The organism is Dorea sp. 210702-DFI.3.125 (genome assembly GCF_020560945.1).
GTDB classification, from domain to species: domain Bacteria; phylum Bacillota; class Clostridia; order Lachnospirales; family Lachnospiraceae; genus Dorea; species Dorea formicigenerans.
Map to the genome: position 1 here is coordinate 1 of NZ_JAJCNF010000017.1, position 57,671 is coordinate 57,671.

Annotated in this window: 47 protein-coding genes and 1 other annotated feature (1 of these 48 running past the window's edge); of the genes, 11 read left to right on the forward strand and 36 right to left on the reverse strand. The window is 41.0% G+C overall.

What is annotated here, in order from left to right; all coding sequences use genetic code 11:
* Positions 1 to 92: 92 nt before the first annotated feature.
* The 10 genes from proS to LI164_RS09345 all read right to left on the reverse strand — a co-directional run bounded on the left by proS (position 93) and on the right by LI164_RS09345 (position 12,488).
* The gene (gene proS, locus LI164_RS09300) at positions 93 to 1,535 is read right to left on the reverse strand and encodes a proline--tRNA ligase (protein ID WP_005335210.1); all 1,443 of its coding nucleotides are present in this window, start codon (positions 1,533 to 1,535) and stop codon (positions 93 to 95) included.
* A gap of 187 nt (positions 1,536 to 1,722) precedes the next feature.
* Positions 1,723 to 1,947: a binding site (T-box leader), on the reverse strand.
* Between the two features lie 452 nt (positions 1,948 to 2,399).
* Positions 2,400 to 4,076, reverse strand: a complete 1,677-nt coding sequence (locus LI164_RS09305) for a DUF4091 domain-containing protein (RefSeq protein WP_173785435.1) — start codon at positions 4,074 to 4,076, stop codon at positions 2,400 to 2,402.
* 15 nt (positions 4,077 to 4,091) lie between these two features.
* Positions 4,092 to 4,904, reverse strand: a complete 813-nt coding sequence (locus tag LI164_RS09310; protein ID WP_005335196.1) for a carbohydrate ABC transporter permease — start codon at positions 4,902 to 4,904, stop codon at positions 4,092 to 4,094.
* Between the two features lie 17 nt (positions 4,905 to 4,921).
* Positions 4,922 to 5,806: a carbohydrate ABC transporter permease gene (locus LI164_RS09315; protein WP_227087029.1), complete on the reverse strand. Its 885-nt coding sequence runs from the start codon at positions 5,804 to 5,806 to the stop codon at positions 4,922 to 4,924.
* A gap of 89 nt (positions 5,807 to 5,895) precedes the next feature.
* A complete protein-coding gene (locus LI164_RS09320) occupies positions 5,896 to 7,197 on the reverse strand; it encodes a sugar ABC transporter substrate-binding protein (protein ID WP_173785434.1) in 1,302 nt (433 codons plus the stop codon).
* Between the two features lie 239 nt (positions 7,198 to 7,436).
* Positions 7,437 to 8,246 carry an acyltransferase domain-containing protein gene (locus tag LI164_RS09325; protein WP_173785433.1) on the reverse strand — a complete coding sequence of 270 codons (810 nt, stop codon included), beginning with the start codon at positions 8,244 to 8,246 and terminating at the stop codon, positions 7,437 to 7,439.
* A gap of 2 nt (positions 8,247 to 8,248) precedes the next feature.
* Positions 8,249 to 9,085 (reverse strand): carbohydrate ABC transporter permease, encoded by an 837-nt coding sequence (locus tag LI164_RS09330; RefSeq protein ID WP_005335186.1) that lies wholly within the window; start codon positions 9,083 to 9,085, stop codon positions 8,249 to 8,251.
* Positions 9,085 to 9,951 (reverse strand): carbohydrate ABC transporter permease, encoded by an 867-nt coding sequence (locus LI164_RS09335; RefSeq protein WP_173785432.1) that lies wholly within the window; start codon positions 9,949 to 9,951, stop codon positions 9,085 to 9,087. The genes LI164_RS09330 and LI164_RS09335 overlap by 1 nt, the downstream gene beginning before the upstream one ends.
* Before the next feature lie 18 nt (positions 9,952 to 9,969).
* Entirely contained in the window at positions 9,970 to 11,238 is a 1,269-nt protein-coding gene (locus LI164_RS09340; protein WP_173785431.1) for an extracellular solute-binding protein, read from the reverse strand.
* A 188-nt stretch (positions 11,239 to 11,426) separates the two neighbouring features.
* Positions 11,427 to 12,488: a uroporphyrinogen decarboxylase family protein gene (locus LI164_RS09345; protein ID WP_227078432.1), complete on the reverse strand. Its 1,062-nt coding sequence runs from the start codon at positions 12,486 to 12,488 to the stop codon at positions 11,427 to 11,429.
* Between the two features lie 246 nt (positions 12,489 to 12,734).
* On the opposite strand from LI164_RS09345, the gene LI164_RS09350 reads away from it, so the two are divergent.
* Together LI164_RS09350 and LI164_RS09355 are read left to right on the forward strand one after the other, a co-directional pair.
* The gene (locus LI164_RS09350; RefSeq protein WP_118447329.1) at positions 12,735 to 13,796 is read left to right on the forward strand and encodes a uroporphyrinogen decarboxylase family protein; all 1,062 of its coding nucleotides are present in this window, start codon (positions 12,735 to 12,737) and stop codon (positions 13,794 to 13,796) included.
* A gap of 246 nt (positions 13,797 to 14,042) precedes the next feature.
* Positions 14,043 to 14,735 (forward strand): RluA family pseudouridine synthase, encoded by a 693-nt coding sequence (locus LI164_RS09355; protein ID WP_173785429.1) that lies wholly within the window; start codon positions 14,043 to 14,045, stop codon positions 14,733 to 14,735.
* 825 nt (positions 14,736 to 15,560) lie between these two features.
* Here LI164_RS09355 and spoVG read toward each other — a convergent pair.
* Genes spoVG through LI164_RS09370 form a run of 3 tightly spaced genes read right to left on the reverse strand, consistent with a single transcriptional unit; the run spans position 15,561 to position 18,265 of the window.
* Positions 15,561 to 15,842 carry a septation regulator SpoVG gene (spoVG, locus tag LI164_RS09360; protein ID WP_173785428.1) on the reverse strand — a complete coding sequence of 94 codons (282 nt, stop codon included), beginning with the start codon at positions 15,840 to 15,842 and terminating at the stop codon, positions 15,561 to 15,563.
* Positions 15,843 to 15,875: 33 nt separating this feature from the next.
* Positions 15,876 to 16,994 (reverse strand): glucose-1-phosphate adenylyltransferase subunit GlgD, encoded by a 1,119-nt coding sequence (glgD, locus tag LI164_RS09365; protein ID WP_005335175.1) that lies wholly within the window; start codon positions 16,992 to 16,994, stop codon positions 15,876 to 15,878.
* Positions 16,991 to 18,265 carry a glucose-1-phosphate adenylyltransferase gene (locus LI164_RS09370; protein WP_227078433.1) on the reverse strand — a complete coding sequence of 425 codons (1,275 nt, stop codon included), beginning with the start codon at positions 18,263 to 18,265 and terminating at the stop codon, positions 16,991 to 16,993. Before LI164_RS09370 ends, glgD begins: the two co-directional genes overlap by 4 nt.
* Before the next feature lie 288 nt (positions 18,266 to 18,553).
* Between LI164_RS09370 and murC the strand changes: the two genes are divergently transcribed.
* From murC to LI164_RS09390, 4 genes are all read left to right on the forward strand, one after another.
* Positions 18,554 to 19,933 (forward strand): UDP-N-acetylmuramate--L-alanine ligase, encoded by a 1,380-nt coding sequence (murC, locus tag LI164_RS09375; RefSeq protein WP_227078434.1) that lies wholly within the window; start codon positions 18,554 to 18,556, stop codon positions 19,931 to 19,933.
* A gap of 136 nt (positions 19,934 to 20,069) precedes the next feature.
* Positions 20,070 to 21,119 carry a DnaD domain protein gene (locus tag LI164_RS09380; RefSeq protein WP_173785426.1) on the forward strand — a complete coding sequence of 350 codons (1,050 nt, stop codon included), beginning with the start codon at positions 20,070 to 20,072 and terminating at the stop codon, positions 21,117 to 21,119.
* 27 nt (positions 21,120 to 21,146) lie between these two features.
* Complete coding sequence (locus LI164_RS09385) at positions 21,147 to 22,160, forward strand: ATP-binding protein (protein WP_117657390.1); 1,014 nt, start codon at positions 21,147 to 21,149, stop codon at positions 22,158 to 22,160.
* Positions 22,147 to 23,334, forward strand: a complete 1,188-nt coding sequence (locus LI164_RS09390; protein ID WP_005335161.1) for a ribose-phosphate pyrophosphokinase — start codon at positions 22,147 to 22,149, stop codon at positions 23,332 to 23,334. Before LI164_RS09385 ends, LI164_RS09390 begins: the two co-directional genes overlap by 14 nt.
* Positions 23,335 to 23,530: 196 nt before the next feature.
* Here the strand turns inward: LI164_RS09390 and LI164_RS09395 are convergent, their stop codons facing one another.
* From LI164_RS09395 to LI164_RS09420, 6 genes are all read right to left on the reverse strand, one after another.
* Entirely contained in the window at positions 23,531 to 25,105 is a 1,575-nt protein-coding gene (locus tag LI164_RS09395; RefSeq protein WP_227087030.1) for an ATP-binding protein, read from the reverse strand.
* Position 25,106: 1 nt separating this feature from the next.
* On the reverse strand, positions 25,107 to 26,162 hold the full coding sequence (locus LI164_RS09400; protein ID WP_227087031.1) for a DNA repair exonuclease: 1,056 nt from the start codon (positions 26,160 to 26,162) through the stop codon (positions 25,107 to 25,109).
* Positions 26,062 to 27,315, reverse strand: coding sequence for a sensor histidine kinase KdpD (locus LI164_RS09405; protein ID WP_168933861.1), 1,254 nt, complete (start codon positions 27,313 to 27,315; stop codon positions 26,062 to 26,064). The genes LI164_RS09400 and LI164_RS09405 overlap by 101 nt, the downstream gene beginning before the upstream one ends.
* Positions 27,305 to 27,994 carry a VanR-ABDEGLN family response regulator transcription factor gene (gene vanR, locus LI164_RS09410; RefSeq protein ID WP_005337379.1) on the reverse strand — a complete coding sequence of 230 codons (690 nt, stop codon included), beginning with the start codon at positions 27,992 to 27,994 and terminating at the stop codon, positions 27,305 to 27,307. Before vanR ends, LI164_RS09405 begins: the two co-directional genes overlap by 11 nt.
* Before the next feature lie 126 nt (positions 27,995 to 28,120).
* Entirely contained in the window at positions 28,121 to 29,512 is a 1,392-nt protein-coding gene (asnS, locus tag LI164_RS09415) for an asparagine--tRNA ligase (RefSeq protein WP_118447398.1), read from the reverse strand.
* 268 nt (positions 29,513 to 29,780) lie between these two features.
* Complete coding sequence (locus LI164_RS09420) at positions 29,781 to 30,752, reverse strand: polysaccharide deacetylase family protein (RefSeq protein ID WP_117495698.1); 972 nt, start codon at positions 30,750 to 30,752, stop codon at positions 29,781 to 29,783.
* Between the two features lie 254 nt (positions 30,753 to 31,006).
* On the opposite strand from LI164_RS09420, the gene LI164_RS09425 reads away from it, so the two are divergent.
* The 3 genes from LI164_RS09425 to LI164_RS09435 all read left to right on the forward strand — a co-directional run bounded on the left by LI164_RS09425 (position 31,007) and on the right by LI164_RS09435 (position 35,324).
* On the forward strand, positions 31,007 to 32,335 hold the full coding sequence (locus tag LI164_RS09425) for an amidohydrolase (RefSeq protein ID WP_005335142.1): 1,329 nt from the start codon (positions 31,007 to 31,009) through the stop codon (positions 32,333 to 32,335).
* Between the two features lie 175 nt (positions 32,336 to 32,510).
* A complete protein-coding gene (locus LI164_RS09430; protein ID WP_005335140.1) occupies positions 32,511 to 33,896 on the forward strand; it encodes a YfcC family protein in 1,386 nt (461 codons plus the stop codon).
* A gap of 270 nt (positions 33,897 to 34,166) precedes the next feature.
* Entirely contained in the window at positions 34,167 to 35,324 is a 1,158-nt protein-coding gene (locus tag LI164_RS09435; protein ID WP_147567480.1) for a M20 family metallopeptidase, read from the forward strand.
* A 136-nt stretch (positions 35,325 to 35,460) separates the two neighbouring features.
* Here LI164_RS09435 and LI164_RS09440 read toward each other — a convergent pair whose 3' ends face one another.
* From LI164_RS09440 to LI164_RS09500, 13 genes are all read right to left on the reverse strand, one after another.
* Positions 35,461 to 37,902, reverse strand: coding sequence for a cation-translocating P-type ATPase (locus LI164_RS09440; protein ID WP_227087032.1), 2,442 nt, complete (start codon positions 37,900 to 37,902; stop codon positions 35,461 to 35,463).
* A gap of 361 nt (positions 37,903 to 38,263) precedes the next feature.
* Positions 38,264 to 38,875 carry a V-type ATP synthase subunit D gene (locus LI164_RS09445; RefSeq protein WP_005335133.1) on the reverse strand — a complete coding sequence of 204 codons (612 nt, stop codon included), beginning with the start codon at positions 38,873 to 38,875 and terminating at the stop codon, positions 38,264 to 38,266.
* 90 nt (positions 38,876 to 38,965) lie between these two features.
* Positions 38,966 to 40,351, reverse strand: a complete 1,386-nt coding sequence (locus LI164_RS09450) for a V-type ATP synthase subunit B (RefSeq protein ID WP_005335131.1) — start codon at positions 40,349 to 40,351, stop codon at positions 38,966 to 38,968.
* A 15-nt stretch (positions 40,352 to 40,366) separates the two neighbouring features.
* Positions 40,367 to 42,142: a V-type ATP synthase subunit A gene (locus LI164_RS09455; RefSeq protein ID WP_005335129.1), complete on the reverse strand. Its 1,776-nt coding sequence runs from the start codon at positions 42,140 to 42,142 to the stop codon at positions 40,367 to 40,369.
* Positions 42,132 to 42,722, reverse strand: coding sequence for a V-type ATP synthase subunit E (locus LI164_RS09460; RefSeq protein WP_227087033.1), 591 nt, complete (start codon positions 42,720 to 42,722; stop codon positions 42,132 to 42,134). Before LI164_RS09460 ends, LI164_RS09455 begins: the two co-directional genes overlap by 11 nt.
* A 15-nt stretch (positions 42,723 to 42,737) precedes the next feature.
* Entirely contained in the window at positions 42,738 to 43,046 is a 309-nt protein-coding gene (locus tag LI164_RS09465) for a V-type ATP synthase subunit F (RefSeq protein ID WP_005335121.1), read from the reverse strand.
* Between the two features lies 1 nt (position 43,047).
* Positions 43,048 to 43,479: an ATP synthase subunit C gene (locus LI164_RS09470; RefSeq protein WP_005335119.1), complete on the reverse strand. Its 432-nt coding sequence runs from the start codon at positions 43,477 to 43,479 to the stop codon at positions 43,048 to 43,050.
* 12 nt (positions 43,480 to 43,491) lie between these two features.
* On the reverse strand, positions 43,492 to 45,429 hold the full coding sequence (locus LI164_RS09475) for a V-type ATP synthase subunit I (protein ID WP_227087034.1): 1,938 nt from the start codon (positions 45,427 to 45,429) through the stop codon (positions 43,492 to 43,494).
* The gene (locus LI164_RS09480; protein WP_117657379.1) at positions 45,426 to 46,472 is read right to left on the reverse strand and encodes a V-type ATPase subunit; all 1,047 of its coding nucleotides are present in this window, start codon (positions 46,470 to 46,472) and stop codon (positions 45,426 to 45,428) included. Before LI164_RS09480 ends, LI164_RS09475 begins: the two co-directional genes overlap by 4 nt.
* 93 nt (positions 46,473 to 46,565) lie before the next feature.
* Positions 46,566 to 46,877: a hypothetical protein gene (locus tag LI164_RS09485; protein WP_117606226.1), complete on the reverse strand. Its 312-nt coding sequence runs from the start codon at positions 46,875 to 46,877 to the stop codon at positions 46,566 to 46,568.
* A 521-nt stretch (positions 46,878 to 47,398) separates the two neighbouring features.
* Positions 47,399 to 48,286 (reverse strand): Rpn family recombination-promoting nuclease/putative transposase, encoded by an 888-nt coding sequence (locus LI164_RS09490; RefSeq protein WP_005335115.1) that lies wholly within the window; start codon positions 48,284 to 48,286, stop codon positions 47,399 to 47,401.
* A gap of 632 nt (positions 48,287 to 48,918) precedes the next feature.
* Positions 48,919 to 51,363, reverse strand: coding sequence for a phenylalanine--tRNA ligase subunit beta (gene pheT, locus LI164_RS09495; protein ID WP_117606225.1), 2,445 nt, complete (start codon positions 51,361 to 51,363; stop codon positions 48,919 to 48,921).
* Positions 51,364 to 51,379: 16 nt separating this feature from the next.
* A complete protein-coding gene (locus LI164_RS09500) occupies positions 51,380 to 52,417 on the reverse strand; it encodes a phenylalanine--tRNA ligase subunit alpha (RefSeq protein WP_005335111.1) in 1,038 nt (345 codons plus the stop codon).
* A gap of 568 nt (positions 52,418 to 52,985) precedes the next feature.
* Here LI164_RS09500 and LI164_RS09505 point away from each other — a divergent pair.
* Both LI164_RS09505 and LI164_RS09510 read left to right on the forward strand, forming a co-directional pair.
* Positions 52,986 to 53,138, forward strand: coding sequence for a hypothetical protein (locus LI164_RS09505; protein WP_005335109.1), 153 nt, complete (start codon positions 52,986 to 52,988; stop codon positions 53,136 to 53,138).
* Positions 53,139 to 53,175: 37 nt separating this feature from the next.
* Positions 53,176 to 53,886 (forward strand): hypothetical protein, encoded by a 711-nt coding sequence (locus LI164_RS09510; RefSeq protein ID WP_147567784.1) that lies wholly within the window; start codon positions 53,176 to 53,178, stop codon positions 53,884 to 53,886.
* An 8-nt stretch (positions 53,887 to 53,894) separates the two neighbouring features.
* Here LI164_RS09510 and LI164_RS09515 read toward each other — a convergent pair whose 3' ends face one another.
* From LI164_RS09515 to atpC, 4 genes are all read right to left on the reverse strand, one after another.
* Positions 53,895 to 55,196 carry an ATP-binding protein gene (locus LI164_RS09515; protein ID WP_005335106.1) on the reverse strand — a complete coding sequence of 434 codons (1,302 nt, stop codon included), beginning with the start codon at positions 55,194 to 55,196 and terminating at the stop codon, positions 53,895 to 53,897.
* A gap of 430 nt (positions 55,197 to 55,626) precedes the next feature.
* Positions 55,627 to 56,100 carry a GNAT family N-acetyltransferase gene (locus LI164_RS09520; RefSeq protein ID WP_040015629.1) on the reverse strand — a complete coding sequence of 158 codons (474 nt, stop codon included), beginning with the start codon at positions 56,098 to 56,100 and terminating at the stop codon, positions 55,627 to 55,629.
* A 100-nt stretch (positions 56,101 to 56,200) separates the two neighbouring features.
* A complete protein-coding gene (locus LI164_RS09525) occupies positions 56,201 to 57,082 on the reverse strand; it encodes a helix-turn-helix transcriptional regulator (protein ID WP_040015628.1) in 882 nt (293 codons plus the stop codon).
* A 438-nt stretch (positions 57,083 to 57,520) separates the two neighbouring features.
* Positions 57,521 to 57,671, reverse strand: the end of a protein-coding gene (atpC, locus tag LI164_RS09530) for an ATP synthase F1 subunit epsilon (RefSeq protein WP_005335094.1). 269 nt of this gene lie beyond the right edge of the window; the window shows 151 of its 420 coding nt (coding positions 270-420); the start codon falls outside the window, past its right edge — the gene reads right to left on this strand; it ends in the stop codon at positions 57,521 to 57,523.

Here is a 57,671-nt window from a genome sequence, read left to right on the forward strand (position 1 = left end):
AAGTAAAAAACTACTTTTCACACTACTAAAATCCTTAACTTAATGACATTGTTTTTAAAAAAACTCCGTCCCCAATTGAATTGTGTTTCTTTCTAGTAAGATTTTCCCCAATATGCCATATGTTTTGCTGGTTTTCCGCAATAAATACATTTATCAGAGATCATCGGTTCATCTTCGATCAAACATCTTGTAGCAGCTCCGCCTGTCTCATATTTCACTTCGCCTTCACATACTGGATCTCCACACCAACATGCTTTTACGAATCCGCGGTTTGCTGCGAATTTTTCTTTCATCTCGTCCATCGTTACTGCTGTATCGATGTGTGCTTTCAGGAACTCTTCTGCCTTATTGTACATATCCTGCTGGATTGTTTCAAGAATCTCACGAAGTTTTGTTGTTATTTCATCTAAGGACACAACAATCTTCTCGCGGGTATCTCGACGTACTACTACAACCTGATTATTTTCAATGTCTTTTGGTCCGATTTCAATACGTGTTGGGATTCCGAGAATCTCCTGCTCTGAGAATTTCCATCCCGGACTCTTCTCTGAATCATCAATCTTCACTCTGTATCCGGCTTTTTTCAGCTCATCAAGCAATTCATTTGCTTTTTCCAGTACTCCTTCTTTGTGCTGAGCAATTGGAATTACGCGACACTCAACTGGTGCAAGGTGCGGTGGGATAACAAGTCCGTCATCGTCACCGTGAACCATGATAAGCGCTCCGATACTTCTTGTGGACAATCCCCATGATGTCTCGTAAACATTCTTAAGCTGATTGTCTTTGTCGATATACTGAATTCCAAATGCCTCCGGAAATCCGCTTCCAAAGAAATGGCTTGTTGCGGACTGCAGTGCTTTTCCGTCGTGCATCAGTGCTTCTACTGTATAAGTATCCTGAGCTCCTGCAAATTTCTCATGCTCTGCTTTTCTACCTGCTACAAATGGTACAGCCATTGTCTCTTTATAGAAGTCTTTGTAAATCTGCCACATCTGGATTGTTCTTTGTTCAGCCTCTTCATATGTTGCATGAATCGTGTGGCCTTCCTGCCATAAGAATTCTCTGGAACGAAGGAACGGTCTCGTTGTCTTCTCCCAGCGAAGTACGGAGCACCACTGGTTCCATACTTTTGGTAAATCTCTGTAAGACTGTACTGTTCTTGCCCATAAGTCACAGAACAATGTCTCAGATGTAGGTCTTACGCAAAATCTCTCCTGGAGTCTCTCCATTCCACCGTGTGTTACCCATGCTACTTCTGGTGCAAATCCTTCGATATGATCTGCTTCTTTCTCAAGAAGTGCTTCTGGAATCAGGCATGGAAGATATACATTTTCTACACCTGTCTCTTTAAATCTTCTGTCAAGGTCAGCTTTTATAAGCTCCCAGATTGCAAATCCATTTGGAAGGTAGTTCAAGCATCCTTTTACGCTTGAATAATCACATAACTGTGCTTCTCGCACAACGTCTGTATACCACTGTGCGAAATCTTCATCACGTGATGTGATATTTTTTACTAATTTCTTATCCTTTGCCATCACAATTCTCCTTTTTCTTGTTCTTTTATTTCTGTAAAATTCTGTTCATTTCCATTTCAAAAATGTATCTTTACAGGAAATGTTTTATTTCCGAGGAGTTACTTTTTCTGCCGGGAACTTTTCATATAATTTAATAAAAATGTAATTATCTATTATATAAAAAACCGCCGACTCTTCATCTCCCCATATCAGGGACCGAAAGCTCCGGCGGTACCACCCTAAATTAACTGTAGCTATGTTGCAAATATCAGACAGCACAGTTCTCTCCATTCTCCATTAACGCTGGTCAGACGCTGCATTTTCATGCAGAGGCTCCAGGACCGGTTCCATGCAGTTCATAGCAGACACCTCGCACCATATAATGTCCTCTCTGAGCCAGCTTACATGTACTAATTCCATTCATCGCCAAAAAGTATTTCAATTTGCTCATAATTTTAATCTATCCCATGCACTTTGTCAAGATGTATACTACATAATGCTGCGCGTTGTAATCCTGCGCGTTAATAAATGCCATAAAAAAGAGAGAAGATTTTGAATGAACAACTTCTCTCTTTTTTCTCGGTTGAATTACCGTTTGTGATTGTGATTCAATCACCCTTTACGTTGGTGATTTATTATATCATGTTTTCGGAATTTTTTGATATTTTGCAACAAATTGTTGCTTTTTTATTCATATAAATGTTCTCTATAAACAATTTATATTCCCATTTTGGCAGCTTCAACTTGATTATTTCGACAGCTTCAACTTGCTTGTTTCGGTAGCTGCGTCTTATCTGTCTCTCTAATCACATCTGTCTCTCTAATCACATCTGTCTCTCTAATCACGTCCATCTCTCACCAAGTGACACTCTGTTTATTTCCGGTTTATTTCCGTTCAGCCGTGAGTTCCTTGATCTCACGATTCACCCTGTCTCTTAACTGAATCAGATACATATCGGATTTTGGATAACGCTTGAATGTCAATGGCTCCGGAAGATTTCCTTCAATCAACTCCATGACATGCTCTCTACTTGTCAAAGATTCCAGTAATTTCAGTGCTCGCAGATCTGTCATAGCTTCGTCATGTACCATCATACGAAGCGACTCTTCCGGCTGTCCATTTTCACCTGGATATACAAGGAATGGATCTCCTGACGGAAATGCTCCGGCCGCATCTGTCACTTCATATGGATTAATGTGTTCAATGGAATACTGGCTGTTATAAAAATTATATCCCCAATGTAATACTCCAATAATTTTATATTTATACAGTTGCACACCGTAAATACGATTTCTCGCAGACGGCATGGACATAAAACGGTTACTTACTTCATAAAACTGTCCTGTACAGTAATAAGTCCACATATCCGTCAGACCATTTGCAAGAAACTCTTCAATTTCATTATTTCCCGGAACCGGCTTGTCAATTAGACCGTGACGGTAAAATTCATAACTGGATAATGCATCAAATGTGTGAAATCCGTCCAGCATATTTCCAAGGGATTCTTTTGCAGCCTTATAAGACTCCAAATGTTCTTCTCTTGGCTCATCTGAAATGTGAAAATAAGTCACATCTGCAATTTCCCATTCTCTTAGCTTTGCTGTCAACTGTGGAAGAAAACTCTCAAGGAATTTTGTATATTCCCCGACCGCCGGTGTATGCCAGCCAAAAATCTTCTCTTTCTTTCCATTTACAGTTGCAACAACCTTCGGTGCATATTTTGCTCCCCATTGCGAGAACAAATGTGACATTTCAAAATACTCGATTCCACATTTCTTACAGAGATCGATCCAGCGCTTCAGCTTCTCAAATCCAAATACATACTCTCCATCTTTTACTTCTACGTCAATCAACTGACAAGTCGTTCTCTCAAGTCCAATTGCAGTATCAAGCGGCGAAGTGAATAACGGGGTCAGCATCATATTACAATCACGTTTTACATATTCCTGGAAGTAATTTTCCAGAAGTTTCCAGTGTTCCTCTGAAAACACTTCTACATGATAATAATCCGCCAGGCAATCTGCATGCATCCATTCTGTGTGCATAATATCCAGTTTCGGAAGTTCCGTTCCGATAACTGTCACTTTCTGTTTTGCACTACATACAACTTCACCTTCTTTGATAAGCTGAAGCTCTATCCCATACTCTCCCGCCGGAATCTCATTTGTAATATCCACATCCACCCAAAGGCTGCGCCACTGGCGTGAATAGACAATCACTTTTCCGTCCTTTAAATCTTTAAGAAGATCCGGATACAATCCAGAAGTCGTCTTCAGATAATTATCATCTACGATTCCATTTGTCGCACGCCCGACCGGAACCATCTCCACCGTCCTCACATGAACATGCTCTGCAAGCTCAGAAACTACGCGCACATCTAATCGCTCACGCATTACAAAATCACCGGTATATGCCACCTGAAACGATACCGTCTCTCCCCACAGACCACTTAACATCTGACATTCCATACGGTATACCGGAGTCTCATCTGGGAATACCTTTTCCAGAGAACTCAGTGGTTTCATTTCATATTTAATTACTTTCTGGTCAAAAATACTCATATTTTATTTTCCCCTCTATCCTTTGATTCCACTCAACGTCATTCCTTCTTTGAATTTACTCTGCATAAATACATAGAAAATAAATGGTGGCAGGAAATTGATAACTGCACATGCCATAGTCAGACCTACATCTGTATTATACAATGTCTTCATCATACCAAGTGCCAATGGCAACGTCTTCATTTCCTGTTTTGAACAAGACACCATCGGCCATAAAAAGTTGTTCCATGCTCCGACAAATGTAAAAATAGACAGGGCTATAATAGATGATTTCACCATCGGCAATACCACTTTAAAGAAAATACGCAAACGTCCGCAGCCATCTATTTTAGCTGCATTGATCAGGTCATCCGGAATATCCAGAATGGCCTGCCGCATAATAAATACACCAAACGCTGTCGGCAATGGCAAGATCAGCGCTTTAAAAGTGTTTAACCAACCCAGATTCTTAATAATCAAAAATAACGGAATAATAATAACCTCTGACGGAACGACCATTGTCATGATTAAAAAGATGAACAACTTATCATTTCCTTTAAAATCCATCTTTGCAAATGCATACCCTGCCAGTGAACATACTGTTACCGTAAGAATTACACCGACAACTGCAACAAACACGCTGTTAAATACGTAATTGGGAAAATTAGCCAGGGAAAATATTTTCTGATACTGCATCAGTGTCAGCTTTTCCAATGAAAAATCAAAATCATAAGCATTCGTTGTTGATTTAAAAGACATCATTACCATATAAACAAATGGAATCACACTGATAAATATAATAATCAACATAAATATATATATGAAGATCTTATTAATTACTTTTTTCATCCTATATTTCCCCCTTTCTATATCTCTGATGCTTCACGCTTCATCATTCCACGCTGCAACATTGCTATAACCAGAATTACAACAAATAATATATTGGAAACTGCCATTGCATATCCCGCGGAGCTGGAACCTGCAAAGCACAAGGAATATGCATAAATCACCAATGTTGTAGATGCATTATTCGGTCCGCCCCCCGTCATCGTGTAAATCAAATCAAAGCACTGCAATGATGAGGTAATTGATAAGAACACTGCTAATATAATCGTCGGTTTCAACATTGGCAATGTTATCCGAAAAAATCTTGTCACCGTTCCTGCACCGTCTACTTTTGCAGCTTCATAAAATGACTCTGAAATCCCAAGTAACCCTGAAGAATAAATAACTACATAATACCCTAACATTTTCCAAATGGCCACTGCTGCAACAACCGCCAGTGCTGTCTTAGCATTTCCAAGTAACATAGATGCCTTGATCCCAAACAAGCCAAAAAATGTTTCTACTGCCGGAATTTTTCCGTTCAGCAATTCTCTCCAGATAACACCTGTTGCCGCATTGGAACAAAGTACCGGAATGAAAATAACACTATTTGCAATCTTGCCAATTAACATATGGCGATGACTAACCAAAAATATAGAAACTATGAGGGATAAAATCATTTGTAACGGCACGATCATAACCATTAATTTTAATGTGTTAAAAAGTGCTTTCATAAACTTTGTATCTGTTACCAGCCTCTCATAGTTCTTCAATCCATAAAATGTTGGCGGTGTCATGATATTATATCTTGTAAAACTAAGTACAATTGATATGATGACTGACACAATAACAAAGCCGATCAGGATTACTGTAATCGGCGTAATATAACCATATGGTGCCAGATTTGCTATTTTCTTTTTATTCATAATCGTCCTTTCATCTTATTGCGCAATCATCAATAGTGCAAAAAGATGCCTGCAAAACTTGCAGGCATCGACTATTATGCATTTATCTTTTATTTATTTGCCCAATATTCATCTAACAGTCCATTTGCATAATCTTCAGCCTCTTTCAGGCCTTCATCAACGCTTGTCTCTCCGCTCATAATTCCCTGGAAATCAGCTGCAAGCTGGTTCAGGATCTGTGTTCCACAAGGACCAGCCTGAATTCCATGCCATTTGTCTTTATCCTCTGTATAGATTTTCTCCATCTTCTCATCACCTACATATGGCTCACTCTCTGTAAGTGCAGCTCCCGGGCATTTTGCATGATATGCTGTCATGAACTCAGAACCTGTTACATATTTGATGAAGTCCATAGCAAGGTCTTTATCCTCACATGCAGACATCAGTGTCAGACAATCTGTTGCTCCAAATGTTCCAAAGTCTTTGTTCTTCAGTGAAGTTACAAAATTCCAGTTCAAATTCGGATATGTCTCTGCAAATGTTGTTCCATCTGTCTGTGAAGAACGTGTAATTCCGAATGCTGCTTTTCCGGCACCGAATACATTTGAAAATGCGTCAGACCATGACAGTGACATAAAGTCCTCATTCATGTAAGATGTAAGTCCTTTTAACCATGTAACTGCTTCTTTTCCAGCCTCGTCAGCAAAGCTTACAGATTTCAGGTCGTCATTATAAACCTGTCCACCGTTCTGCCATAATGCGCTATAGTAGTATGCATTCAGAATCTGCATTGCTCCGATATCACTTGTATTCATTCCACAAGCAAAACCATACTGGTCAACTTTTCCATCTCCGTCAGTATCTTTTGTAGCTTCCTGACAGATTCTTGCAAAGTCATCCCATGTCTCAGGTGCTTTCTCTCCAAGTGCATTTAAAATATCTTCATTATAGTATAACACGAATGGAACTCCCGTTACTAATGGCCAGCCATACTGTCCATCCATCATATTACCATTAGAAAGATATTTGTACTCTTTCTTATCTTCATCTGTAACGTAAGAAGACATATCCTCTACTGCACCTGCATCGATGTATGTTGGGAACATCTCGTTGTACATATATCCAACGTCCGGACCTTCTCCTGAATTCAGAGCTGTTGTATAAGTCTCTTCGTACTTGTCCCATGGGATAACTGTAAGATTTACTTTACAATCCTTTTCTTTCTCCCAGTCTTTTAAAAGATCTCCCCAGTTCTTCTCTGTAGCATCATCAAGTGGTGGTACCCATACTTCTAATGTCTTCTCGCCAGATTTGCTGTCAGATTTTTTGCTGTCGCTTTTGCTTCCACAGCCTGTAAACATAGATACGGCCATAGCAGCAACTAACAGAACACTTACAATTTTCTTTTTCATTTTCGTGCTTCCCCTCCATTAATCGTACTTATATTTTTTTAAATCATCACTTATAGATTATACATGCTATTTTTGCTTATCACAAATAGGAGTTTTAAATAAACGGTTTTCATTTATTTAAAAATTAAATAAACGATTTTTTTTACAGATTTTTTTGTGAACAACTTGGGCGTTTATCAAAAAACACTTGCATTTTCTATATGTTTTCTGAAATCTTTTCATTATCAATCAACAAGTCTTTATCTTTCATTTATGATTATTCCCCTGCCAATTCCAACTTTTTTACCGGCCAGAAGATATTGCTTCAATCCTCGCTGAAGACTATTTTCTTCCAGATATGCATCTTTGTTCTCTCGAATTTCCCCAAATACTCTTTCTTCTGCCTGCGGGAAATCATAATGTACCTCTACAATATGATACATTTTCTGAAAACGAATAATATTACTTGTCTCTGGTAATATCTCTCTCAGTTCCGGACTTAAAAGCCATGAATCGCAAATAAATATCACATCTTCGTTACTAAAAAATTTCTTAGCTGATTCAAAAGATTTTTGACATTCACAGTAATCCAGTTTTTCTCCAGCCGGTATATGAACATTCAACACTTTTTCTCCACTCGGCAAATGGTATTTCTGTGCCAACTTCTGATCCAAAATAAGTGGTTCAAACTGAAGTCTTCCCAGACGGAACAACTCCATTCGAATAGACTTTGCAACCCATTCCACTTCTTCCAGTCCATATACTTTGTATTTCCGATAACATTCTTTACACCAAATCGTGATATCAGAAAACGTATCATGAAATATCTCTTCGCTGATATCTTTCTCCTTATACATTTCATGGACTTCACATGTCAGCTTCAGATAGAACCATAAAACCCATTGAAAATGTTTTTGAGTTTCTCGCCATTTATTTAAAAATATTTCAAAATCATTTTCAAATAAATGTTTCCATTCATAAAACTCCTTCTCAGACAAACTGTACTTTCCTATATTTTCCCGCACTTCCTCTGGTATTTCTATTCGCAGCATCACTTCCTGTATCGTCATAATTATCCTTTTACAGAACCTCCTACCATGCCAGAAATTAAATACTTTCTGAAAATAATTGCTGTTACTGCAGGTGGTATCAACGATACAATACCTGCTGTTGCAATTAATCCATATTCTACACTGTCTTTTGTCACAAATTCAGATACAACAATCGCCATAGGTTTTGTATCCATAGATGAGGCTAATATAAGCGGAATCTGAAACTGGCTCCATGTATTCAAGAACATAATCAGTGACACTGACAAAATAATCGGATATGACAATGGCAATATAATTTTAAAAAATGCTTTTCCTCGACTGCAGCCATCAATGTGTGCCGCCTCTTCCAGCTCTTTTGGAATTGTCGAAAAATAATTTATAATCATCCACGTTGCCATCGGCAGATACGAACTTACATAAACCATACTCAGCCAAAATGTATTATCCAGCATATGCCCTGCCGAAAACATTTTATACAGAGGAATAATAGTTGCCATTACCGGAATGACCATCGTAATAAGTAAGGCATTTTTGATAATTTTCCTTCCCGGAAACTCCATTCTGCTTAATGTATATGCACTCACCAAAGCAATTGGCATACCGATACAGATCGTCACAATCACTGCTCGAAGAGAATTTTTTAAACCTGTAAAGTATGCAACACTTCTTCGTCCGCCAGAAAACAAATTCTGAAAATTACTCCATGTAATATGACTCGGTAATAAACTAACTACATTTGAGAACATTTCTGCTTTCGGTGTAATCGCCATAACAAAAGTCCAAACAAATGGTCCTAATGTGAAAACTAAAAAAAATATCGTTGCAACAATATATCCTGCTTTCTTCACATACTTCATTAATAATCCACCTCCTTGTTCAAATTTCGGAGATAGAATATTCCTAAAAGTAATGCAAAAAATAAGACAATATACGTCATTGCGCTACCTTTTCCAAAATTCAAAAATGAAAATGTAGTCAAATAACTCTCCATTAATATATTTTTCCCCAAATCTCCATAGCCTGAAAGTGCTACAATTTCATCAAAAACATTTATTGCAGTTACTGATGTTGAAGTAATTCCCAATGCCAAAAATGGTTTCATAAGTGGCATTGTAATATGCCAGAATACCTTCCTTGGCGTTCCTCCATCCATTTTCGCCGCTTCATAAATAGCATCCGGAATTGACTGGCGTCCAGCCAGGCATACCAATGCCATAAACGGCACACTACGCCATACAACTACAATCGAAACAACCAGTAATAACAGCCAGCGCGAACCAAGAAATTGAACCGGTTTACTTACCAGCCCCAGACCAATCAGTATTTTATTTAAAAATCCATATCCTGAAAAAAATACAAATTTCCATAAAATACCATTTACAAATGGTGGTAATGCCCATGGCAGAATTGCTATTGCAAGTAACATTCCAGCACATTTACATTCCAAATTCAAATATACTGAAACTAAATATCCAATTATCGTTGTAAAAACAATTACAAACACTAAAATAAATAAAGTATTTTGCATACTATATTTAAATGAATCCGACTGTAAAATATCTATATAATTTTTAAATCCAATATAATGAATATTTCCCGGCTCCGTAAGTTTCCATCTTTTCAAACTATACGCAAAAGTTGTAATAATGGGATAAAATACTAATACACCCATGATCAAAATCATGGGTGTAAGTAAAAGATATGGTAAAATCTTTTTTTTCATATGTGTATTTCCTATATTTTATTGTTCTTTAAGCAGTTTATCTAATGCTGAAGACATCTCTTCATAGGCTTTCTCCGGTGTCAATTCTCCAAGCGCCATCTTATTAATTGCGTTATACATTGCACTGCTCATTTCTGCGTAATAAGCTGGTACTCCATTCGGGAATGGAGATGAAATTAACTCAGATGCTTCTAACATGGCTCCTGCATTTGCAATTGTTCCATCATCAACCAGTTCTTTTAATACTGAACTACGTGTTGGAAGGCTTCCAAGTGTTTCATTTAATTCTTTCTGCATATCAGCAGATGTATACCATTCAACAAATTTTTGAGCAGCTTCTTTATTCTCAGATGTAGAAGTAACACCAAGTGCCTCTGGAAGAGCCATTGTTTTTTTCGCTGTTCCGTCTTTACCTGGAGCAAGAATCGGTTCAACCTGTCCCACTACCGCTGAATCATCCGGATTTTGTGTCTTAGATACAAACATTGTTGGTCCTACAAGAAAACTTGCTGTACCACTGCAAATTCTCATATAAGCCTCCATACCAGAAGCTGTCTTGTCCTCTGGGGCAACCAAATCAGCATCTAAAACTTCCTGATAATAATTTAATGCATCCATAATGGCATCTTTATTAAATGTTCCATCATCATTCCATACAACTCCGTCCATTTGGAATGCTGTCCACATTAATCCTGTTGCAGCTTTCTCTTCTGCATTCATAGACATTGCAAGCGGATAATCAACACCAGATGCTTTTAATGCTTTTGCATCTTCCAAAACTTCTGCATATGTTTTTGGTGCTTCATTTATTCCGGCTTTAGCAAACTGGTCTTTGTTATAATATGCGATACGATAATCATTGGAATACGGAAGTGCTAAAATTTCATCATCTACTGTAAATGTATCTAATGTAAGAAAATCTTCCTTATCTGCATCTGAAATCTTCAGTGGCTCTAACCAGCCAGCTGCCTTGAATTCTCCTACCCAGGACCAGTCCACTTCTACTACATCAGCAACATTTTTATTTCCTGTTGCAGCTGTAGCCAGTTTTTCACGGATATCATCCCAGCCCACTTCAGATACTTCAACCTCAATTCCAGTCTCTTTTGTAAATTCATCCAGTTGATCATCAGATGGAATTGCCCAATCAGGCGCCATAAATGTAATGGATTCTCCTTTATCAGACTTTGTGTCACTGCTTCCGGAATCATTCTTTGATCCACAGCCAACAGCCATTGATGCAACCATAGCTGCAACCAATAACATGCTTACAATTTTCTTTTTCATTTTGTGTTTTCCTCCCGTTTTCTCTTGAAAATATTTCATAACTACATATACAGAATAGCATATCTCTCGTCTTTACATCAAATTGCTATTTTCGATATATAATCACTTTATATTCACTTTATCTATAATCATTTGTTTGAATTTTTATTAATATGAGTATATAGTGCCTATTGCAAAAACGGATAATTTTATCCCTTATATTCCCCGCATGCTCTTGCTGCATCCATGAACCAGTCTATCTTCTGTGGATCTGTTGTCTCTGGGATATCACATCCCGTTGCAAGTGTGTATCCCTTCTTTGCCTTACTTCCAATTTCTACACATCGTTTCACATCTGTAAAAATTTCTTCTTTCGTTCCTTTCATGACAATGCTCACTGGATCTACATTTCCTGCAATCGGTACTTCACTGCCAATCTCGTCTGCCGCCTGCTTAATATCTATAATATTATCAAGGCTTAATTCATTTAACTGATATTGTCCAAGATATTTCCAAATACTCCTTGTGTCTCCACACATATGAAGAGATACTTTATGTCCTGTCTTTTCATATGCATAATCGGTCAGCTCTTTTGTATATGGGAAAACGAATTTTTCATACATTTTCGGTCCAATCAATGCTGGATTTGCGACCGGATCTGCCATGGCAATTCCAAGTCCATATTGAGTTGCCATATCAATACAGCTTTTCTGACTATCTGTTACAATTCTCATCAGCCGATGAACTTCCTCTCCATATTTCCGGCAATCTCTAAGCAATTTTTCCACCCCTCGAAGCGAAGAAGTAATTGTAAATGGTCCGCCAATGCTTGCCTCAATCGGTACAATTCCCTGCGCCTCTTCGCTCAATATTTTCGCTTCTTCTATAAATACTGCAATTCGAGGATCTCGCTTTGCCTCGACCGGCTCCATCTCATCAAGCTTTTTATAATCAGATATCATTGGGGCATCGGCATATGGAACTCCATTTTCCGGATAGATAAATTTCCCTCCCAGCGCTTCCACGATTCCTCTTGTATTCGGTCCGATCACAATTCGGTCATAGCCGTAACGATTAAATACAATTCTCTCTGCCTGTGCCATTTTTTTTACATCAAACCAAAAATCACGAACACTGATTCCACTCAGATAGCACTTAAACTCGCTGGTAAATGGCATCGCCATCACTCGGTCTGCCCTCTCACCATTTTGAATTGCCTTCTTTCGTTCAATTGGTGTCATCAGATCTTTCGCATTCTTCTCAATTTTCATACCTTTTCTCCGTCCGCTTTTATATTTTCTTAATCATGGACATAGTATAGCATATTTTTACAATAAATCTACTCTTCTTTCTGTCTCCCGCACTTTATACCACACCTTGCGCTAACACTAGTATTTAAATACTCTATATATTTTGTGTATCATTATCTATTCCAATATCATTTTCATCCACTTTCCTTGTCCCTGCCTCCATTCTGTCGTATACTAAAAATATCACTAAAAAGAGAGGTAATCCTTATGCACAAAGATGATCAAATGACCCCTAAAGAACGAGCATTTGCCCTGTTTGCAGGAAAACCAGTAGACCGTATGCCGATCAAGTTATTTTCACCATATATTGGAATGAACTTCGGGGCATCTTATCAAGATGCTTTCGTAGAGGCAAAATCACGCGCTCACTGGCTTATCGAAAGCTACAAACGTTTCGGGCAAGATGGCTTAAGTGTCAACTACCGTATTGACGGAATCCCGGTTGCTTTCGGTGCAGAATCTACATACGATCCACTCGGAATTCCTATGATTAAGGAAAATATTTTAAAAGATTTTTCTGAGATTGATCAATTAGATCTGGAAAAAATTCGCTTTGAAAATGACCCGAATGCCCAGACTGCTTTTGAGGCTGTCCAAATTATTCAAGACGAATTAAACGATGAGATTTTCACAGGAGTCGGTCTAATGGGACCATTTACAACTGCTGCCAACCTTGCCGGTGTTGAAATAATCCTAAAATCTATGCGAAAAGATAAAGAAGGACTTCATAAACTTCTGGACTTTGCTGCGGACATTACGATTGAAGTTGGACGTAAATTCGTAGAGAATCAGATTGGAATCGGACTTGCTGAGCCAACGGCTTCCCTTCTGTCACCAAAACAGTTCCGTGAATTTGTCATTCCTTATTATGTAAAAGTTATGGATAAATGGAAAGAATGGGGCAGCCGCGGCTCTGGTTTCCACATTTGTGGAGATACCACAAAACTTCTGGAGACCTTCCCTGAGATGGGTATCCGCGGAGTCAGTATCGATAGTGCCGTAGATATTGCTGTTGCCAAAGATCTTGTTGGCGACAAACTTTCCATCATGGGAAATGTCTCACCAATTGAAATTCTGCGAGGCACTCCGGAATCTATCGAACAGGCTGTCATCGACTGCTTCCGCAAATGCTGGGACAATCCATGCGGATTTACGATTGCTCCTGGATGTGATATTCCGGTTCAGACATCACTGGAAAACATTGATGCTTATATGAGTGCAGCAAGAAAATGTGCAAAATACCCGGTACAGCCATCGAATTGGGAATAAAAATTACCGTGTGAACTTCTATGTTTTTCCTGTTCACACGGTATCTTTATTTTTAGCACTCATACTCGAAAACTTTTTATCTGAAACATTATTTATAGCAATTATCTATCATTTTATTTATGTTCTTGACAACCCTGCGTTTTTATTTCAATATAAGCATAGGTCAGGACTCTATCTGAATCTTGACCTATGCTTATATTTTTTGATCTAAGAACTATTTTTTATGAAATTATAAAGGAATATGACATGACAAATAACATCAACATTTTATACGAAGATACACAGATTCTGGTCTGTGTCAAACCGGCCGGAGTTGCAACTCAAAGCAAACGCATTGGCTCCCCGGACATGGTGAGCCTTTTAAAAAATCATATTAGCATGACTTCTGGTAAATCCGGCGAGCCGTACCTTGCCGTCATTCACAGACTGGACCAGCCTGTAAGTGGAATTCTTGTCTTCGCCAAGACGCCTGCTGCCGCAAAGGAACTGAACCGGCAGCTTACAACTTCCGGCTTCGGTAAGCATTACTATGCATTAGTTGCGGGAACTCCAGAACCAACATCTGCTGATTTAGAAAACTACCTTGTAAAAGATGCCAGAACAAATACTTCCAGAATCTGTCAGAAAGGTACTGCAAACGCCAAATTAGCAAAGCTTCATTATGATTTAGTTGATACTACATTTTTTGCTGATATTGCTTTCGCAATTCCTGTCGCGACCAGTCAGCTAAAAATCAAGTTAGATACTGGACGCCATCATCAAATTCGTGTGCAGCTTTCCGGTATGGGCTGCCCGATCATCGGTGACACGAAGTATAACCCCGACTCACCGAAGCTGACCGCGAGGCGCACACCACTGTGTCTTTGTGCATATCAGTTGGAGTTCAGGCACCCTGTCACAAAGAAAGCAATGACATTTTCACTTGATCATTATGTATAATATATGATACCAGGGTCAAAAGGTCTAAATCCACATGAGCTTGCTCATAAGTGGATGAAAGACCTTGGGATCCGCCCCAATATGAGCCTAAAAGTGGGATGACAATCCCACGATATGCGAATAATTGGGAGGATTGTGGGAGTGCAACGCACGGAACAATCCGTAGGCATCATAGTTGGGGCTTTTGACCCCAACATCATAATATATCAGACTATATCAGATGTGAGATAGCTGCCACCTCTGATATAGTTTTATTTTTCCCAAGTATGTGGAGACTATATTAGAAATATTTTTATTTTTCTATTGCGTTTTATTACAGCACTATGTTACACTACGTCTACATCAAATTTCGGGCATGATATTTTCATTATGTTTCAGTGCCCACAGAAATCCTTAGCCATGATTTCATTTCTGAATTTCATTTGCTTTTTCAGCAAAGATTACTCAGATTTTTGATGAAGTTACTCGTTCACCGCAGCTTTCAGTGATTCCCGGCACTAATACAGCTACACTTTCACCGGACAAATCTCTGCTGCTCAGATTTCTGAAATTCTCGAAGAACCACTGGATATCATTCAGCAGATCTATGACATTGCCCTCTGTCAGGCACCTGATTACAATGCTGATAAGATTTTAAAAGAACTGAACTCGAAAACTGTTTCGTGATTTAAATCAAATCTACACGGATTTTCGCACAAGAATATTTTTAAATAGTTGAAACAAAGAAGCGGGATATGCCTCCAATTACATATCCCGCTTCTTCGTTTCATTTTCTTTTTTCAATTTTCCTTAAGCTTCTGTTCGTATGTCCTCTATTCACACAAACTAGATAACGGCTTCCTCAGGTGTCTCTTCTAATACTTTTTCGTAATTCTCGAGGATGATGCTTTGAATCTTTTCGCGAGTTCCGGAATTGATTGGATGAGCAATATCTCTGTATTCTCCATCCACTGCCTTTTTACTTGGCATAGCAATAAAAAGTCCTTTTTCCCCTTCAATAACTTTAATATCATGTACAACGAATTCTTCATCCATCGTGATTGATACTACTGCTTTCAATTTTCCTTCCTTCGCTACTTTTCTTACTCTTACATCTGTTATCTGCATGTTATTGCCCCTTTCTATCTAGGCGCACTGATCTTACAGTGCGTACCTCTCGTTCTTTTCGACAACCACTTTTATCCCGTTTGTTCCAACGTGACGTGTGTTGGCTCTGATTGTATCACGGCTTTCCACGATGCAGTTTTCAATGTAAGTATTATCCCCAAGATACACATCATTTAAAATAATTGAATTTTTGATCACACAGTTATTTCCCACAAATACCTGCTTAAATATTACGGAATTCTCCACAGTTCCGTTGATAATGCTTCCGCTTCCTACCAGACTGTTCTTGACAGACGCGCCTGGGTTATATTTTGCAGGAGGCAGGTCGCTGACTTTTGAATAAATTTCCGGATCTTGCTTGAAGAAATAATTTCTTACTTCCGGCTTCAAGAAGTCCATATTAGTCTTATAATAAGCATCTACAGTTGCAATATTGCTCCAGTAATGATCAATCTTGTAACCATAGATCTTCTTCAGATTCTTATAACGGATCAGAACATCATTGACGAAGTCAAACCTTTCTTCTTCCGCTGCATGCTCAATCAGATCAATCAGTAATCTTCTTCTGATCACATAGATTCCTGTTGAAATCATGTTTGATTTTGTCACCATCGGTTTCTCTTCAAACTCTGTTATACGCATATCGTCATCCATTCGGATTGTTCCGAATCGGCTCACATCATCTGATGGATCCATCTCTTTGCATACTACCGTAACGTCAGCCTTTTTGTCAATATGATACTGAAGAACTTTACTGTAATCCATCTTATATACCGCATCTCCGGATGCTATAACAACATACGGTTCATGACTCTTTTTCAGGAAATCCATATTCTGGTAAATGGCATCGGCCGTTCCGCGATACCAGTATCCATTATCATTTGTAATGGTCGGTGTAAATACGTACAGTCCACCCTGCTTTCTTCCGAAATTCCACCATTTTGAAGAATTCAAATGTTCATTTAAGGAACGGGCATTATATTGCGTCAACACCGCAACTTTCTGAATATGAGAATTCGTCATATTACTAAGTGCAAAATCAATGGATCGATAGCTTCCTGCAATTGGCATTGCTGCTACTGCTCTTTTGTGAGTCAGCTCTTTCATCCTGTTATTGTTACCGCCTGCTAAAATAATTCCTACTGCTCTCATGCTATCTCACCCGCCTTTATTAATGTTTCTCCACTTCCAAGTACTCCGTCCGAATAATCTTCTTTGTTCGTAATTCCACTGATTGCGGTGTTCTTACCAATCTGTACGTGATCCGGGATTACAGAATTCTCTCCGATCGTTACAAGTCCAAATGAGTAGACTGCCGGTTTTAATTTATTCGGTTCTTCACTGCCAATTCCAAGGATCGCGCCTTCGCCAATCTTCGTATTCTCAGCTATGATAGATTTATCGATCACACAGCCTTTTCCAATCATACAATCGCTCATGATGATTGAATCTCTCACTACCGCACCTTCTTCAATTGTGACTCCGGCACTGATAACACAATTATGTACCTCTCCATAAATCTCGCAGCCATTGCCGATAATGCTTCGGTCTATCACAGCATTCTCTGCAATGTACTGAGGCGGAAGTATAGCACTGTTAGTGTAAATCTTCCAAAATTCTTCATAAAGGTTAAATTCCGGTATAATATCAATCAGCTCCATATTAGCCTGCCAGTAAGATCCCAGTGTTCCAACATCTTTCCAGTATCCATTGTATTCATAAGCAAACAGGCTCTCACCCTTCTCATGACAATACGGAATGATATGCTTTCCAAAGTCACATCCAGGCTCGTCCTTCAATGCTACAAGAGCTTCTTTTAATGCTTTCCAGCTAAATATGTAGATTCCCATTGATGCCAGATTACTCTTCGGCTGTGGCGGTTTCTCCTGAAATTCTGTAATCTTACCACTATCATCGGTGATTACAATTCCAAAACGGCTTGCCTCTTCTATCGGAACCGGCATAGCCGCGATTGTAACATCTGCATTGTTCTCCTTATGATAATCAAGCATCACCTGGTAATCCATCTTATAAATGTGATCTCCAGATAAAATTAATACATAATCTGGATGGAACGATTCCATGTATTCCAGATTCTGATAAATGGCATTCGCTGTACCTGTATACCACTCACTGCTTGTACTCTTCTCATATGGCGGAAGAATCGAAACGCCACCGATGCTTCGATCCAAATCCCATGGGATACCTATCCCGATATGTGAATTCAAACGTAATGGCTGATACTGTGTCAATACACCTACAGTATCAATTCCTGAATTAATACAGTTACTTAGCGGAAAATCAATGATTCTGTATTTTCCACCAAATGCAACAGCCGGTTTCGCAACTTTTGATGTCAGAACACCAAGTCTGCTGCCTTGTCCTCCTGCCAGGAGCATTGCTATCATTTCCTTTTTCCTCATGTCTTCACCCCTTCTCAGTAGTTTGTGATAAATATTATACCATATATGTTCCATTTCGTGAACATATTTTACAAAACATTTGAATAATTTCTCCGATTTTTATGAAAATATTACAAAAAATTGCGGGTTGGATTTTTTCTCATATATGTATATAATAATAAGTTAGAAAGAATTATTAATTGGATTGTGAAAGTGTGCCGCACAGAGCAATCCAACGATACTACAGACGGGATTTTTCCCAACACAATTTGCCTATATTATTATATATATGAGGAAGGAATCTTAATTATGTATAAAATTAATTTTGACCAGCCAGTACACGTACATTTTATCGGAATCGGCGGTATCAGCATGAGCGGACTTGCCGAGGTACTTTTAGAAGAGAACTTTACTGTTTCCGGATCTGACAACAAAGAATCTGCTCTGACAGATCATCTTGAAAAAGCCGGCGCACAGATTTTCTATGGACAGAAAGCTTCTAATATTATAGATGGTATCGATGTAGTTGTATATACGGCTGCAATTCATAAAGACAATGAAGAATATCAGACTGCAGTTCAAAAAGGACTCCCGATGCTGACACGTGCTGAACTTCTCGGACAGCTTATGACAAACTACGACATTCCAATCGCAGTTTCCGGAACTCACGGAAAAACAACAACAACTTCTATGATTTCACACATTCTTCTGGCCGGAGAGATGGATCCGACTATTTCTGTTGGCGGAATCTTAAAAGCAATCGGTGGAAATATCCGTGTCGGTAATTCCGAGATTTTTGTTACGGAAGCATGCGAATATACAAACAGTTTCCTTAGCTTCTTTCCTAAGATCAGTGTGATTCTGAATATTGACGAAGATCATCTGGACTTCTTCAAGGATCTGGAGGATATCCGCAACTCTTTCCACAGATTTGCAAAGCTGCTTCCAAAAGACGGAACACTTGTTATCAATGGTGACATTGATCGTCTGGATGAGATTACAGGAGATCTTGACTGCAAAATCGTAACTTACGGAACGAATCCTTCCGCAACTTATCATGCTGCAAATGTAACTCATGACGAACTCGGCGAAGCATCCTTTGACCTGGTAAAGAACGGTGAATTTGTAGATCGTATTTCCTTATCTGTAAGTGGAGACCATAATGTATCCAACGCACTTGCCGCACTTGCTGTTGCAGATCTTCTGGATGTAAATGTTTCCGTTGCCAAAAAGGGACTGAAAGAATTTCACGGTACAGACCGTCGTTTTGAATACAAAGGCGAGACTAATGGTGTGACGATCATTGATGACTATGCACATCATCCGACAGAGATTGCTGCAACACTGACTGCTGCGACCCATTATCCGCATCGTGAGATCTGGTGCATTTTCCAGCCTCATACTTATACACGTACAAAAGCTCTCTTCCCGGAATTCGTTGAGGCACTTTCACATACGGATCATGTAATCCTGGCAGACATTTATGCTGCAAGAGAAACGGATACTCTCGGAGTGTCTTCTAAGCAGATTGCAGATGAATTGAGGGCAAAAGGGCACGATGCATACTACTTCCCAAGTTTTGAAGAGATAGAAAATTTCTGTCTGACGCATTGTCAAAAAGGGGATGTGTTGATAACTATGGGAGCCGGAGACGTTGTAAACATTGGGGAAACGCTTCTTGGAAGATAGTTATCCACATTTTCCACAGATTTTTATCCACAAAAAACCCGATTTTTGCGTCAAAAATTTCTTTTTTAATGGTACTTCCGATGCTATAATAGCTGTGCAATGAAGCGAATGATACTTGAGGAGGACCTGAAAAGGCATGAGAAAATTAACACTTACAAACCACGTGCAGAGTGATACAACTGTACTGGAGAACGAATTTATCGATCATTATATGGCAGAGGCGAACGGGGAATACGTGAAGGTATACCTTATTCTTTTGCGCCATCTGAATGAGCCTTCAGGAACTCTGACAATTTCAAAGATTGCAGATTTATTAGATATTACAGAAAAAGATGTGATCCGTGCATTGAACTACTGGAAAAAGAAAGGGTTACTGGATTATGACATGCCTGTAGACGGAGAGGCTCCGGCGATTCCGGCACAGCCGCGTATGACAGAAGAACCATCTGCACCGGAACCGGCTGCTCCTTCTATTCAGCCGGCACCGCCAACTACAGATGTATCCAGTATTGAGCAGTACCGCTCTCGTAAAGAGTTCAAAGAACTTCTTTTTGTTGCAGAGCAGTACCTTGGCAAGACGCTGTCCCATTCTGACGTAGAATCTATTACATATTTTTACGAGACTTTACATATGTCTGCAGATCTTATCGAATACCTGATCGAGTACTGTGTAGAGAACGGTCATACAAGTATGCACTATATTCAGAAGGTTGCTCTTTCCTGGTGTGAACGCCACATTAAGACGGTTTCTGAAGCAAAAGCAAGCTCTATGGCATACAATAAGAACTGCTATTCTATTCTCGGAGCTTTCGGCATTAAAGGACGCGCTCCTGCACCGTCTGAGATGGAATACATCAAGCGCTGGACTTCCGAATATGGGTTCTCTCTGGATCTGATCCTGAACGCATGCGCCAGAACTATGAATGCAATTCATCAGCCAAGCTTTGACTATACTGAATCTATTCTGAAAAAATGGCTGGAGCAAAGTGTTAAGAACATTCAGGATATCGAAACCCTGGATGCCGGATTTATCCGCGAAAAAGAAGCCCGTGAAAAAGAACGCCGTGAAAAAGAACTTCAAAGAAAAAGTGCCGCTAAAATCACACCGGCACCAACAAAGTTCAACAACTTCGAGAATCGTTCTTATGATATGAGCGATCTTGAGCGCAAGCTGTTACAGCAATAAACTATATAATAAGGAGCATTTTCGTCCATGGCATTATCAAATTCCCAGTACGATCAATTGATGCGCGATTATGAGCAATTACAACTGGATAACGAGCATGAACTTCGTCTTCGTTTTGATGAAGTTTATGCGAAGATTCCAAAGCTTCGCACAATTGATGACACGATTTCTTCTCTGAGTGTTGAAAAAGCAAAGAGACTGCTGGAAGGAGACGAAGATGCTCTTTCTTCATTTCATGAAAAGCTCCTGACATTAACTGGCGAAAAGCAGAAGCTTCTTACGTCTCACGGATTTCCATCTGATTATCTTGAAAAGCATTATCACTGTCCAGACTGTCAGGATACCGGATATATTGGAACACGCAAGTGCCACTGTATGAAAAAGGCAATTATCGAGCTTCTATATAACGACTCGAACTTGAAAGGAATTTTAGAGCAGGAAAATTTTCACACATTTTCTCTGGACTACTATTCCAAAAGCCATATTGATCCGCTGACCGGAAGATCGGCAAGAGACGCCATTGAAACCGCACTTCGTGTCTGTCATCATTTTATTGATACATTTTCCAGTGAATTTCATAATATTCTTTTATATGGAGATACTGGTGTTGGAAAGACATTTCTCACTCACTGTATTGCAAAGGAATTAATGGATCACTCTTATTCAGTTATTTATTTTTCTGCAGCAGGGCTTTTTGATTTTCTTGCTAAGAATACTTTTGGTAAAAGAGATGAGATCGATGAAGATGCACTCTCCCATATTTGCAGCTGTGACTTGCTAATTATTGATGATCTTGGCACAGAGCTCGCGAATAGCTTTACGGTTTCACAATTATTTGTTATACTTAATGAGCGAATCTTACGAAAGGAAGCGACAATCATATCTACGAACCTGTCGCTCGAAGATATAAAAGCAATTTATTCTGAACGAATTTTTTCACGTATCAGCAGCAGCTATTCTATGCTCCGTCTGACCGGTGACGATATCAGAATTCAAAAAAAATTATTAAACCTAGGAGGTACAAAAGATGTTACGCCGTAACGAACGTAATCTTGACAACATCCCTGCAGGAACACTTGGAATCATCGCAATTGATGGCTGCCAGGCGATGGGAAAGGAAGTCGATCATTTCATCACTACATGGCGCCATGAAGATGGACACAAATTCATGGATGATGTAGTATTCAGTGGATATCAGAGAGATTCTTATCTCGTAAATGCTCATGTACCACGTTTTGGTTCCGGGGAAGCCAAAGGTGTGATTGATGAGTCTGTCCGTGGTATGGATCTTTACATTTTGGTCGATGTCTGCAACTACAGCCTGACATATTCTATGAGTGGAAACACAAATCATATGTCACCAGATGATCATTATCAAAACTTAAAGAGAATTATCGCTGCTGTCGGTGGTAAAGCAAAACGTATCAACGTTATCATGCCATTCCTCTATGAAAGCCGTCAGCATAAGAGAAGCTCTCGTGAGTCTCTGGACTGCGCACTCGCACTTCAGGAGCTGACACACATGGGCGTTGATAATATTATTACATTTGATGCACACGACCCTCGTGTACAGAACGCAATCCCGCTTTCCGGATTCGAGACAGTGCGTCCAACTTATCAGTTTGTAAAAGGATTATTAGATCGATACGATGACTTAATCATCGACAGTGACCACATGATGGCGATCAGCCCAGATGAGGGTGCTACAGAGCGTGCTGTATATCTGGCAAACGTTCTGAACCTGGATATGGGTATGTTCTATAAGAGACGTGATTACACACGTGTGGTAAATGGACGCAACCCAATCGTTGCTCATGAGTTCCTTGGTTCTTCTGTAGAAGGAAAAGATGTTATTATTCTGGATGACATGATTTCTTCCGGAGACAGCATCCTGGATGTTGCAAAACAGTTAAAGAGCCGCAATGCAAAACGTATTTTTGCAGCTGCTACATTTGGACTCTTTACAAATGGACTGGATAAGTTCGATGAAGCCTATGAAAGTGGTCTGATTGATGGAGTTTTAACAACGAATCTGATTTACCAGACACCGGAACTTCTTTCCAGACCTTATTATATCAACTGTGATATGAGTAAATATGTTGCTCTTATGATTGATACTCTGAACCACGACGGATCTATCAGTGATATTCTGGATCCTAGTGAGAGAATTCAGGTATGCGTTGAGGAATACAAGAAAGCTCACGGTCAGTTATAACAGCTGCGTCTGTTCAAGAATGCCTCGGCATTCTTGCTGCGAGGTGCGCGTCATGCAATTGCATGACATACTTCTACTGCGCATCTCTGCAATCCTGCCGGAGGCTATATCAGCTGGGGGATTGACTCCCAGCTGATATAAAAAGCAGATAAGTGAATGTAGTTCAAGAATTTTACATTCATTCATCTGCTTTTGTCTACTGTAATTTTATATAATTACAATTTTTAACTCCCATTTCGGAAAGTATCTTCATCTCTCTTTTCTGACAGGTGAACAATAATACCTGTTTTCCACTTTTTGCAAGCCATTCCAACACACTTTCCAGCCGTTCCTCGTCATAACTTACAAATGTATCATCCAGAATCACCGGAAGTTCTTCTTCTAACAGTACTTCTGATGCTGCCATTCGAAGTGCAAAATATACCTGCTCTGCTGTTCCCTGGCTGACTCTTGCAATATCTACTTTGCGCCCTTCACTCAGTAAGCTGATATTTAATCCTTCTTCTACATTTAATCGGGTATATTTCCCTTCTGTAATAAATTCCATAATCTCTGAAACCCGGTCATTTAATTTTCCTCGAAGCTTCTTCTGCATCTCTCCAGAAAGTTCCTGAATTTTATCAATCGCAAGCTGTCTTGCCTCCGCCTGGGCATTCAGAATTCTCTCCTCATCACTGATCCCGTCTAACTCTTCCAGGTCTTCCTTTAGATTGGAATAACGTACCCGCTTATCCCCAAGCTCCAACGCATTTCTCTCCAGTTCCCATTTCAGACGGTCTGTAGGAATCTTCTCCTCTTGAGGTGTAATCTCCTCCAAAATTTTTTCCGGCTCTGTCTTCTCAACTTTTTTACTGATCTTCATCCGGTTCCACACATAGATGCTGGAAAGCAATACTAAAATAATTGCGACCAGATAATTCCACGGACGTTTCAAAAGCCACGCACACAGAACCACTGCCAGTACCGCTGCCAATATTTCCAATGGATGTACTCTCCATTTAGATGGCCGTATCTCATCTATCATGTGTTTGGGTTCTTCTTCATCCTGCTTAAGCAACAGCCTGGATTCTCGCTCCCGCACTTTTCTAAACTCAATCTCTTCTTCCAAATGTGCCTGTTCTTCTTCCAGTTTATGAATATCACGCCACACATAAGACATTTCCTGAGAAATGTGTTCTCTTTTATCCTGGCGTTTTTCCATTTGCTTTTGCATCTCATGCAAACTTTCTTTTTTCTGCTCTTTCAAATAATCTATAGCTGCCGCCAGATCAAGTTCCCCATCTCCGGTCGCATAATAATTAGATGCGTAATTTTTCAATTCCTCGGAGAGCGTCATTCCAGGCTTTACCCTCATCTGTGCCATAGCCATCGTATCATCATAAATTTGTGGACTCAAATCACCCATGAGCATCTGAAGATCTCCATCTTTCACAGACAATTCTTCTGCATCTTCCAGACAGACAAGCGTCTCATTTTTCCCATACCGGTCAAAATTTCTGGACAGAAGAAATTCCTTATCTCCTGATTCAAATTTCATTTCCCCACAATAATAATTCGGATTTTCCCACGGTTCATATCTGGAAAATGTATCCTGCGCCGCAGCTCTTCCACGCCCTCGTTCCAACCCAAAAAGCATAGCTCTGATAAACGTATAAAGGGTAGACTTTCCAGACTCATTTTCTCCATATATCACATTCATTCCATCTAAGAAATGAATTTCTTTATTTGTAAACTTTCCAAAGTTCTTAAGTCTCAACTCTTTGATTTTCATATTAGCCTCTTCTTGTCTCCATCAATGCCCGCACTCCCTCACAAAGCACCTGATGTTCCAGACTATTCTCAGGATACTGTTCCAGCTCTGCCACAAATGCCCCAAGAATATTTCCCTTATTTGCTTCTTTCAACTTATCGAACTGATACGCCGGTCGTGTCTGATCTGTAATCTCGATCACATTTCCATATGGATCCAGCGTGTCCACATTGTAAGAAATTTCCGGGTCACGCATTCCGTCCAGAATAATCTTGTAAATATTTTCCTTTCCTTTTTCATCTATAACTTTCGCAACTGTCTCTTTTAGTTCATGCTCTGTCATAGACGGATTTGCTTCGATCGTCTGATGTATGTAAGATCTCATTGCAAATGGTACGAATCTTATCCTGCATCCCTTGGTCGTGATCTCTCCGTAAATGTATCCGTGCGCTCCAGTATCGTTTTTATCGATTGGCTCCAACGCTCCGGCGTAAGCAATTTTATCCGGACAGATAATCTGCGGTTTATGGATGTGCCCCATTGCAATATAATCATAACCAAGCCCCAGCAGATTTTCTTTCTTTATCGGAATATGGCTGTCATCTCCTCCGTGCGCAAGCAAAATCTCATATGGCTGTCGCCGCTGTGCAAATGCATCACAATAGCATTCCTCTGTAATCTGTTTCGTATCATAGCTCATGCCATAGATTGCCAGACTGTATGCTGGAAATTCCACGCATTGAATCTCCCTGTCCAGAATCATATGCACATTTTTTGACCACTGAAACGTCCGATAATAAGAATCTCTCTTCAGATAATCATGGTTTCCTGCAATGATAACCACCTCAGTCATGGTCAGTTTTGAAAAAAGATAATCCAGTTCTTTTAGTTCCCGTCTGAGCGGCTGCCTGTGAAACAAGTCGCCTGCGATCAGAAGCATTTCCACATGCTTACTTTCACAGACTTCGAGTACTCGTTCAAGACTGGTCCATATCTCCTTTTCCCGCTTTTCCTTTCGGGAGCTTCCAATGTACGGGTCTGCCCCCAAATGTATGTCTGCGATGTGTATGAATCTCATTTTTTCTTCCCTCTTCATTTTCTTCCAGTTCATTTTCCGACGGCAGTGTCACAATAAATTGCGTATGTAAATCGTCACTTTTCGCCATGATCTGTCCATCATGTAGTTCCACAATCTCTTTTGCAATCGCAAGACCAAGTCCTGCTCCTCCGGTTCCGGTCGACCTGGAATTATCTACCCGGTAAAATTTTTCAAAAATCGTCTGCAGCATATCTCCCGGAATCCGGTCTCCGCTGTTTGTAAATGTAATCTCGATTTTATTATTTTTCATTCTGGCCTGAATCTCAATTTTGGTATTCTCATAACAATATGCAATGGCATTTCTCAAAATATTATCAAAGACACGGGCAAGCTTGTCCGGATCACCGTAAACTTCCAGATTCTCTTCCACATCCACATCACAAGTAAGCTTTTTTTCCTGAAGTACGCCATAAAGTTCGTCTGCAATCTGCTCCAGCATCATAGTCAAATTGATCTTCACCGACTCCAGCTCGATATTCTGCAAATTGTACCTTGTAATGTCAAAAAACTCATTAATTAATTCACCGAGACGATTGGATTTCTCCAGAGCAATATGAATATATTTCTTTCGCTCCTCCTCCGGCATCTTTGGATATCCGTCCAGCATACTTAAGTAAGCCACAATAGAAGTCAAGGGTGTCTTTAAATCATGCGCCAGAAACAACACCAGATCATTTTTTCGTTTCTCGCCTTCCACTGACTCCAACTCCTGCCGTTTCAGGGTAGCTTTAATCTCATTTAATCGAATCTCAATCGGTTTCAATTCTGTGATCAGGTGAATCGGTTCCGTAGATTCCGACAGAATATTTTCAATTCCCTCTCCCACCTGGTCCAGATACTTTGTCATTTTCGAAAGTGCCACATAGAAAAAAAGAGCAAACAAAAGCAAAAAGCCTACAACCATGAAAAATGTCTTGTTATCTCCTATCAATTTCCAATACAGGCTCCGTGCAGTCGGTTCACTCACTTGCAGTTTCGTCATTATTTTTACAAAATTCCTGGCGAAACTGTCATTATAAATTCCATCGATCACATAATTCAGCAAAAATCCACCCACCAGAACTGTCAGTGCCGTAACAAGCACCGTCTGCAAGAGAATACTGAATTTTAATTTACGATAATTATTCTTCAACCTTATATCCAACTCCCCATACAGTCTTAATGAAATCAGATTTTCCGGTAGGTCCATTCATTTTTTCCCGCAAATGCCGGATATGAACCATGACCGTATTGTTGCTGTTCTTATAGCATTCTTCCTTCCAAACCTTGTGGAATAACTCCTCAGAACTAATAACCTTGCCTCGGTTCTCACAGAGCAGCCACAGAATATCAAACTCAATCGGTGTCAGTGTCAGCGGCACTTCATTGTAAGTACACTCATGAGACTGCCGGTTCAGGAACAGACCGCCAAAATCAATCACATCCCCCTCGTCCTTCGTACCCTCATTGTACTGCGTATAGCGTCGAATCTGTGCTTTCACCCTGGCAACCAGCTCCAATGGATTGAAAGGCTTTGGAATATAATCATCCGCACCAAGTGTCAGACCCGTGATCTTATCCATATACTCCGTCTTCGCTGTCAACATAATCACAGGAAATGTATATTTCTCCCGAATCTGCTTCAAAATCTGGAATCCGTCCACATCCGGAAGCATGATATCCAGAATCGCAAGATCAATCTTCGTACTGGCAATACAATCAAGCGCTTCCTGACCCGTATAAAATTTCAGCACATTATACTGATCATTCTTCAAGTATAACTCGATAACATCAGCAATCTCTTTCTCATCATCCACTACTAAAATATTCATACAATTCTCCTCTTTTTCAATTGGGGACGGGGTTTTTTCAAAAAAACCCCGTCCCCAATTGAACTTTAACCTGTCCCTTTCTGATTGTGTCAAACATTTTCTACAATTTCAGGGGCTATTTTTCTGTTATAACTCGCAGTTATTTACTGTTCTTGGGAATGGTACTACGTCACGGATATTGCCCATTCCTGTCAGATACATGATGCATCTCTCGAATCCAAGTCCGAATCCGGCATGTCTTGTAGATCCGTATTTTCTAAGATCCATGTAGAATCCGTAATCTTCTGTCTTCATTCCGAGTTCTTCCATGCGTGTTGCAAGCTTCTCGTAATCGTCTTCTCTCTGGCTTCCTCCGATGATCTCACCGATTCCTGGTACGAGGCAATCGACTGCTGCCACGGTCTTTCCATCTGGGTTCTGTTTCATGTAGAATGCTTTGATATCTTTCGGATAATCTGTTACAAATACTGGGCGTTTGTATACTTCCTCTGTCAGATAGCGCTCGTGCTCTGTCTGAAGATCGATTCCCCATGATACTTTGAACTCGAATTTATCGTTGTGCTTCTTTAGAATCTCAATTGCATCTGTGTATGTGATTCTTGCAAATTCAGATGTTGCAACGTTGGTCAGTCGATCGATCAGCCCTTTGTCTACAAATGAATTGAAGAAATTCATCTCTTCCGGTGCGTTTTCCATCACATAATTGATGACATATTTTAACATGTCTTCTGCAAGGTCCATGTCGTCCTCCAGATCTGCAAATGCCATCTCAGGCTCTAACATCCAGAACTCTGCCGCATGTCTTGTTGTGTTGGAGTTCTCTGCGCGGAATGTAGGTCCAAATGTATAAACATTTCCAAATGCCTGTGCGTATGTCTCTGCATTTAACTGTCCGCTTACGGTAAGGCTTGTCTCTTTTCCGAAGAAATCCTGGGTATAATCTACTGCACCATTCTCTGTCTTCGGTACATTTTCCATGTCCATCGTTGTTACGCGGAACATCTCTCCGGCTCCTTCACAATCACTTCCTGTAATGATCGGTGTATGTACATACACGAATCCTCTCTCCTGGAAAAATTTGTGAAGTGCGTATGCCGTCAGGGAACGAACACGGAATACTGCCTGGAATGTGTTTGTTCTCGGTCTTAAATGTGCGATAGTACGAAGGTACTCAAAGCTGTGACGCTTCTTCTGAAGCGGATAATCCGGCGCGGAAGCGCCTTCTACTGTTACAGTCTTCGCCTGAATCTCAAATGGCTGTTTTGCCTGTGGTGTTGCAACCAGTGTACCTGTTACAACAACAGCTGCTCCTACATTGAGTTTGGAAATCTCCTCAAAGTTCTCCATATCATCATGATATACGACCTGAAGTGGTGTAAAAAATGTTCCATCATTGATGACAATAAAGCCAAATGCTTTGGAGTCTCGGATACTTCTTACCCATCCCCCAACGGTAATTTCTTTATCCAGGTATGCTTCCTGGTTCTTGTATAATTCGCGAATTTCAATTAAATTCATACCAAATACTCCTTCTACTGTCTTAAAAATACTTTCTTCTGACGCCATGCATAGGAAATGCACCTTCCTATTATACAAAGAAATGTGTCAGATGCCATATATCGTTTATTATAGCACAGAAGTTGTGATTACCCAACCCCTGACTCGTGCGATTATTTACAATTCACCGATTATTCACCGATTATCTCACAGATTATTTACAATATCTTATTTACAATATTTACCATACTTACGATTATTTACAATTTATGACTGATTTATGTCTCAATTAGTTATTCACTCCATGATGCGCTACGAAGCTATCACGATCCAGTGCTTTAAATGTATATCCCAGTGACTGATAATGTTCAATAATCTGTGGCAATGCCTCTACGGTCGTCTGTTTTCCATGGGAATCATGACAAAGTAAAATGATGTTGTTAGAATCAAAGCTCGTTGCCTGCGCCACCAGTTCTTCGGTCGTTCTCACAGACCCATCGCCGGAACTTCCATTCCAGTCATAATACTGATATCCACGGTTTTGTACTTCCTGCACAAGCGTGGACATGATTCCTGCTGTATATTTCTTTGATACAGTATTTGATGATCCACCCGGGAAACGGATAAAACATGGTACATAGCCAATCTCTTCCTGTACCATCTGCCCAATCTGATCCAGATCTTGAAAATACGCATCAACCGATGCATAAACCTTAGCATAATCATGTGAATATGTATGCATTCCAATTGTATGTCCCTTGTCATACGCAGCCTTTATCATATCTTTGTATTCCGGCATCTCACCTGTCACAAAAAATGTTGCCTTTGCATTATATTTATCCAGAATATCCAGAACTGCCTGTGTATTATCTGATGGTCCGTCATCCAATGTCAGATACACGATTTTCTCATCGGACTGTTCTGTCGTTCCGACTGAAACTCCCGGTTGCACTGCAAAATTACTACGGTCAGGAACTGCCGCGTCTCTATCACCAGTCTCTTCTTCCGTACCCTCCGTCTCTTCTTCTATCTCATTTTCTTTCTGCGCAGCTTGGGGTGTCTGCTCTGTCTTTTTCGCCTTCTGATTATGAATCTTCGCAGCCTCTTTTACACTTTTATCTCTCTGAATAAAAATTGCCACTGCTGCCATGATCAGCAGTACAAGAATAATCATTTCTATTGCTACTATTTTATTTCTTTTACCACCCTTGTTTTTCTTTCCGTTATCATTTTTTCCGGTCTTTTCTTCTCTATCTGACATATATCCTCCTATTTTATTTCACAAATCTATTGTTTCAAACCTTTTTGACTCTAATATCATTATATGCGACATAGCCACTTCTATCAAGACTGACCATTTGTATCCCCCGGAAATTATACGTTCAAGAACGCCTTCGGAATTGACATCCTACGAAAAATGTATAAAATTGACTTCAGAACCAACTAGTTCTGTTATCTGTAAAAAATATTGGGATAAAAGCTCCCCCACTATAAAAATACGACAGGAGGCATCTTATGACATCAACCGCAACATACCCTACTATCTCCAACTGGCTTGACAACCACAGAGATGAACTTATTCAGAAATCATGCTATATCTTCGAACATCCGGAAACAGCTTACAAAGAAAAACTTTCTTCAAAATGTCTTGCGGATTACCTGGAAACACAGGGATTTCAAATAGAATGGAATACTGCTGGAATCGAGACTGCATTTACTGCGGCCTGGACCAATTCTGACATCGATATTACTAAAATCCAGCCAGCCGGGAAAAACGTTTCATCTTCTAACGAAGTTCCAATCATTGGTTTTCTCGCTGAATATGATGCTCTTCCGGAAATCGGACACGCATGCGGACACAATCTTCTTGGAACAGCAGTCTGCGCAGCTGCCTGTGCATTGAAAGCAGATTATGAATCCTCTGGTGAACCGATTGTAATTCGTGTTTACGGCTGCCCGGCGGAAGAGATCATGTCCGGAAAAATTATTATGGACGAACAGAATGTGTTCGATGACCTGTCCATCGCAGTGACCTGGCATCCATTCGACCGCAACCGTGTCAGCAATGACATCTGGCAGGCGCAGGACATTAAAAACTATACATTTCACGGAGTCAGCGCACATGCCTCCCGCTCACCGGAAAGCGGTCGCAGCGCCTTAGATGCTGCCGAGCTTATGAATATTGGCGTGAATTATCTCCGCGAACATGTAACAGATGACGTCCGCATGCATTATGCTTACATGGATAATGGTATTCCGGCAAATGTTGTACCTGACTTTGCAAAGACGAATTATTTTATCCGCTCTACCAAAAGAAGCCGCACGGAAGATGCAAGCAAACGCGTGGATGCATGTGCAAAAGGTGCAGCTATGATGACCGGAACAACTGTCGATATCGAATTAGTTGGAAGCTGCATGGAAATGAAAGTCAACCGTCCGCTAGTGGAAGTTTACTATGAAGCTATGACTCATATACCAACACCTGAATATACAGATGCAGAACTGGATTTTGCAAAAGACATTTCAGAAAAGGCCGGACTTATGAACAATGGAAAATATTTTGCAGGACTTTATCCGCTGGAGGACACACCAGTTCCACTTTCCATTGGAACCGATGCCTCCCAGGTCAGCCATACCGTTCCCCTCATCACCATCAGCGCTGCTACTATGTGCCACGGCACCGCACTTCACCACTGGGCAGCCAGAGAACAGGCCGGCATGAGTATTGGACATAAAGGTATGCTTTATGCAGCCAGATGTATGGCAGAAGGTACAAAATTGTTGCTTTCTAAACCAGAATATTTACAGGCTGTGTGGGATTATCATAATGTTCCTCAAGACTAAATATGCACTTTCTGATAAGTATCTGACATTATAGAAATGATACTCAGGCAAAAGTGTAAAGAAATTGCAAAAAAATTCATATTTGTGTAAAAAAATTCATTGTAACCCTCCTCGAATAGTGCTAAAATGAAAACTGTTTTTTAGCACTTATGATTGAGGAGGATTTTAATTTACAATGGAAAAGAAAAAACGCTTTAAAATGCCACATGCGTATGTCATTATTTTCATAATGACAGTCATCACTGCAATTCTGGCTAACATTATTCCAGCCGGTACATTTGACCGTGTCGAAGACGCTTCCGGTAACTCTGTTGTTGTCGCAGACAGTTTTCATCATGTCGATAAAATCGGCTGCAGCATTTTTGATATGTTCAAATCTTTCCAGATTGGATTTGAAGACAGTGCACAGATTATTTTCTTTATCATCTTTGCATATGCATTTGTATATGTACTTTTAAAAAATGGTACATTTGACGCACTGGTTGGTTCTGTACTTCGTAAAGTTGGTAACCGTATCGAACTGATCATTCCGGTATGTATGATTTTATTCGGACTTCTCGGTTCCACCATGGGAATGTTTGAAGAGACTTACGGACTGATTCCTGTGTTTATCTCCATCGCCATGGCACTCGGATACGATGCCATCGTCGGCGGCAGTGTCATTTACCTCGGTGTCGCAGTCGGATTTGCCGCTGCAACCATCAACCCATTTACTATTGGTATCGCCCAGGAAGTTGCAGGCGTGAAGATGTTCTCCGGTCTTGGTTACCGTATTCTTTGCTTTGTCGTATTCATGGGCATCAGTATCTGGTATGTATGGCGCTATGCACGTAGAATCCAAAAGGATCCGACAAAATCTTACCTTTACGGAGAAAAGATTGAGACGCTCGAATGTGCTTCCCGTGAGGAAATGATGGAGATCAAGATGACAACCACTCACAAACTGAGCTGTCTGTTATTCGTATTTACAATTGGTATGCTTCTTTACGGAACGATCAAACTTGGCTGGTACATCGACGAAATTGCAACCCTGTTCATTATTATGACAATTGTATCCGGACTTGTATCCAGATTTACACCAAGTGAGATTGCAGATATTTTTATCGAAGCAAGTAAGGAAATGATGTATGGTGCACTTCTTGTTGGTATCAGCCGAAGCATCGCTGTTATCATGGAAAATGCACAGATCATTGATACCGTTGTATACTGGCTCGCTACCATGCTCCAGCATTTCCGCGGTATGGCAAGTGCAATGGGTATGTTATTTGCTCAGAACATTATCAACTTCTTTATCCCAAGTGGTGCCGGACAGGCTCTGATCACAATGCCAATCCTTGCCCCAGTCGGAGAAATGGTTGGTGTCAGCCGTCAGGTCAGCGTCCTGGCTTACCAGTTTGGTGATGGATTCTCTAACATTTTCTGGCCAACAAGCGTATTTATGATGTGCGGAATCATGAGACTGCCAATTAACAAATGGTATAGATTCGTAACACCACTGTTCCTGATCATTTTCGCTGCTTCAATCGTATTACTCGGAGCTGCGGTAGTGATAGGATATTAGTTACCGTTAATAGCATAGAGTGAAATAATCTTTCCCAGGCACGCTCTCGCTACCTTCCGCTGGCAGCGGTACATAAGGCGCTAAAGAACACCGCCTAAGTACCGGCCGCGTCAGAGTACCTGTTTCAAGATTATTTCACTCTTTTATATTGCAGTAAACCGGAAGTATGAGTGTGAGTGTGGCTGTGCAAAGCTTTCTTTTTAGGGCTTTTGTAAGTCCTGATGAAGAAATGTAAATATAGAATATTTTTGTAAAGGAGATTTATATATAATGAATAAAGAAGAACTTTATCTTGCAGAGGATAATCTTGCTGCTGAGATTGAAGAAATCAGTGAGTTTGTGTTTAATCATGCGGAGCTTGGCAGTGAGGAATTTAAGTCCTGCAAGTATCTTGTTGAGAAATTAAAAGAGCATGGATTTACGGTAACTTGTCCGTATCTGGATCTTGATACTGCTTTTCGTGCAGAACTTTACTGTGGTGAGGGTCCGAAAGTTGCTGTGCTTCCGGAGTATGATGCGCTTCCGGGATATGGTCCGAACAAGGACGAGGTGGCCCACGCGTGCGGACATAACTGGATAGCCGCTTCCACACTCGGTGCTGCCCTGACTCTGGCAAAATTCAAAGATCAGATCAACGGAACGATTGTTGTCATCGGTGCCCCTGCCGAAGAGACAACCGGTGGTAAATGTGATATTGCCAACCGTGGCGGTTATGATGATATCGACGCTGCACTTCAGTTCCACTTAGGCGCTGAAAACAACATGAATATTATGACTCTGGCTATGGATTCTATTGAATTCCACTTCCAGGGTACCGCCTCCCATGCAGCCGCCTATCCTGAAAAAGGTGTCAATGCTCTGGACGCTGTAAACCTGATGTTTGCAGGAATCAATGCAATGCGCCAGCAGACAAGAAATGACGCCCGTGTAGCAGGGATCATAACTTCCGGTGGTGCTGCATGTAATATTATTCCTGATTACGCAGCATGCCAATTCTACATTCGTGCAAAAGACCGCGCTTACTTGGAGGAACTGACTCAGAAAGTCATTAATTGTGCAAAAGGCGCAGAACTTATGACTGGTGCAAAACTGGAATACTTCAACTTCGAGAATTCTTATGATGACCTTGTATATCATGATGGACTTCGCGCCCTGATGCGTAAGAACTTAAATGATCTGGGTGTTACAGATTTCGTAGACAGTGATGAAGAAGCAAGTGGATCCAGTGATATTGGAAATGTATCTCATGTATGCCCGACCGTATACTGCGAGTTAGATACCGGTGCAAGACCGAAAGTATTTGCACATCACGAGACATTTCTGAAATATGTACATGGAAAAATGGCACGCCATACACTTCATACCGCCACAAAAGCATTGGCAGCTACCGCGCTGGACGTATTCGAAAATCCGGACATTGTAAAGTAATTAAAGAATCGACTAAAAAAGGTCCACCGGACCTTTTTGTCGTATGCTTGGCAACAAAAAATCCTGTAGATTATTGTATATCATATACATCTCTGCAGGATTTTTATATTTCTTATATTTCTTTTTTTCTATATCCTTAAAACTCTTCCACCGGCTTCTTATGTATCTTCATATGCAGCTTTCTTACTCCGCTGACAAGCTTTGTCAGATACCGGAACAATGGCTCTGTCGCAATAGAAAATACTACGAACAGCATAATACATTTTGTGGACATTCCGGTAATCGCGAACAGCTTCGGCAGGAAAATGGAACAGCCTAAAAGTCCAATAACTGAACCTACCCATACACAGCCACGCAGCCAGTTGAATGGCTCACAGATTTTGAACAGAATCATAAATCCTACAATGGCAAGGAGCATCGTTCCTGCTGTGGAAATGTCTGTCTCTCCCAGTCCAAATGTCTGCCCAAAGACTGCCATGGCAGCTACCGCCAGTACGTCAGTCAGGCCGGCCGGCAGAGCTTTTAACACCACATTTGTCAGGAAATGTCCTTTGATCACATCTTTATTCGGCTGGAATGCCAGGAAGAATCCCGGAATTCCAATGGTGAACATGCTGATCAGTGAAATCTGTGACGGCCGTAATGGATAGCTCATCATAAATACAACCGAGAACAGGGACAACAGGAATGAGAAAATGTTCTTTACCAGGAACAGGCTGGCTGATCGCTGGATATTGTTGACCACTCGCCTTCCTTCTAATACAACTGACGGCATACATGCAAAGTTGGACTCCAACAACACAACCTGCGCCGCCTGGCATGCCGCATCACTTCCCGATGCCATAGCTACGCTGCAATCCGCATCCTTAAGTGCCAGCACATCGTTAACTCCGTCACCGGTCATGGCAACAGTCTTTCCCTGATCTTTCAATGCTTGAACAAACTGTCGCTTCTGCCCCGGTGTCACACGCCCAAATACCGTATATTTTGCAATCGCATTTGCAATATCCTCATCTGTCTGAAGTGTCGTCGCATCAACATATTCCTCTGCATTTACAATACCGGCTTCTTTCGCGACCTCTGATACAGTCAGCGGATTATCACCGGAAATAACTTTGACTTCCACGCCCTGCTCTGCAAAGTATGCAAATGTCTCCGGTGCTTCTTTACGGATTGGATTTGCCAGAAGGACATATGCCATCGGCAGAACCTTTCCTGTCAATTTTCCGCCATCTAATGCTGCATCATAAGAGCCAAATACAAGTACACGATACCCTTTTCTTGCATACTCGCTGATATCCGGTTTGTAAGTATCATAATCCTCGCGGAGCACGAACTCCGGAGCTCCGATTACATAAGACTTCTCCCCGAACATGACTCCACTGTATTTTGTCACAGAAGTAAATGGAACAACCTTAGAGGCAGACTGTTCCGTCTTCTTTTTAAAATAATCCTTCAACGCCTCCATGGTGCTGTTATCGCTGCTCATGGCTCCCACAAAATCAGACAGAAGACCATTTAACTCCGGCATCTTCTCTGCATCATATTCCTTTGTCGGGATCATGTCTTTGACACTCATAGAATTCTCAGTGATCGTTCCTGTCTTATCCACACAAAGCACATTGACGCGAGCCAGCGTCTCAATACTCTTCATATCGTGAAGCAGAACTTTCTTATGAGCCAGTCTCATAGAACTGACAGCCAACGCCACACTTGCCAGCAGATATAATCCTTCCGGAATCATACCAAGAACTGCTGCCACCATAGAAACAATACTGTTTCGGAAGCTCTGATCATTAAAGAAAAATCCTTGTACAAACAACGTAATACCAATCGGAATCAACGCAATACCGACAAATTTTACCAACTTATCCAGTGAGCGGATCATTTCCGACTGCTCGCCTTTCTTCATAGCCTTCGCTTCCAATGTCAGCTTGGAAATGTAAGAATCCACTCCGACTTTATCAAGACGGGCATGGCACTCTCCCGCTACCACAAAACTTCCGGACATAAGCTCCGCTCCCGGAGCTTTCGTAATCTCATCAGATTCACCAGTCAACAGTGATTCATTGACTCGCACTTCGCCGGATACTACAATTGCATCGGCACAGATCTGATTTCCCGCTTTGAATATTACAATATCATCCAGTACCAGTTCTTCTGAATCCACTAACGACTTTTTCCCGTCACGCACAACACTGGCATGCGGTGCATTTAACATGTTCAGCTTTTCCAATACATTTTTCGCACGAATCTCCTGCACGATACCAATTAATGTATTAAAAATAATGACTGGAAGAAATGTCAGATCACGAAATGAACCGACAAGACATAACAAAATTGCCAATACAAGAAAAATTAAGTTAAAGTAAGTACAGACATTTTCCCGGATAATTTCTTTCGTGGTCTGTGCCGGTGGTGCGACTGACACATTGCGCCAACCATCCTCACGGTGCTGCTCCACCTGAGCCGCCGAAAGTCCCGCTTCGGGATTCGGATTATATCTCGGTGTCTCCCGGCGCTCTATCTCATAATCCTGCGGTTCTTCCAGAACCTCATGCTTTTTACGCAATGCCATAAATATTCCTCCTGTGTATCTGAAGCTTCAAGATATCTGCCCGTCATTTTCTGGCAAATCTTAGAATCTATCATACAATATGAAAATTTTTCCTTTATGGTATTTATTATACATCGAAACCCTTTCCCAGACTATGAATTCTTTGTTAAAAAATTCTAAGAAAGAATAAAAGAACTTGATGAACATCCGGAGCTAAATAAAAACAGAAAAATTACTCAAGCACAAACAGAAAAAATAGTAAAATTTATATTATTTCACATTGAATTCCTTAAGAAAAGGGCACCCCTGATTACAGTTAGGGACACCCTTAATCGCTGATGGTGACGTAGTATTTTGACATTTTACTACGTCCCCAATTAAATTATTGTCTTCGTTTTATTACTTTTAACCTTGTGAATTCTTCTCTTTCTTTTTCTTCCAGCGCGTTGTTGATGTTGTAGACCAGATTCGTGTACATCGGTATGGTGATGTTCTTCAGAGCATTGGCACGTTTCTGTGTCTTTTTGATGTTCGTTGCCAGACGATATGCTGAGTTCTCGACTTCAGCCAACTTGATGGTCAGATTCTTTACCTTTCGGAATGCCTCCCTGGCGATATCCAGCGATTCTCCTGTATCTCCGAGTGAGTAGGTCAGGTCATTCTGCTTTTCATCATATTTGATATGTGGAATCTCTGTTCCCATAATACTTCTAGTCTGTATACGAATGGAATCTTCAATTGGTACAGTGAATGCGAATTCCTGTACCCTGCTGATTCCCATCTCAATATTAGCGCGCTGCAGGCACGCATATGCCTGGGTAAATGTGGAATCTATCTCTTCCTGGATGCCTTTTGCCTCATCGATAAGTCCCATCAGTTCTTTAAGAAGTATATTTCGTTTTTTGTCCATCAGTTCATAGCCCTGATTGGCAAGTGCCAGCGAGTTTTTGGCAAGCATCAGATTTCCCTTGGTCGGAAACTCTCTTGGATCCATAGACTCCCTCCTTTCCCATTTTTGCAATATAGCAATTATAATGCAAGAATTCTGGCATATTTTCCAGATTCCTGCACTTCTAAATCATTTTTACGCTTCATTCTTCTTCGGATAATAGAAATCAATGAGTTTTGTATCGATTCGATCCAGTTCTTCTCTTGGAAGCAGTGCTAACAGTTCCCAGCCAAGATCCAGCGTCTCTTGAATGGTACGGTTCTCTGTTGTTCCTTGACCAATATAACGCTGTTCGAATTCGCGTCCGAACTCCAGATATTTCTTATCCAGTGGTGACAATTCATCTTCACCGATAACGGAGGCCAGGTTTCTTGCCTCTCCTACTTTTGCGTAGGAAGCAAATAACTGGTTCGCCAGCGCCTGGTGATCGTCTCGCGTATAGCCTTCTCCGATTCCGTCTTTCATCAGACGTGACAGTGACGGCAATACATTAATTGGCGGATAAACTGACTGTCCATAAAGATTGCGGTCCAGTACTATCTGACCTTCCGTAATATATCCGGTCAGGTCAGGAATCGGGTGCGTGATGTCGTCATTCGGCATGGTCAGGATCGGAAGCTGTGTCACCGATCCATTTGCCCCTTCCACAATTCCGGCACGCTCATAAATTGTTGCCAGTTCACTGTAAAGATAACCTGGATATCCTTTTCGTGACGGAATTTCTCCTCTTGAAGAGGACACCTCACGAAGTGCCTCTGCAAAAGAAGTCATGTCTGTCAGGATTACAAGAATATGCATGTTACACTCAAACGCCAGATATTCTGCCACAGTCAGTGCTACCTTTGGTGTGATCAGACGCTCTACGACAGGGTCATTTGCCAGGTTCAGGAACATACACACATGGTCGGATACTCCGTTCTCATCAAATGTCTTGCGGAAGAAATCTGCCACGTCATGCTTAACTCCCATAGCTCCAAACACAATTGCGAAATCTTCATCAGAATCACCGCCCAGAGAGGCCTGTTTTACAATCTGCGCTGCTAACTGGTCATGTGGAAGTCCGTTTCCTGAAAAAATTGGAAGCTTTTGTCCACGGATCAGTGTTGTCAGACCATCAATGGCTGAAATTCCTGTCTGGATATAGTTTCTTGGATACTCACGTCTGACCGGATTAAGCGGAAGTCCGTTGACATCACGTTTATCCTCGGAAATGAGTGGTCCCATATCATCGATCGGCTGTCCGATTCCGTTAAAGGTTCTTCCAAGCATTTCCGGTGATACAGTAACCTCCATCGGACGTCCCATCAATCTCGTATGTGTATTGTCCAGGGACATATTCTCGGTTCCTTCAAATACCTGAATGATTGCTTTGTCCTCATTCAGTTCCACAATACGTCCCATTTTCTTTGTTTTATGATCGACTACAAATTCCACGATTTCATCATAGAATGCGTCCTGAACTCCTTCCAGCACAACCAGAGGGCCTTCAACGCTGCTTAGTCCCAGATATTCTATTGCCATGATCTTGACCTCCTTCTATGCATTTTTCTCAATCACTGTATCGTAGAAACGGTCGATATCTACTTTGTACATATCTAATAATTGTAACTCGCCATTTGGCACATCGTATTTGATAGCGATAACTTTCTCAAAGATACCCTCTGCCTTCAAAACAGACATCGGCATACCTCTTGCCACCAGTTCTCTGCATTTCTTATAGAGATACAGAATAATATCCATCATACCGAACTGCTTCTTTAGAGATACACACGTATCGTCTTTGTGAAATGCGTTCTGCTGCAGGAATCCAAGGCGAATCACGCGGGCAATCTCCAATGTCAGCTTCTGATCATCCGGAAGTACATCACTACCGATCAGTTTTACAATCTCCATGAGACTGTTCTCCTGGTTCAGAATATTCATCAGACGGTTCCGATAGTCCACAAACTTTGGAGATACATTATCAGCATACCATGCACTTAAATCCGGTAAGTACTCGCTGTAACTGGTCAGCCAGTGGATCGCCGGATAATGTCTTGCATATGCCAGAGACTTATCCAGTCCCCAAAAGCAACGGATAAATCGCTTCGTATTCTGTGTGACCGGCTCGGAGAAGTCTCCTCCCTGCGGAGATACTGCTCCAATGATTGTAACAGAACCTACAGCTCCATTTAATGTCTGCATCATACCGGCACGCTCATAGAATGCAGAAAGTCTGGATGCCAGATAAGCCGGGAATCCTTCCTCTGCCGGCATCTCTTCCAGACGTCCGGACAGCTCACGAAGAGCCTCTGCCCAACGGGATGTAGAATCCGCCATAATTGCGACATCATATCCCATGTCACGATAATACTCAGCCAGTGTAAGTCCTGTGTAAATAGATGCCTCACGGGCAGCTACCGGCATGTTGGATGTGTTGGCAATCAGAGTCGTTCTGTCCATCAGCGGATTCCCCGTTCTTGGATCCACCAGTTCTGAGAACTCCTCCAGAACCTGTGTCATCTCATTTCCGCGCTCTCCGCATCCGATATATACAATAATGTCCGCATCGGACCATTTTGCGATCTGATGCTGGCTCATCGTCTTTCCTGTTCCGAATCCTCCCGGAATTGCGGCTGTTCCGCCTTTCGCCAGAGGGAACATAGTATCCATGACACGCTGTCCCGTCACAAGCGGAACTCTTGCAGAATAACGGTGATGCACCGGCCTTGGCACACGGATCGGCCATTTCTGCATCATGGAGAGTTCTTTTCTCTCCCCTTCTGTTGTCTCGATCACAACAAGTGTATCATTGATATGATACTGTCCGTCAGGTACGACACTGACCACGATTCCTTCCACATCCGGCGGAACCATACATTTGTGCACGATCGCATGCGTCTCCGGAACTTCTGCAATGATTGCCCCTCCCTGGAGTGCGTCACCTTCTGCAACCGTCATGTGTGTATCCCACAACTTATCAAGATCCAGAGAATCTACACTGACACCTCTTGTAATAAATGCGCCATTACTTGCCTGCGCAATCTTTTCCAGCGGACGTTCAATTCCGTCGAAAATATTATTGATAATTCCAGGTGCGAGGATAACAGATACTGCATCTCCGGTACCCTCCACAATCTCTCCCGGCTTCAGACCGGAAGTCTCCTCATAGACCTGAATCGTTGTCCTGTCCTTGTCCAGAGAAATAACCTCTCCTACCAGACGTTCTTCTCCTACATAGACCATCTCGGACATCTTAAATCCGGTCCTGCCTTTCAGATAAATGACAGGGCCGTTAATTCCATATATTTTTCCAGTATGTTTAGCGTCCACTGCCCATACCTCCTCCAAATGTGAACTTCTGATATTCTCTCTCCAGCGCGTCCTTAAATGCATAATCTACCAGAATATTTTTCTCTGGAATGACTGCACGGATTCCACCGATAAAGTCTTCTTTGCTGATACTCAGTGTAAATCCTGTCTTCTCCTCCAGATACGCTTTCTTATCTGCGTCTGTCGGATTAACATAAATCGTCATCTCGCCGCGGTCAGAATATGCTACCGCTTTTTCAATATATTTTACCAGAAGATCCTGATATTTTTCCGTCTTCATATATGCAGACAGTTTTTCTTCGACTTCTTTAAAAAGCTGCTTTTTCAAACGCTTCTGGGCAGCTCCAAGCTCTCGCTTAAGTTCCAGCGCAGCCTTTGAATTCGCCATACCAAGCTGCTGCTTCACGCTAGTCTTTTCAGCCTTGATTCTTGTGTCTGCCTGTATCAGTGCCTCTGCTTTATGTTGCTCAAAGACATGGGTAAGCGCCTTCTTATGCTGTTCCACAATCGCATTCCCTTTGCTTCTTGCCTCCTGCATTGCAGATTCCTGCAGTCTTGTTATCTTCTCATCTACTGTCACACAATCACCTGCTTCCTATAGTTTTAATCCTATAGCCTCATTCACATACGATGTGATAAAGTCTTTTTTACGTCCGGTTCCGTGTCTGTCCGGAATCTCGATCAAAAGCGGCATGGTCCGCTGTAACTTAATCTCGTTGATAAGATCCGGGAACTCCCGTCCGAACCGCTCAGTCAGCAGAATGACACCAACTTCTTTGTCATTCATGGCATTTTCTAATTCTTCACGCAGTTCGTTTCTTTCATGTACAACGACTCCATCTACGCCCGCCAGTCTCAGTCCCGTCAGAGTATCGACATTATCACTGATCAGATACATTTTCATCTTATAATTTACCGAGGATCATGAAGGAGATGATCAGTCCATACAGACACACACCTTCTGCCAGTCCTACGAAGATCAGTGACTTACCAAGTGCGCTGGAGTCCTCGCTGATTGCTCCAAGAGCGGCACTTGCTGCACTTGCTACGGCAATACCACCACCGACACAGGAAAGACCGGTTGACAGTGCGGCTGCGATATAACCAAATCCAGTTGCATTTGAAGCGGCTGCTGTTGTCTCTGCAGCGTATACCGGATCTCCGGAAAATAACATGATCGCTGCGATGGCAAATGCTCCAAAATAAAAGACAACATTTGCTCCAAGTGCACGTTTGTAACGTTTCTTACTTCTCTCTCCCTTAAGGAAATATCCAAATGGTACGATAATTCCAAGTACCAGTGCTGCCACCAGTAATAATTTTACAGTTAATGTCATGACTTCTTCCTCCTACTCGCTCTGTTTATGAAATGGTTTGAATTCTCTTCCTGTTCCTTTATAAAAACGGCTGAACATCTCGTAATATTCCAGACGCAGAACCTGGATACCAACTACCAGTCCTTCCAGTCCACAGACTATGATATTACCGATGACAAATATGATCCAGTTCGTGCTTCCCGCACTCGCTCCGGAGAGCATCAGTACAACTTCCATCATTGCCGCATGGCTCACTGCAAATGCTCCGATACGCACATAAGAAATGGTATTGGAGAAGTAGCTTAACATGGTCTCGAACAATTCAAAAAATGCCTGTACAAAGAACATGACCTTGCCGCCTTCCATTTTCTTATGACGTTTCTCTACCAGATTTCCAAGTGGCTCTTTAAATACAAAGAGGAGCACCGGAATTCCAAGGAAAATCACAAGCATTACATTTCCCGGAGTCTTGTGTCCGGTCATATAAAGTACTACTGTCAGTACCAGGAATCCATAAAATACAAGTCCTGCCACACCATTGGTGGAGAATAACATATTTTCCTTATCGTGGGCTTTCGCCGAATTGATAATATTGAAGATCATCACCAGAATATTCAGTGCCATACCAAATGCAATGGCAACGACGAATACGGAGTTAAGCTGCCCGATAAACGGCAGATTCGTCATTGCCGATACAGGCCTTAACCAGTGGGCTTCAATAATATCTTCAAATCCAAATACGCTTCCGAACATAAATCCGAAGAACATGGAAAAAATACCTGCAATGGAAATAATTCCTGCCAGATTGATCTTCTTTGTCAGATACAGGATTCCGCCAATTGCAAAGAGGCAGAAGCCCTGGCCAAGATCTCCGAACATGGCTCCGAATATAAATGTATAGGTCAGTGCCACGAACATGGTCGGGTCCATCTCATCGTGAGCCGGAAGTCCGTACATCTTGATAAACATTTCAAATGGTTTAAATACCTTCGGGTTCTCAAGCTTTGTCGGGGGATCACCAAAATACTGGTCACGCTCATCTTCGACCATGATACTGATCTTATCGTCATCCTGGGTCTCAGCAAGAAGCGCATCTACATCCTTTTCACTCATCCAGCCACATAAGATATAGAACTCATCCCTCTCATCCTCACTGGTCACTCTCGCTGCAAGTTTACGGATATCAAAGTTGTCCGCAAGCTCCTGCAGTCTCTTTCTCGCTCCCAGAAGCTTGGCTGCATTACGTTTCATAAGTGCTGTAATCTTATCCTCATCTGCGTCAATATCTTTTTGCACTGCTTCAATATCCTGATCCAGCTTCTCACACGCTTCTTTAGGAGTTCCGATGTAAGCATCTGTCACGTCAATTCTCTCAAAATGCAGTGCCCGGAATGTGTTATCCGCTTTCGCAATATCCGCATTTGCCGCTATGTAACAGCCATAGACAAAACCTTTGTCTTTTCCAGCCTCCAGAAATATGGCATTCAGGCTGTCGGCCAGATATTTTTCAAGACGTCTGTAATAGTCAAGCGAAATGCGTCCGAACCGTACCTGCATGTACTGATACTGCAATGCTTTATGAACATCCACTTTCAACGCAGAAAATGGTTTCAGGACATTTTCCTTTCCAAGCAATTCTTCCTTCTTGAGCTTCAGCCTTTCTCTGTCTTCCACAAGTCCCAGATAATCATGATTCAGATCCCGGATCAGCGCCAGCATATCATCCTTTGATCCTGACAGATCTGCCCGAATTTCCCCGTCCTCCGGCAGAAGCTGTGCGAACTGCTCTGCCTTTGCAAGCGGATCTCTGTACGGGTTCACTTCCACGAACGGCATGATATTTTCCGTCGTCTTAAGTTCTGTCACCGCATTTTCAATCTGCATCTCATATTTTGACAGATATTTCTCGCATACCCGGTCGATGTCATCTCTCGGACCGCTGATATTTAAGAATCTCATTTTTACAATCACTTGCTCTCACCTCCCAAGTATGTCAATATCTCCTGTCTGGTCAGTCCATAACGGATACACTCTAACGCTGTCGTCAGCTTGTCGATTTCCTGCTCCTTCAAGAATAAAAATGCGTGCATCGTTGCATCGGAGTAAGGATCCTTCTGCCTGTCAGATATATAGAGATCCCGTAAAATATCTTTGATACTCTTTTCTATGGACTGCCCCTCTTTCATGTGGACATGTGTTCCATAGTAAGTATTCTCAATCTGCTTTTTCATCTCTTCCACATTCGGTGCTTCCACGATTGCCTTAAATTCTTCCGTACTTAAATGAAAATGATATGGAAGCGTCAGTGCATAGATTTCTGCCGGAAGCATACGATAATACTGCTTCGCACGGTACGCCCATTGAATGTTCATGAGATCCATCTTGATTCCCACATCTCTTGAAAAACGCTCTCTGGATTTTCCGGAGAATACCTTTCTTCCCCGCCTCCAGTAATTAGTAAAATAGTAAAGCTCCAGTGCCTGATCGTAGTCAAATAATGTCGCTGCCCCGGAATCCCGGATTGGTTTTAATGCTTCATAATACTCACTGCCCCGTAAGTTATCCACAAGTTCGTCGATATTTGTGGAAGTTATCAACTTATCAATAGAAAGTTTTGAATATTTATCAAAAAATTCCTTCTTATAATCCAGGTCATAAGGCTTGTCATAATGGTTAAATACGATTCTCAGACAATAGTTGATCACACTGACTTCATACTTCTTCCAGTAAATCTTCAGAAATTTCTTCTGGTCGATTCCCGCAAACCGGAAGATTCTTGTGTAATCATTATACAGAGACTGATACAACATCTTCTCAATATCACCTCGATGAAGATGCGCCAGTTCCAACTGATCCATATAGACTGCGTAGGCCGGTTTCGTCTTCAGAAATTCCACCACCTGCACAACATCCGTAAAACCGGAAATAGTCTCATAGTCAGCCTGTGTAAGAAGCTTTGCCTGCATTGCGCGGATCTTCGTCGTAAGTCCGCTGTATGCCATCACATTGCCCATTGTTCTCTTCCTCGCTATATTTCTTTTTGAAATGTCTGAAATTCTGATACCTGTGGTTTACTCCTCGCTTCACGCTCCCACTGGCATCTTATATTACACTTCTATTATATGACGCAAAATACCTTCTGCATAAACTGCATGAGCCATCTCATATTCCTTTTCCAATGTCTGAACTGCCTCGTGATTCTTCTCACGCTGACTCTTCAGGAGTTCATCGACCTGCCGCTTTCCATCTTCCCGGATTCTGGTAAGTTCTGCCTGCGTCTTCTCATCCAGTTCTTTATCAAACTGATCTCTCTGCGCCTGAATCTCCTGCTCAACCTGACTCTTATCTTCTTCTGCCTTCGCCACAATACTGCGCGCAGTGTTCTCAATATCATCCAGTCTTTCAATCACAGATTTCATAAGCCGCCCCCTTCTTGTTATCTGTCTGACCAAAGCCACATATCATCACAGAACTCTCTAAAAAACTCGCACTTTTTTAATGATTTCTCAAAAAATACACTGAAATTCTAACAGTTTTCTATGATATGAAATATTTTGGAAAATAGCTCTAAATCAGAACGTATATATTTAACTATAGTCTCTAAATTGCACAATTGTCAAGTAAGTTATGCCGATTTTTGTGTAATTTTTATACACTTCCACCAAAGTGTATGGATATTTCATTAGTAAAAATCACAAGACTATTTTTGTATATACTAAGCGGTTCATCAATGTTGTATAAAGGAATGTTTTTCATCCTTAAAAATGTTTTTGCTGATTTTGCTACATAACCAACAAACCAACTTACCTTCTTTCTACTCCTAATAATTTCTCACATTAAATAAAACGAAGGAAACTCAAATCTGATTGGTTTCCTTCCTCACACTCTTTCATCTCTTATGCTCTTTTTATTTCTTTCTGCTCTTCCTGTATACCAAAAATTATTTACACAATTTTCTCACTTCTTCCACTGTCTTCTGTGCAATTGACGCAATCTGTTCTTCTGAAATCCCTGCCTTCCACATGGAACGAATCATTTCATTCTGACCTTCTTCTCTTCCAATTCGTTCACCTTCTTCTCTTCCAATCCTGGTCGCATAATGGAGCTGCGCATACTTGTCCCGTTTATACTTCAATCTCGTCTCATACTCCAGACGCTTCTTCTCGTCCGCACTGAGTCTGTCCAGTTCTTCATACGCTTCTCCAAAATACTCGTCCTGCTTTGCCATCTCTTTTAACTCCTTCCGGCTCTTTGCATTGAGAAATCGCATCCACCTTATGATTCCTTCTTCGTTCTGATCTTCCGGTGGTAACTTCCCCAATTCCAACACATGAATCTCCATGATATCTGTATAAATCTCTCCCGTTTTTGTATCGCAAAATGTAATTTTTCGATAGTACCTGTTATCCTCCGGGAAATGTACAAAATCCAGAATACTGACATGAATGCATTTCTGAATTTTGTCATAATCATCACCTTTATGAATCTGATCTGTGACCATCTTGCTTAAATAAAACACAATCCGTTTTTTCCAAAAATCAAATTCTGCCACCTGCATCTCAAAGTCTATCTGCGTGCCATCATGCATTTCAACTCGAACATCCAAAATTCCATATTTATCGTCTTCGTACTCTTTTCTGAGTATGGTCGGCAACAGTCTAGTCTCCTTGATTTCTTCTGGTCTTACTCCCAACAATGCTGCAATAATTCCTTTTCGCACCTTTTCATTTCTCATCAGTTCTTTGAAACAAAAATCTACGGTCGGAAGCATGATAAACTCGTCATCTGTACGGTTCTTTTGTACTTTAATTCCTGTTCTTTTTGACATATACTCTCCTCTCCGACAACTGTCTATAGTCTGAGAAAAGATTATCTATAGATATTTTACCATATATTAATAGTATATTCCAGTTGGAAATGCTAATCTTCAAATAACATCCTGTACCGCACCAGGTTCCCTTCCCAGCCTATATTCACTTGTCACACGTTCATCACTTTGGAATAACACCCGATACTCTGAGCCTCCGAAATGAATGAAATTAAATAGATACCTTTTGCAGATAACAAGAAGTGCCATCTGCGTGGATTTAGAATATCATAAATATGAATCAAATACAATAGTTAATTTAAAGAAGCTCTACGGCTCCTGACCTGATTTATATACTCTCTCGTATTCCACCACTCTATGCCGACCAGACACTTTCTCCTACCAATCCACCGCTCTCCTTCCGCCTTCCAATAACTTCGCACATAATAAAATCCAGCTGCTGATGTCACGATAATTGATTTTATTTTCCAGATTTTCTTACGCCTAACTTAGTCTGTATAGTGCACTGTCTGAGCCGATTTATCGGCGAGTTTGCACTGTCAGACTAAAATAGGTGGCGTATGAAAATCAGAAAACAAATCATATCTTGACATTAGTAGCTGGATTAATTATGTTCTGTTAAGTTATTTCATTTACTGAGTTCTCAGCTCTGCTCCCATCTTCTTCTGCAGCTTCTTCATAACCTGATTTGCTACATTTTCAATCTCCTGGGAAGTCAGTGTCTTCTCATTAGATCCGATGGTCAGTCTGATTGTCACAGATTTCTTGCCCTGTGGGATTTGTTTTCCACGGTACTCATCTACAAAATCTGCTTTCTTAAGGAATTCGCTGGCTTTCTTCTTGCCAAGAATTGCCTCATGCATGTCACTCCATACTGCATTGGAGTCAAAGAGCATGGAAATATCATACTCGTTCTCCGGATATGCTGCAAGGTGAGTGAATTTATTGGTTCTGGAAATGAGTGGTTTCAGTTTCAGAACATCTAATTCAAAGAGCATTACGGACAGATTCTTGATTCCGCAGTCCATAGATGCCTTCTTAGCCAGAAGTCCCATATCACCAATCTTCTCATCTCCACGGTAAATGTTGAGCCATACTACATTGTCAGCCCATACTGGTTTCTCTTCTTTTCTGAACTCAAATGCTGCCTGATGTGTATAACGTGGCATATACTCCAGAACACCTTTTGCTTCCTGGAAGAGCTCTTTCACATCTTTCACACTGCTTGCAAATGCTCCGGCAATATGGCGGCGCTGCTCTGGCAGTAACTCAGACTTGTCGTATGGTGAAGTATAGTTCGCATCATGGAATACCTGAGCTTCCTCAAAGATTGAGAAATCATTGAAGTAACGCTCATTCTTTGCAACTGCCTCGCAAATGTTCGGAAGCAGAGAAGCACGCAGGTAACTGAGATCCGGTGCCGGTGGTGTTGAAAGACGAAGCATTCCTTCTGTCGTCTGCATAATTGCATTCAGATATACATCATTTACCCAAGGATATGTGTAGATTTCCTGCATTCCACAACGAATTGCAAGGAACTCTTTCATATTTCTTACAAGATCCTGATCTTTCTGATTGATTGCACTGTCAAATGTTGTTGTAAATGATGTTGGCTCGAAATTGTCGTATCCATACATTCTGGCAACTTCTTCCATTACATCATCTTTAATGGAAATGTCACCTGTAGAACGCCATGTCGGAGCGATAACGTGCATGTCCTCACCATTGATCTGTACATCAAATCCAAGTTTCTCAAGCTTGCCCTGGATCTCATCATTTGTCAGATGCTTTCCAAGTCTCTTCTCAAGCCATACAAGGTTTACATCAATCTCAGCTCTCTTGAGTTTCTTTACATATTTATCACAGTAACCTGTCACTTTCATTTCCGGATACAGCTCTTTGAAATACTGCATGGAAAGCGCAAGTGCCTGGCCGCATCTCTCAGGATCGATAGCTTTTTCATATCTTGAAGAAGCTTCTGTACGGTTATCATAACGAAGTGCAGTTCTTCTGATTCCTGCTGCCTCGAAGTTTGCGACCTCAAGAATGACACGCTCTGTCTTAGGCAGGATAGAATCCTTTGCTCCACCCATAACACCGGCCAGTGCAACAGGTCCCTCGGAATCTGTAATTACAAGATCATCTGTACAAAGAGAAAGCTCTTTGTCATTAAGAAGAAGTAACTTCTCATTTTCTGCTGCATGTCTTACAACGATGTGATCAGAAATGTTATCTGCGTCAAATGCATGTGTCGGGTTACCAGTTGCGAGCATCACATAGTTTGTAATGTCAACCAATGCATTGATTGGACGCATACCAACCTTCCAGATTCTACTCTGCATCTGATATGGTGCCTCTTTTACATTTACACCAGACATTTCTACTCCGATATATCTTGGACATCTGTCTGGATCAGCAATCTCTACATTAAAATCAGACTGTACATCTGTCTCAAATGGCTTGATCTCAGCCAGTGGCAAATTGTATAATGCTGCGATCTCGCGGGCGATACCATAGTGTCCCCACAGATCCGGTCTGTTTGTCATTGATTTGTTATCAATCTCAAGAAGAACGTCGTTCAAATCAAGGGCATCTGCCAGAGTTGTTCCTGCCGGTACATCAAATGCGGACAGGTCAAGAATCTCTGCTTCCTGAGATGCCGGGAAGAGATCTCCCAGTCCGATCTCGTCAGATGCACAAATCATTCCGTAGGAAGCCACGCCGCGAAGTTTAGACTTCTTGATCTCAACAGGCTCTCCCTCACCATGCCAGCGGACAATTGCTCCCGGGCAGGATACGGCAACACGCATACCTTTTTCCAGATTGATACCACCGCAGACGATGTCTTTGATCTCACCGTCACCGATGTCTACTTTGCAGACACGAAGCTTATCTGCATTTGGATGTGGCTCGATATCCTCGATCACACCTACTACCATATGGTCAAAACGGTCTGCCAGGTACTCGACGTCCTCAACCTCAACAGTATCCATAGTCAGATCATATGCAAGCTGTTTCATATCCATATCTTCAGGGATATTTACAAAATCTTTAATCCATGATAATGATAATTTCATCTTTATTCTCCTCCGCTTATCTGAACTGTCTCAGGAATCTTAAATCGCCACTGTGGAACAATCTTACGTCATCTACGCCGTAACGCATCATGACCAGTCTGTCCAGACCAATGTTTACATAGAAACCTGTGTACTCATCCGGATCCAGTCCTGCTGCACGAAGTACATTTGGATGTGGGGATCCACCCGGCATAACCTCGATCCAGCCCACATGTTTACATACGCTGCAGCCTTTTCCGCCGCACACCTGACACTCCATGTCGATCTCAAATCCTGGCTCTACAAATGGGAAGAAACCGGAACGCATTCTTACCGGAACATCTCTTCCGAACACCTTACTTAAAATGCTCTGGATCATAACTTTTCCGTCTGTGAACTTGATATCCTTATCCACGATCAGAGCCTCATACTGGAAGAACGCTCTCTCATGATGTGAATCTGTTGTCTCATTACGATATACACGTCCCGGATATACAAAACGATACGGCGGTTTGTGTGTCTGCATGTAACGGACACTTCCTCCTGTCAAATGTGGTCTCAGGCAAAGCTTTTCATTTGTGCTTCCACTGTCATGACCCTCCAGCCAGTATGTGTCCATACTCTCTCTTGCCGGATGATTCGGAGGGAAGTTCAGTTTATCAAATGCATATAACTCACTTGTGATGTCATCCTCCTGGAAAATCTCAAATCCCATAGAACGGAATGCATCGTTCAGGTCATAGCACATCTGTGTGATTGGGTGAAGTCCTCCGTTCGGCGGCAGGATTCCCGGTACAGAACAGTCAAAGTCCGGTGAAACCTCAGATGCTTTCAGCTTCAGCTCTGTTCTCTTAGAGTTGATCAGCTCTGTCACCTGATTCTTAGCCTGGTTGAGCACCTTTCCCATCTCCGGGCGAAGCGCTGCGTCAAGCTTCGGCATCTCCTTCATTAACATACTTAACGCACCCTGTTTTCCAACATATGCATTCTTCACATTCTGCAGTTCATTTTCATTTGCTGCTTCAGAAATCTTAGTTTTCACTTCTGATAAAATACTGTTGATTTTATCTTTCATCCTAATTCCCCTTTCTACTACTCTTTAAGTTCAGCGTCTCTTTTTATTTTAAGTTACTGTTCAGAGCTAACTTTCAAAATATTCCATATTTTGAAATTATGCTTAACTTTGGACGTAAACATTTTATTGAAAATAAAAAAAGCACCGCCACTTGTGATTAACAAGGGACGATGTTACTCGCGGTACCACCCTATTTCAGAATTCTTATCACTCTGCACTCTTTTATGTGTATTCGATCTGCTACACGAACATCCAACTTAGCGCATCTGCCAGGCAAATGCTTTTCATCAGAAGACTCCCATACTGAAATTTCCAAAAGGTTCGCGTGAAATGCTCTCAGCCGGTGACACTTCATCTCTGCTTCACTACATCTTCTGTACTTACATATGTTCATAGTCCAAAATCAAAAATATTATTGCATAAATTCATACATTTGTCAACGGTCGCATTTATCCATATCAGAACGTTATGATTCCAATGCAAAATTGCTATTTTACGTCTTATTTTCACTATGCTATGATGACACTAGTTAAAAAATCAACACATTATTGAAAGAAAGAGGTATATTATGGACGACAACAAAATGTGTCTTGAGAAACAGCCGTTATCTCAGGAAATGCTTGAAAAAATGAATGCCTACTGGCGTGCTGCCAACTATCTGTCAGCCGGTCAGCTCAATCTTCTGGACAATCCATTCCCCAAGAATTATAATCAAATATAGAAAGCAATGAAAAATCTCCCGAAAGGAGCCGATGCACATGAAAAAATCCGCTGACAAATTGGCAATTGCATATGTAATTATATTATCTCTGATTCCGGTACTTGCTCTTCCGAATCTTATATTCCAGAGCCATGTACTCGATGCGATTCCATATGATGCCTCCGCTCTCACTACGGAATTAGGATTTTTTCTGTCAAACCTGCCTGCTATCATTTACATTATGGTGCTTTATATTCTTGGAATCCTAAATATCTGGAAATCTTTTTCTTCCTATGAGGAAGGTGATTCCACTGCTCTTATAAACCGCATGCTCATACATAAGTACGGGCTTGTTGCGTTTTTCCTATACGACTTTATTCTGCTGTTCACCCTATATTTTTTCGCAGGTGCAGCACTGACATTCATGACCGGAGGTCTGATTATACCACTTATGCTCCCAATCATGAGTGTTATGATATTTTTCACTGTCATCGGATTCTGGCTCACAATCCTTCCGGGCTCATTTTACGCCCTGCAGGTAATCCGCATGACTTATAAAGCCGGAAAAATCAGCCTCGGAACGGCCCTCCTGCATGGTATCCTGCAGTTCTTCTTCCTGGCAGATGTCTTAAGCGCCATGTACCTTGCAGCCGTAAAATGGAAGCGCGCAAAGAAAAGCTCTATCGTAGTCGGAATTGTATATATTGTATGTGCAATTGGAACCGTTGTACTGGCAGTAGCAACCATTAAAGAATTTCAGGGATTATAATATTTTTCCTATAAAAATGGAACCATATAAACAGGAATACAAAAAATATCCTGTTCTTTACTTAAATCTTTTGTATACACTAAATATCTTTTTAAAATATGATTTGAATATTTTTCTGTAAATACGTCTAATGATTTATGCGTTTTATATCCTGATGATTTTACTTCCAAAGGAACTATTTTATTTTTCTTTGCCAGAATAAAATCTATCTCATAATTGTGTTTAGACTGTGTATTCATAATTGTATGATAAAATAATTCATTTCCATTGGCAGCCAGACATTGTGCCACTATATTTTCATACAAATATCCGAGATTTACGCTCAATTTATCATTGAGAAGCTTTTCGTATATTTCATTTTCCGTAAAATCTTTATCTTTAAACATAAGTGTTACGAACAAACCTGTATCACTTAAAAATATTTTATATCTGGACAAATCTCTTGTATTCGCCATTCCTGCACTTGGATCATTTGTGTTATAGGATATCAAAACAGTTTTAGAATCTTTCAACTCGGCAATAAGTTCCAAAATCTTATCCGGTTTTTCTCCGTTAAGTACACCACTTGCCTGAAAGCGAGACGCATTTTTATTTAACTGAGCCGGAATTGCATCGAAAAGCATTGCAAGTCTTCCTGTCGAATCAATTTTAGCAAAGTCACTTTCATACAGATTTAAAATGTCCCTTTTTACCTCATCGACTTTTCTAAAATTATTTGTGTTTATATATGCATCTACCGCCTGTGGCATTCCTCCTACCAGCATATATAATCGGAATTGCCGCAATTGCTTACGATTAAGAGCATCTCCTATTCCCTGATTCATTTCAAAGCATTTTTTCAGTAACGGAAAAGTCGCTTCATCACCGATTGCCCACAAAAATTCTTCATAATCCATTGGATACATACTGAGTTTTCTTTCTTCACTCGGTATCAGAATATCCTTAACATTCTTCTTTATGGAAATGAGCGATCCGGTTTCAATATAATCATATCTCCGGTCTTCAACCAACGCCTTAATTGCCTGTTGTGCCATTGGACATAACTGTACTTCGTCGAATATGATCACAGAATTCCGCTCATGCAAATCTACTTTATATTGCAATTGCAACTGCAAAAACAAATAATTAAGATCGGATATATCTTCAAAAAGTTCTTTAGTTTCTCTTGACACTCTTGAAAAATCAATTAATATATAACTTTTATATTCATTTTTAGCAAACGCTTCGAACACTGTCGATTTTCCAATTCGTCTGGCTCCCTCAATTAAAAGAGCTGTTTTTCCTTCCGATTCCTGCTTCCACTTTCGCATTTTTTATACAGTCATTTTACCACATCTCCACACTTTTTATATCTTCATTCTTTATTAGTTTACTCGCTAACAGTATACTTATATTGAACTTTTTATACTATCATGTTATACTACAATTGCTGCCACCCTCCAAGCGAAAGGAGGTGAAGTCTTATGCATGAAACTCTCATCACATTTTTTGTTTCTGTTATGGCAAGTATTGTTAGCTACTTTATTTGCAAATGGCTGGACAGAAACGACAGGCAGTAACAGCCTGAAAGGTATAAGCCACCTTACATAAACGGAATAAAAACTCCCGGAAGTCTCAACCACTTCCGGGAGTTTTGTTTTGCTCATGCATGAAATTCATCACATTTCTTAGCTGTTATTATCATATGCTTTATTTTCATAAAAGTCAACCTATAAGTATATATTTCCCATTAGTTTTTCTCTATCCCCACATCACGCCTGCAGTTTTTCTCATTCTGTCATACTCGCTTTTCCTCCTAAGTCCAACATATATAAAATGCTGTCTCTGTCCGACCTTTTCATAAAATCGATGTGATGCATGTGCAACGGACGGTGTATCCAGTATGATATACTGCACATTTGCCGCTTCTGCAAATTCGAGTAACTTCTTATATAAAGCAAGCCCGACTTTCTGTGAACGATACTCTTTCTTCACGAAGAATTTCTTCATGATTGCACAGTGGTTATCTTTCTTCATCAGTCCAAGCGTTCCGATTACCCTTCCCTGATCCAGCGCAATCCAGAACTCACCGCCATTTTTCTGATAGGAGTCATGAATTGTAAGCAAATCTGGCTGTTCCTCAAGAGACAGATTAATCTTCGATTCATTATTCTGAATATCTAAAATTAACGAAATAATCTCATCATATTTTCCACTGTATGTTTCAATCTGCATTACAAATTCCTCCCGTCTGTTACTTATTATACTATTCACATTTTTCTTCCAGTAATAAAAAATCATTACATCTTTTTGACAAACTTGTAGATTTTCATTTTTAACCTATACAAACAATTAATTCACTCTTGATTCCATTCAGTTCAATCACGTTGTCCGCCTCCGGCGCATCAAACCGTTCCACCTGCTGCCCGGCTTTTTCATAAGAAATGCTTGTTCCAATGCCCTTTGCAACTGCCTGGAAAATCGCCTCTTCTGGAACATGTATTTTTGATGTCGCAGACACCTGATTAATTGCGATCTCGCCGTTCAATGAATCGCACATAATCTCCATGTCAAGATTACAATCAACCTCCACCGAACCGACAACATTTTCCAAAATCAAATTTGTTGTCTTCACACCAAATTCCATATTTTCACATTCTATGGAACGGATTTCTACCGTTTCCGCATGAGCTTCACACTCAATCTTATCTATATACTGCACCGGAATCTGCACGAAAATATCAATTTCACTCTTCGCCATTGCTTCCGTGGCACCATTCTTTCGTTTTACATCTATATCAATTCGTTTCCGGATATCATCAATCTTAACCTTGAAATCATTCTGAAGAGTTGAAAATGTATTGGATCCCAGTCGGACCCGGATTTTCTCGCCCTCATATCCAGCCAGTATAAGCCACTTCGCCCCTTCCAGCTTCATATCATAATGCTTCGATTCATCAATATCATACTCCGTAATACTTTCATACAAGTACTCCGTCTCCACTACCTTTTTTGAATCTCTTTCATTTGAAAGTAGATCGTCTATGGAAATGTCAAACAGCATTGAAATCGCCATTATATTTTCAATATCTGGGATTCCCGCACCCGTCTCCCATTTTGTAACCGCCTGTCTCGATACACCAAGCTTCTCCGCCAACTGCTCCTGCGACATACCAGCCTGCTTGCGAAGCATCTTCACATTTTCTGCAAAAGTCATATCCATAATCTCCTTGTCTTTTCTTACCCGTTCGAGAGTCTTATCACAGAACTTAAGGTTGCTTCACAGACATATTTCTTATCCGAAACTATTTGTCTGGACAGCCTGCACTCTCTAAACATCTCCTAACAACTTACAGTATAGAAAACTGCACTTTACATCACAAGCACACAAAGATGTCATCAAAACATTTTCCTGCTACTTTGCGTAGCATCTCCCTTATTTCCCTATTTTATCATACCCACCTCGCGGTCGCCAAGGTCTTGAGCAAGCTCTGACTTTGACTCGTCAATAGCGCAGCAAAATCTTCCCCTTTCATTCACACTTTCCCCTTCACACAAACTTTAAACTTCCACTTACATAAAAATACAGCTACCGTTGGCAAATTATAGATTTCATTTTGCAAACGATAGCTGTATTTTATTATATATACGGAAGTTAAATTCTCGTATTCTTCTCCCTTGACACCTTCAACCGGTTCATGGCTCTTGCCAGGGATGCTTTCGTGTGATAGTATTCCTGGATACTCTGCTTCTGCCGAAGTTTTTCTTCCATGACTTCACGCCGTTCTTCTGCTCTTCTGGCGTCA

Bases quoted from the DNA above. Each gene is read 5' to 3' on its own strand.
- proS (WP_005335210.1), bottom strand. From the start codon at position 1,535: ATGGCAAAGGATAAGAAATTAGTAAAAAATATCACATCACGTGATGAA.
- LI164_RS09305 (WP_173785435.1), bottom strand. From the start codon at position 4,076: ATGAGTATTTTTGACCAGAAAGTAATTAAATATGAAATGAAACCACTG.
- LI164_RS09310 (WP_005335196.1), bottom strand. From the start codon at position 4,904: ATGAAAAAAGTAATTAATAAGATCTTCATATATATATTTATGTTGATT.
- LI164_RS09315 (WP_227087029.1), bottom strand. From the start codon at position 5,806: ATGAATAAAAAGAAAATAGCAAATCTGGCACCATATGGTTATATTACG.
- LI164_RS09320 (WP_173785434.1), bottom strand. From the start codon at position 7,197: ATGAAAAAGAAAATTGTAAGTGTTCTGTTAGTTGCTGCTATGGCCGTA.
- LI164_RS09325 (WP_173785433.1), bottom strand. From the start codon at position 8,246: ATGACGATACAGGAAGTGATGCTGCGAATAGAAATACCAGAGGAAGTG.
- LI164_RS09330 (WP_005335186.1), bottom strand. From the start codon at position 9,085: ATGAAGTATGTGAAGAAAGCAGGATATATTGTTGCAACGATATTTTTT.
- LI164_RS09335 (WP_173785432.1), bottom strand. From the start codon at position 9,951: ATGAAAAAAAAGATTTTACCATATCTTTTACTTACACCCATGATTTTG.
- LI164_RS09340 (WP_173785431.1), bottom strand. From the start codon at position 11,238: ATGAAAAAGAAAATTGTAAGCATGTTATTGGTTGCAGCTATGGTTGCA.
- LI164_RS09345 (WP_227078432.1), bottom strand. From the start codon at position 12,488: ATGAAAATTGAGAAGAATGCGAAAGATCTGATGACACCAATTGAACGA.
- LI164_RS09350 (WP_118447329.1), top strand. From the start codon at position 12,735: ATGCACAAAGATGATCAAATGACCCCTAAAGAACGAGCATTTGCCCTG.
- LI164_RS09355 (WP_173785429.1), top strand. From the start codon at position 14,043: ATGACAAATAACATCAACATTTTATACGAAGATACACAGATTCTGGTC.
- spoVG (WP_173785428.1), bottom strand. From the start codon at position 15,842: ATGCAGATAACAGATGTAAGAGTAAGAAAAGTAGCGAAGGAAGGAAAA.
- glgD (WP_005335175.1), bottom strand. From the start codon at position 16,994: ATGAGAGCAGTAGGAATTATTTTAGCAGGCGGTAACAATAACAGGATG.
- LI164_RS09370 (WP_227078433.1), bottom strand. From the start codon at position 18,265: ATGAGGAAAAAGGAAATGATAGCAATGCTCCTGGCAGGAGGACAAGGC.
- murC (WP_227078434.1), top strand. From the start codon at position 18,554: ATGTATAAAATTAATTTTGACCAGCCAGTACACGTACATTTTATCGGA.
- LI164_RS09380 (WP_173785426.1), top strand. From the start codon at position 20,070: ATGAGAAAATTAACACTTACAAACCACGTGCAGAGTGATACAACTGTA.
- LI164_RS09385 (WP_117657390.1), top strand. From the start codon at position 21,147: ATGGCATTATCAAATTCCCAGTACGATCAATTGATGCGCGATTATGAG.
- LI164_RS09390 (WP_005335161.1), top strand. From the start codon at position 22,147: ATGTTACGCCGTAACGAACGTAATCTTGACAACATCCCTGCAGGAACA.
- LI164_RS09395 (WP_227087030.1), bottom strand. From the start codon at position 25,105: ATGAAAATCAAAGAGTTGAGACTTAAGAACTTTGGAAAGTTTACAAAT.
- LI164_RS09400 (WP_227087031.1), bottom strand. From the start codon at position 26,162: ATGAGATTCATACACATCGCAGACATACATTTGGGGGCAGACCCGTAC.
- vanR (WP_005337379.1), bottom strand. From the start codon at position 27,994: ATGAATATTTTAGTAGTGGATGATGAGAAAGAGATTGCTGATGTTATC.
- asnS (WP_118447398.1), bottom strand. From the start codon at position 29,512: ATGAATTTAATTGAAATTCGCGAATTATACAAGAACCAGGAAGCATAC.
- LI164_RS09420 (WP_117495698.1), bottom strand. From the start codon at position 30,752: ATGTCAGATAGAGAAGAAAAGACCGGAAAAAATGATAACGGAAAGAAA.
- LI164_RS09425 (WP_005335142.1), top strand. From the start codon at position 31,007: ATGACATCAACCGCAACATACCCTACTATCTCCAACTGGCTTGACAAC.
- LI164_RS09430 (WP_005335140.1), top strand. From the start codon at position 32,511: ATGGAAAAGAAAAAACGCTTTAAAATGCCACATGCGTATGTCATTATT.
- LI164_RS09435 (WP_147567480.1), top strand. From the start codon at position 34,167: ATGAATAAAGAAGAACTTTATCTTGCAGAGGATAATCTTGCTGCTGAG.
- LI164_RS09440 (WP_227087032.1), bottom strand. From the start codon at position 37,902: ATGGCATTGCGTAAAAAGCATGAGGTTCTGGAAGAACCGCAGGATTAT.
- LI164_RS09445 (WP_005335133.1), bottom strand. From the start codon at position 38,875: ATGGATCCAAGAGAGTTTCCGACCAAGGGAAATCTGATGCTTGCCAAA.
- LI164_RS09450 (WP_005335131.1), bottom strand. From the start codon at position 40,351: ATGGCAATAGAATATCTGGGACTAAGCAGCGTTGAAGGCCCTCTGGTT.
- LI164_RS09465 (WP_005335121.1), bottom strand. From the start codon at position 43,046: ATGAAAATGTATCTGATCAGTGATAATGTCGATACTCTGACGGGACTG.
- LI164_RS09470 (WP_005335119.1), bottom strand. From the start codon at position 43,479: ATGACATTAACTGTAAAATTATTACTGGTGGCAGCACTGGTACTTGGA.
- LI164_RS09480 (WP_117657379.1), bottom strand. From the start codon at position 46,472: ATGGGCAATGTGATGGCATACAGCGGACTTACGACGAAGATCCGCGCA.
- LI164_RS09485 (WP_117606226.1), bottom strand. From the start codon at position 46,877: ATGAAATCTGTGATTGAAAGACTGGATGATATTGAGAACACTGCGCGC.
- LI164_RS09490 (WP_005335115.1), bottom strand. From the start codon at position 48,286: ATGTCAAAAAGAACAGGAATTAAAGTACAAAAGAACCGTACAGATGAC.
- pheT (WP_117606225.1), bottom strand. From the start codon at position 51,363: ATGAAATTATCATTATCATGGATTAAAGATTTTGTAAATATCCCTGAA.
- LI164_RS09500 (WP_005335111.1), bottom strand. From the start codon at position 52,417: ATGAAAGATAAAATCAACAGTATTTTATCAGAAGTGAAAACTAAGATT.
- LI164_RS09505 (WP_005335109.1), top strand. From the start codon at position 52,986: ATGGACGACAACAAAATGTGTCTTGAGAAACAGCCGTTATCTCAGGAA.
- LI164_RS09510 (WP_147567784.1), top strand. From the start codon at position 53,176: ATGAAAAAATCCGCTGACAAATTGGCAATTGCATATGTAATTATATTA.
- LI164_RS09515 (WP_005335106.1), bottom strand. From the start codon at position 55,196: ATGCGAAAGTGGAAGCAGGAATCGGAAGGAAAAACAGCTCTTTTAATT.
- LI164_RS09520 (WP_040015629.1), bottom strand. From the start codon at position 56,100: ATGCAGATTGAAACATACAGTGGAAAATATGATGAGATTATTTCGTTA.
- LI164_RS09525 (WP_040015628.1), bottom strand. From the start codon at position 57,082: ATGACTTTTGCAGAAAATGTGAAGATGCTTCGCAAGCAGGCTGGTATG.